This window comes from Deinococcus phoenicis (assembly GCF_000599865.1).
Taxonomy (GTDB): domain Bacteria; phylum Deinococcota; class Deinococci; order Deinococcales; family Deinococcaceae; genus Deinococcus; species Deinococcus phoenicis.
Genome location: NZ_JHAC01000033.1, coordinates 111,234 through 165,696 on the forward strand (window position 1 = coordinate 111,234; position 54,463 = coordinate 165,696).

Genomic DNA, 54,463 nt, shown 5'->3' on the forward strand with positions numbered 1-54,463 from the left:
TGTGGGGTTCAATCTAGGATGAAGTGCCCTACACAACTCTGACACCTCGCCGTGGTGGGCGGGCCGATCGGGAAAGGGCGGCGCGCGGACGGCCCCTGCCGGTCCTATACTCCGCACTCATGGTTCCTTTTCCAGAAAAGATCGCGGTGCTGTGTCACGCGGGGGCCGGGGGGTCCGGCGTCGTAGCGACCGAACTGGGCCTGATGGTTGCGCGGGCGGGGCACGAGGTCCATTTCGTCGGCTCGGCCATGCCCTTCCGGCTGGCGGGGCACCAAGGCGTGCGCGGGCCGTTCTACCATCAGGTGAGCGGCTTCGCCTACGCCCTGTTCGATCAGCCCTATCCCGAGCTGGCCGCCGCCAACACCCTCACGGAAGTCATCCTGGAGCATGGGGTGACGCTCTCGCACGCGCACTACGCGATTCCGCACGCTACCGCCGCGCTTCACGCGCAGGCCATCACCGGGCAGAGCCGGGTCATGACCACGCTGCACGGCACCGACGTGACGCTGGTCGGTGCCGAACCCGCGTTCCGCCACACCACCCGGCACGCTATCGAGCGCAGCGACCACGTCACGGCCGTCTCGCACTTTCTGGCCCAGCAGACGCGGGAGGTGTTCGGCGTGGACCGCGAGATCGAGGTGATTCACAACTTCGTGGATGGCGAACGCTTCGTGCGCGTGACCGACCCGGCGATGCGCGCCCGCTTCGCCCACCCCGACGAGGCCCTCATCGCGCACGTCAGCAACTTCCGGCCCGTGAAGCGGGTGGAGGACGTGGTGCAGGTCTTTGCCCGCATCGCCAGCGAGATCCCCGCCCGGCTGCTGATGATCGGTGACGGCCCGGAACGGCCCCGCGCCTTCGAGCTGGCCGGACAGCTGGGCGTGATGGGCCGCACGCAGTTCCTGGGGTCCTTCCCCGATGTCCAGACGGTCCTGGGCATCAGCGACCTGTTCTTGCTGCCCAGCAGCAACGAGAGCTTCGGCCTGGCCGCCCTGGAGGCCATGAGCTGCGAGGTCCCGGTCGTCGCGGCCCGCGCGGGCGGCGTGCCTGAGGTCGTCGAGGACGGCGTGACCGGCTTCCTCGCCCCGGTCGGCGATGTGGACGCGATGGCCGACGCGGCGCTGCGGGTGCTGCGCGACCGCGACCTGTACCTCGGCATGGGCGCGGCGGGCCGCCTGGCCGCCCTGACCCGCTTTCACCCCGACCGTATCGTGCCGAAGTACCTGTCGGCCTACGCGCGGACGGTCAGCAGCCCGCTGGTCTGAAGGCCGCCGTCAGGCCGCGAACAGGAGATCAGCGCCCGAGATTCAGCACGGCGGTGTCCTGGCCCTCCACGAAGGGCGCCGCCTTCACGGTGCGGCCCACCTCCACGGCAAAGGCGTTCCAGCCGCGCTTCAGGACCGTTTCGTAGCCCCGGCTGGCCTTGACGGTCACGTCGGCGCTCACCCAGGCGATAAACAGGGAGCCGCCCCCGACGTTCAGCGTCACCTCGCGCAACGCCTCGCCGTCGTCGTGCTGGCCGCTGCGGTTGACGTCGCGGTAGGTGAAGAACTTGAGTTCGCTGGCCTGCGCCGTCCCGCTCACCACGACCGGGTCGAGGACGCCGGGCCAGGAGACGTTCTGCGCGGTCAGCGCCGTCTGGGCGCGGGGGCTGGGGGCGGCGGCGGGCAGGTCCAGACGGAACTGGCCGCCGCTGACGGGCACACTCACGAGTTCCTGAACAGGCTGGCCGGACGCACTGACGGCCCAGCCGCTGAGGCGGGTGTCTGCCGGAACGCTGCCCGCCACACTCCCCGTCACCGTGAGGGCGCTGCCGGACCCGGCGAACAGGGCCGCAGCCAGAGGCAGGAGACGCATCTTCATGCCCCCAGTCTACGCGCGGGCCTGACGCCGATGTGACGAAAGCCGACGTTGCCCCGGGGGGGACGAAACGCGGCCGTCGGGGCCAGGAGCCGGGGCAGCCCGCGCAGGCCCGATCGGCGTTTTCCGCGTCTGCAAGGAGAGGGAGGAGGCCGCAGCACTGTGCTGCGGCCTCCCTCTTCCCTGCTCGCCCGGGTTCAGGCCTGGACGTTCAGGGCCTTTTTCACCAGATCGATGATCTCGGGCATGGTGTCGGCGACGGGCACATTCGCGGCCTTGAAGGCGGCGAGCTTGCTCTCGGGGGTGCCGACGTTGCCCATGATGATCGCGCCGGCGTGGCCCATGCGCTTGCCGGCGGGGGCGCTGCGGCCACTGATAAAGGCCACGACGGGCTTTTTCATGTGGGCGGCGATGTACTCGGCGGCGGCTTCCTCGTCCGCGCCGCCGATTTCACCGATCACCACGACGGCGTCGGTCTCGGGATCGGCCTCGAAGAGGGGCAGCACGTCCGCGAAGGTGGTGCCGATCACCGGGTCGCCGCCGATGCCGACGGTGGTGGAGGTGCCCATCCCGGCGTCGTTCAGCAGCTTGGCGGCCTCGTAGGTGAGGGTCCCCGAGCGGCTGATCAGGCCGATACGGCCGGGTTTCTGGTAGATGCGGTTGGGCATGATGCCCACCTTGCACTCGCCGTTGGTGACCAGACCGGGGCAGTTGCCGCCGATCAGGCGCACGCCCTGGCCGCCCGCCGCGCGGCTTTTCGCGTCGAGTTCCTTGACTTCCTGCACGGCGCGCATCATGTCCACGGTGGGCACGCCTTCCGTGATCAGGACGATCAGGGGCACGCCCGCGTAGGCGCTTTCCAGCACGGCGTCGGCGGCCCCGGCGGGCGGCACGAAGATGATGCTGGTGTCGATGCGGTGCTGCGCCTGCGCCTCGGGGACGCTGTTGTACACTGGGAGGCCCTCGTGGGTCTGGCCGCCCTTGCCGGGGGTGACGCCCGCGACAATTTTGGTGCCGAACTCGCGCATGGCCTTGGTGTGGTTCGCGCCTTCGCGGCCCGTCATGCCGACCACGAGAACCTGGGTGTCCTTGCCTACGAGAATGCCCATTACTTGTTCGCCTCCACCTTGTTCGCCTCGTCGGCCGCGGCCTGCGCGGCCTGGAACATGTCGGGGTACATCTGGATCAGGGGGCTGTTGACTTCGGCAAGGAGGGCCTTGGCCTCTTCCTCGGCGGTTCCGGCCACGCGCATCCGCACGGGCTTGGTCAGGATGCCCTCGTTCAGCGCCTGGATCACGCCCTTGGCGACCTCGTCGGCGCGGGTGATGCCGCCGAAGATGTTGATGAAGATCGCCTTGACGTCGCTGTCCTTGCTGACCAGCTTGACCGCGTTGTACACGATGTCGGCCTTGGCCCCGCCCCCGATGTCGAGGAAGTTGGCGGGCTTGGCCCCCGCGCGGTTCACCACGTCCAGCGAGGTCATCACGATGCCCGCGCCGTTGCCCAGCACGCCGACATTGCCGTCGAGCTTCACGTAGGCGAAGCCGTACTTGCTGGCCTCGATCTCCAGGGGGTGCTCGGCTTCCAGTTCGCGCCAGTCGGAGAGGTCCTTGTGGCGGTACATGGCGTTGTCGTCGATCTCGAACTTGGTGTCGAGCGCCAGCGGGGTGCCCTGCTCGTCCACGAAGAGGGGGTTGATCTCGACCAGCACGGCGTCCATCTTGAGGGCCGCTTCGCTCATCTTGACCATCATGTCGGCGATCTTGTTGAGGTTGCCCTTGAAGCCTGCCTGGAGGGCCACCTCACGTGCCTCGAAGGGCCGCAGGCCGGTGACGGGGTCCACGCGGAACTTGATGATCTTCTCGGGGGTGGCCTCAGCGACCTCCTCGATCTCCATGCCGCCCTCGGCCGAGGCCATCAGGGTGTAGCTCTGCACGTTGCGGTCCACGATCATGCCGACGTAGTACTCGGTCCCGGCGTCGATATCGACGGCCTTGGTCACGAGCACCTTTTTCACGGTCAGGCCCTTGATGTCCATGCCCAGGATGTTCTGGCCGTTCTCGAACGCCTTGTCGAGGTTGGGGCTGAACTTGACGCCGCCCGCCTTGCCGCGCCCACCGACGTGAACCTGCGCCTTGACGACGACCGGCTGGCCGTACTCGCGGGCGATGTCGCGCACCTCGTCGGGCGTATAGGCCACTTTGCCTTCCTGCACGTTCACGCCGAAGCGGCGCAGCAGTTCCTTGCCCTGATACTCGTGAAGTTTCACGGTGTCTCCTCCTTGGGTGGTGGCCCCTGATGCGGCCCTTCTTTTGTCCCGATGAAGGAGTATAAGCCGCATTCCGCCTGTACAGACACCTTGTCCCCTCGGTGGGGACAGGAAGCGAAGGCCCGGTGTGCGGCGCGGGGGCATGTTACCTTCCGCCTCATGACTCAACTGGAGCAGTTACGGACGGCCATGCGGGCGGCAGGGGTGGACGCCCTGTGGGTGAGCGATCCCGCGAACGTGCGGGCCATCACGGGCTTTTCGAGCGGCGCGGACGGCAAGGTGCTGGTGACGGCAGACGGCGCGACGCTCTACACCGACGCGCGCTATACGGTGCAGGCGCAGGAGGAGTCGCGCGTGCCCCAGGTGATCGCCCGCCCGCCGGAGACGTATCAGGACGCGGCAGAGCGCGTGAAGGGCCAGCGCGTGGGCTTCGAGGCCGAACACCTGACGGTGGCCGGGCTGGAGGTGCTGCGGGACCACTGGGACGCGGCGCTGGTGCCGACGCGCGGGCTGGTGGAAGGCGTGCGGCTGGTCAAATCGCCCCAGGAAGTGCAGGCGATCCGGGAAGCGCAGGCGCTGGCCGACCGCGTGTTCGCGGAGGTGCGCCCGATGATCCGGGCGGGCGCGCGCGAACTGGACGTGGCGCTGGCGCTGGAAACGGGGCTGCGCCGCGCGGGCGCGGAGGTCGGCTTCGACGTGATCGTGGCGAGCGGGCCGCGTGGGGCGATGCCGCATGGTGTGGCCAGTGAACGGGTGATCGAGGACGGCGAGCTGGTGACGGTCGATTTCGGGGCGCGGCTGCGCGGGTATCACAGCGACATGACGCGCACGGTGGCGGTGGGCACGCCCTCCGAGGAATTGCGGCGGGTCTACAACGCCGTGCTGGAGGCTGAGGAAGCGGCGGTGGCGGCCATCCGCCCGGGGGTGAAAGCGGGCGAGCTGGACGAGCTGGCGCGCGGGATTCTGGAACGGCACGGGCTGGCCGAAGCGTTCGCGCACTCGCTGGGGCACGGCGTGGGTCTGAATATCCACGAGGGGCCGGGCCTCCGCAAGGGCAGCGAGGACGTGCTGGCACCGGGCATGGTCGTGACGGTGGAGCCGGGCGCGTACCTGCCGGGCGTGGGGGGCGTCCGCATCGAGGATCTGGTGCTGGTGACGGACACGGGCTACGAGGTGCTGAGCCACAGCCCCAAGGAGCGGCTGTGAGGGTGGGGCTGCTGGCGGCGGTGCTGGTCGCGGGATCGCTGCTGGCTGGCCAGCTGCCGGGCGGGACAGCCCAGGCCAGTTCGTTCCAGCAGGGCCAGGCCGTGTATTACGGCGGAAAATACAACCGGCACACCCGCATGACGGCGGCGCACCGGACGCTGCCGCTGGGCACCTGGGTCCGGGTGACGCATACGCGCACGGGCCGCAGCGTGGACGTGCTGATCAACGACCGGGGGCCGTTCGGAAACCACCGCCGCGTGATCGACCTGTCGCGGACGGCGGCCTCAAGGCTGGGCATCCTGTCGGCGGGCGTCGCGCCCGTGACGGTCCGGGTGCTGTCGCGGCCCTGAGCCGCCCCCGCCGGAGAGTGATGTTAGAATCTGCCCGGGTTTCACCCTAAGAGGAGGAGTTTCAATGACGATGGAAACGGCGCTTCTGACGCTGGACACGCTCGCCAAGTACCTGCGCGAGAAGGAAGTCCAGCTCGACATGGAAGAAAACAACGGCCAGCGCTTCATCCGCATGGGCTGGCGCTTCGAGATGGGCGACGCCGCCGTGCTGGTCAGCGTGAACGACGGCCCCAACAACACCAGCCGCCTGGAAATCACCTGCGTGACCCAGAAGACCTACGAGGGCCGCCGCCAGGAAATCATGGTCATGCTCAACGACCGCAACCGCGAGCGCGCCTTTTCCCGCAGCGTCGACGGCGACGGCAACGTCTGGCTGGAGTACGTGGGCTTCTACCCCACCCTGGCCGAGATGCCCCAGGAAACCTTCGACACGCTGTTCGGCGGCGTCCTGATGCACTTCCAGGACGACTACGCGGCGCTCGAAGGCTTCCAGCCCCAGGGCATGCAGGTTCAGCAGCCCCAGGCCTGAGACGCTTGAAGGTAAGGGCGGGATTTCCTGCCCTTGCTTTTAAAAGTGGCAAGTGAAGAGATTCACGATAAAACTCGTCGTGAATTTTTTGTTGCAAGTGAAAGACAAAGGGCGGCCCAGCTCAGGCCGCCCCGGTTCAGGACCTCAGGTGCGGTCGGCCAGCAGCTCTTCCAGGCGGTCCACGTACCCGGCGAGGGTACGGAAGGTGGCCTTCACGGGTTCGGGGCTGAGCATGTCCACGCCCGCCTCCTTCAGGGCCTCGATGGGGTCGAGACTGCCGCCGGACTTCAGGAAGGCGAGGTAACGTTCACGGGCGGCGTCGGGGTCCACGTCGAACTGCGCGAGGAGCTGGTGGGCGGCGCTGATGCCGGTGGCGTACTGGTAGGCATAGAAGTTGGCGTAGAGGTGGGTGGAGAACTGCGCCCAGAGAATGCCGCTGCGTTCGCGGTCCATCGTCACGCCGTCGCCGTAGCCCTGTTTCAGCAGGTCGGCAGTGAGGTCGATCAGGTCGGGCGCGCTGAGGGTGCCGCCCGCCTCGATCCGGCGGTAAGCCTCCAGCTCGAAAGCCGCCAGCGTGGGCATGATGAAGAAGTAGCGGTGGAAGTTGGCGAGGGCCTCCTCGATCAGGGCGACCTCGAAGTCGGTGTCGCCAGACTCGCGGGCCTGCCGCAGCAGGTGGGAGCGGACCATCGCCTGATTGAAGTTGCTGGCGACCTCGGCGTGGAAGAGGGTGTAGCGGGGTAACTGGTAGGGATGCTCGCGCTGCGAGAGCAGCGAATGCATGGAGTGGCCGATTTCGTGGGCCAGGGTGGAGTAGCTGCCCACGGTGCCGTTCCAGGTCATGAAGATGTAGGGTTTGACGCGCCCGCCGCCGTTGGAGTAGGCGCCCTGGCGTTTGCCGTCGTTCTCGGCGTAGTCGACCCAGCGCTCGGTGGTCAGGCCCTGCCGCATGTCTTGTATATATTCGGGGCCGAGGGGAGCCATACCCTCGCAGATCCATTCCACCGCCTGCGCGTAGCTGACCTCTCGGGGGGGGACCAGGGCGGCCTTCACGTCGTACTCGCGCAGCTCGGGGAGCTTCAGCCACGCGCGGCGCACATTCCAGTAGCGGTGCCAGGTGGGGGTGTGGGCGCGGTAGGTGTCCAGCAGGGTGGTCACCACTTCGGGCGGGATGCGGTTGGGCGCGAGGGTGGCGGTGATGGCGTCGGGGTAGTGGCGGGCGCGGGCCAGGAAGACGTTCTGGCGGACATTGGTGGCGTACATCGCGGCCTGCGAATGCCGCACGGCGAGGTGGGCGTCGGCGTAGTTTTCCCAGGCTTCGCGGCGCACCTCGCGGTCGGGGTCGGAGGTGAGACGGTCCACGTTGCCCTGGGTCACCGGCTCACCACCGGCGGTGCCGAAGCGGAGGTCCATGTTGGCCAGGGCCGGGTGAATGCCGCGTTCGGAGGCGAAGGGGGCCTGTACCGCGCCCAGGAGTTCTTCGACCTCGGCGGAGCGGACGTGGGCGCGGTCCCGCCAGAGGCGCTCCAGGCGGATGCGGTCGTCCTTCAGATTGGGGCGCGTGAGCCACTCGCGGACCCTTCCCTCGTCGAGCGCGAGCAGTTCGGGGTCGGCAAAGGCCGTCACGCTACCGTAGCGGGCACCGATGCCGCTGGCCCGGTCGCGGCGGGCGGCAGCCACGGCGTCGCGGCCGTCCACGCTTGAACCCATGCCCGCGTAGGAAAAGAGGCGGGTGAGGCGCAGTTCCACCTCGTCGGCCTCGCGCAGGTAGCCGGCGAGGGCCTCGGGGCTGTCCCCCAGCTTTCCGGCGTGGGCGGCCAGCGCGTCGATGGCGGCGGGCAGGGCATCGGCCTCGGCGTCCCAGGCTTCGGGCGTGGCGAAGAGGGCCTCGATGTCCCAGGTCTGCTCGCGGGGAACGTCAGCGCGGCCCGGCAGGGCCTTCCTTTCGGTTGTGGTCACGTCCGGCAGGCTAGCACCGCACTCCGGGCGGAGCAGAGTCCGCCATTTGACCTAGCGAGCCGCTGGACGCCGCTGCCGGACGCACTCGTACAGCACCAGCGCGGCGGCGGTGGCGACGTTCAGGCTGTCGGCGGCCCCGTGCATGGGCACGCGCACGGGCACCTCGGCCGCGCGCCAGGCGGGGGGCAGGCCCTCGTGCTCAGCCCCCAGGACCAGGGCGACGCGGCCCGTCAGCGGCGCGTCCCAGTACACCTGCGGCGCGTCGGGCGTGCAGGCGACGCGGGTGAAGGTGCGCTCCGCCAGCCAGGCCAGGGCGGCCGCCTCGTCCAGCGCGGCGACCGGCAGGGCAAAGACGCTGCCCTGGGAAGCCCGGATCACGTTGGGGCTGTACACGTCCGCACCCCGCCCCAGCACCAGCACGCCCGCCGCGCCCGCCGCGTCCGCCGTCCGCAGGATCGCGCCGACGTTGCCGGGTTTTTCCAGCCCGTGCAGGACGACCAGCACGGTGTCCTCGCCGGGTTCGGGGAGACGCGGGGCAGGCGTGGGGACCAGGGCGAGGAGGCCGTCGGGGTTCTCGCGCCCGCTGACTTTCTCGAACGCCTCGCGGGAGAGGCGGACGCGGGGGCCGGGGAGGGTCGCCGCGACCTCGTGGGCCTCGGGGCTGTAGAGGGCCTCGCAGGTAAAGAGGGTGGAGGGCAGCAGGCCCGCTGCCACGGCGCGGGCGAGTTCACGCGCGCCCTCGATCAGGATCACGCCTTCGCGTTCGCGCTCGCGGCGCGTCCTCAGGCGCACCAGCCGTTTGACATGCGGATTTTGCAGGGAGGTGATCACGTCGGGGGCGGTCATCGGCCCCCCAGTATGCCCGCTATCCTCGGCGGATGCCTCTCCCCTTTCCTCCCTTCAAACCCTGCCCCTGCGGATCGGGGCGCAGTTACGGCGCGTGCTGCGGCCCCCGCCACAGCGGCGAACGCCCCGCCGAGACGCCGGAGGCGCTGATGCGCTCGCGGTACACAGCGTATGCGTTGCGCGACACGGGCTATGTGCAGCGCACCTGGCACCCGGACACCTGCCCGCCGGACCTCGACCTGGAGGAAGACGGCACACGCTATGTGGGCCTCACCGTCCACGGTGCAGAAGGGAACGAGGTGACCTTCACGGCGACGCTGCGGGCCGGTGGGCGCACCCACCGCCTGCGCGAGCGCAGCACGTTCACGCGGCTGGACGGCGCATGGGTGTATGTGGATGGGGTGGAACCGGGAGAACGGTAGGCCACACGGGGAGCAGCGAAACACTGGGGGCCGCACCCCTCTCCACTTTTCTGGACCCGGTTCAGAGTTGGCGGCTGGCCTGTGGCGGGGCCATAGCCTGAACACAATGAGCCGAACGACTGCATTTCTGGGCCTGGGCGCGATGGGTTGGCCGATGGCCGCACAACTGGCACGGCACGCCGGCGAGACGGGCGGGCGCGCCCTCGTCTGGAACCGCACCCGCGAGAAGGCCGACGCCCACGCCCGCGAGTTCGGCAGCGAGGCGGCAGAGTTGCCGGAGGTCACGGGCGCCAACGTGATCTTTTCCTGCCTGCCCACCAGCGCGGAAGTGGACGAGGTGCTGACGGCACTGGCGGGGCAGCTGCGGCCCGGGACCGTGTGGGTGGACTGCACCAGCGGGCGGCCGGACGCGGCGCGGCGGCAGGCGGCGGGGCTAGCGGCCTCGGGCGTGGCCTTTCTGGACGCGCCGGTCAGCGGCGGCCCGGGGGGTGCGCAGGCCGGAACGCTGGCCGTGATGGTCGGCGGGGACGCGGCGGTGCTGGAGCGGGTGCGCGGCGACCTCGCCTTCGCGGGGAAGGTCGTGCATGTGGGCGAGACCGGCAGCGGGTTTGCCGTCAAGGCCATCAACAACACGCTGATGGCCGTGAACATGTGGGCGGCGGGCGAGGGCCTGGCGGCCCTGGCACGGACGGGCGTGGACCTGCACGCGGCGCTGGAGGTGATCAACGCGGGCAGCGGGCGCAGCTACCCCACCGAGACGCTGATTCCGCAGCGGGTGCTGACGCGCGAGTTTCCGCTGACGTTCCAGCTGGGCCTGCTGGCCAAGGACGCGGGCATCGCGGCCGAGGTGGTGCAGGGGGCCGGGGCCAGCGCGCCCGTGCTGATGCAGGTGGCGGCGCTCTACCGGGCGGCGGCCCACACCGTCGGGGCGGAGGCGGATTACAGCGCGGCCCTGAAACTGGTGGAACAGCTGAACGGCACGGAGATCAAGTGACGCCGCCCCTCTTCGCGGTCGCCACGGACGGCGGGCTGGACGCCTTCGAGGGCCTGAACAACGCCGTGCCGGTCGCGCCCTTCAGTCTGAACTTCGGGAACAAGAGCTACCGCATGGACGAGATCACGCGCGAGGGGCTGTACCGCGAGTTGCAGACCAATCCGGCGCATCCGACCTCCAGCCAGCCCACGCCGCAGGACTGGGCGGAGGCGGACCGGGAGGCGAGCGGCGGCACCCTGCCGGTGCTGGCGCTGACCATCAGCAGCGGGCTGTCGGGGAGCCGCAACGCCGCCGAGCAGGCGCGGGCGGTCGTGCCGGGGATTCCGGTCACGATTGTTGATACGCGCACGTTGAGCGCGGCGCAGGCGTTTCAGGTCCACGCGGCGGCGACGGCAGCGCAGCGTGGCGAGACGCTGGAGACGGCGCTGGACTGGGTGCGCCGGACCGCCGAGGAAACCGAACTGTATTTCACCATCGAGACGCTGGAATACCTGCGCCGGGGCGGGCGCATCGGGCGGGTGCAGGCCACGCTGGGGGGGCTGCTGAACCTCAAGCCGGTCATCACGGTGGACCGGACGACCGCCGCATACACCAACGTGGGCCGCGCCCGCAGCTACAAGGGCGCGATCGAGGCCGTCGCCGCGCAGGTCACGGGGCGCTACGGCGAGGGCACGCCGCTGAGGGTGGGCCTGCTGTACGGCAGCGTCCGCGAGGATGCCGACGTGCTGCTGGAGGCGATCAAGGCACGGCATCCGGTCGTGTGGTCCGGCTTTGCGGGCGTGAATCCGGTGCTGAACGTCCACACCGGGCCGAGGGCGCTGGGGGTGGCCGCCGCACCGGGCAACTGGGTGTGGGAGCGGTAACCCGGCCGGGCCACGCGTCCGGGAATCAGGCGAGGAAGGGCAGGCGGCCCGGGCCGCCCGCCTCGCCGCGCAGCCAGGGGAGCAGGGCTGCGCGGGCCTCCGGGCGAAAGCCGTAGGTGAGGACCGCCGGGGCGTCCACATCCAGCACCGCGTAGGGGTTGTAGAGGGCCAGGTGCAGGTCGGGCCGGGCACCCCGCAGGGCCGCCTGGCGGTGCCGGGTGGTGGTGGCGAGGATCACCGGGAGGCCGGAGGCGCGCAGGGCCGGCCAGTCCAGGTCCGCCGGATCGTCGTAGGCGTGCAGCGTCACGTCGTAGACGGACCCGAGTTCGGCGGCGAGTGTCCCGGCATTCACACTGGCCTCACTGACGTTCTCACGCTGCACCCGGCGCTGGGCCACGAGCAGGACGCGGGAGCCGGGGGCGGGGGGCTGGGGCAGGCCCGTCGTCGTCAGGCCGCAGGCCCAGGCGTGGGCGAACAGGGGCGCGTCGGCCCGGGGGTCCAGCGCCGGGTCCGCCCCGGCCGGGAAAGCGGCGGCCAGCGCGTGCAGCCGGGCGAGGCTGGCCTCTGTCTCCCGCGCGTTCAGTTCGCCGTCCAGCGCGTGCCCGATGGCCGAGAGCGTGGAGTCCTGCGCCTCACGGCGGCCCAGGGCCATCACCAGGTCGGCCCCGGCGCGCAGGGCCAGGACCGCCGCCTCGCCCCGGCCATAGTGGGCGTCGATGGCCTGCATGCCCATGCTGTCGGTCACCGTGACGCCCTGGTAGCCCCACTCGCGGCGCAGGAGATCGGTCAGGACGGCGCGGGACAGCGTGGCGGGCTGCGCGGCGTCCAGCGCGTCGTACACGATATGGGCGGTCATCACGGCGGGGGCGAGGGGCAGGCAGGCGCGGAAGGGGGCGAACTCCACGGCGTCCAGCTCGGCGCGGCTCTTGCGGACACGCGGCAGTGCCCTGTGGCTGTCGAGGTGCGTGTCGCCGTGCCCCGGAAAGTGCTTCACGCAGCCCGCCACGCGCTCGCGGGTGTGGCCCAGCAGGGCCGCCGTGCCGTGCCGCGCCGCCCGGTCCACGTCGGCCCCGTAGGCCCGCTCCCCGATGACGGGATTGGCCGGGTTCACGTTCACGTCCAGCACGGGCGCGAAGTTCCAGTTCACGCCGACGGAGCGCAACTGCCGGGCCAGGGCCGCGTTCACGTCCTCCGTCAGCGCCGTGTTGTCGGCGGCCCCCAGACTCATCGCGGAGGGCGCGAACGGCCAGAATGTCGGGCGCAGAATCGCGCCGCCCTCGTGGTCCAGCGCGATCAGGGCGTCTTCCCCCATCACGTCCCACAGGTCCGCACAGAGCTGCCGGAGCTGCGGGGCGTCCTGCACGTTCTTCCCGAACAGGCAGACGGCGCGGATGCCGTGCCGCCGCAGATGCGCCGCCGTGTCCGCGTCCAGCGTGGGGCCGGGAATGTCTACCATCACCAGGGAGCCGGGCTTGGGCTGAGTCACCCGCCCAGGGTAAGGGATCAGGGGCGGAGACGGTCCGTCACCAGCAGCCAGCCGGAGAACGGGGACGAGAGCCTCTCATACCGGCTGGCTCCGAGTTCCAGAACACCCGGACAAACCACCACAGGGTCTTTGGCCGCCCGTCGGTATTTTCTTCCCGCTCCGCTCGTCCCCCTGGCCTCGACCCACCGGACGTCGGGGTCAGTACGGCAGCCCCGCCAGCCTCAGCAGCGTCTCTTTCGCCTCGGCGGCACTCGCCAGGCGGCGGGTCCGGTCGGGTTCGGTGAGGGCGGCCAGCAGGGGGTCCAGGGGATCGGGCAGCGGGGGCGGCGGCACGTCCGGCCCGGAGAGCGCGCCGTGCAGGCCCCAGCCCAGCAGCACGCCGGCGCTGTACAGGTCGCTCTCGGGGCCGAGGGCCTCGCCGCGCGCCGCCTCCGGACTCTGGAAGGCGGCGGTGCCCAGGCGGGTGGGTGTGGCGAAGATTTCGCGGTTGGGGCCGGACAGGTCGAAATCGACCAGGGTGGCGCTGCCGTCGGGTTCCACCAGGATGTTCTCGGGTTTCACGTCGCGGTGGACCAAGCCCCGCGCGTGCAGGTAGCCCAGCGCATCGAGCAGGTGCGCGAGCGTGAGCAAAAAGGCGCGGCGCTCGAAGGTCAGGGCCGGGCGGCGGGTATAGCGCCCGAACAGCACCCGGCCCCGCGCGAGCGTCACGATCAGCCCCGGCTGGTCGCTGACCCGCACCGGGGCCAGCACCCGCATCAGCCGGGGATGATCGAGCGCCGTCCCGTTGCCGTACTCGCGTACCGCGTGGGAGGCGAAGTGCGGGTCGAAGATTTTCACGGCACAGGGCTGACCGTCCGGGCCGACAGCGAAATACACGACGCTGTGCGAACCGCGACCGAGGGGACGCACCAGGCGCACCCCCTCCCCCACCACCTGTCCTGCCAGCGGCATGTCCCACTCACGGTACTCCAGGTCAGGGGCGGGGTGTTACCCCCGGCTGGCTACAATCCCCCCATGTCGGGCTTCGGGCTGGTGCTGGGGGGCGGGGGCGCGCGCGGGCTGGCGCATATCGGGGTCTGGCACGTGCTGGAGCAGGCCGGGCTGCGCCCGCAGGTGCTGGCGGGCACCAGCATGGGCGGGCTGGTGGCGGCGTTCATCGCGGCGGGGGTCGGCGCGGGCGAACTGCGGCGCGTGTCGGAAACGGTGTCGTGGCGGCGGCTGCTGGACTGGCGACCCGGCACCGGGCTGCTGCGGGCCAGCGCCTTCGAGGCGTGGCTGGCCGACCACCTTCCCCCCACCTTCGAGGAACTGGGGACGCCGCTGGCGGTCACGGCGACCGATCTGCTGACCGGGCGGCAGGTGTACCTGTCGGGCGGCAACCTGTATGCGGCGCTGCGGGCCACGATCGCCTACCCGGGCGCGATCGACCCGGTGCCGCAGGGCGACATGCTCCTGGCGGACGGCGGCATTCTGAACCAGGTACCGGTGGACGCCGCGCTGTTTCTGGGGGTGCGCAAGGTGGTCGCGGTGGACGTGACGGTGCCTGGCCCGCTGGAGTTACAGGGGCGGCGGCCGTGGCGTAGCGGGGGCCACCTGGGGACCGTGCAGGCCCTGCGCCGGGCGGTGGACATCATGCAGGCCCAGCTCACGGACGCGCGGCTGAGCCTCTACCGCCCGGACGTGCTGCTCAGGCCGGAGTTGGCGGGGGTAGACCTCCAGAGCTTCCGGCGCGGCGGGCAGGCGATCCAGGCGGGCGAGGCGGCGGCGCTGGCGGAGCTGCCCCGGCTGCACGCGCTGGTCCCCTGATACGAATTCCGGTTGAACAGTGACAAAAACTGTTCAACCCGAGCGGAGCGAGCCGGAAAGAAACGGTTGCCGGGAAAGGAGTTATCGAAGCGGCGCTTTCCCGATTTGATAACGGATTGGACGGAAACCGTATGAGGCACCCCGGCGGGGGGACGCACCTCCGGCCGCCGTCCGCTATCCTGCGCGGCGGACAAGGAGCTGCATGACAAGACTGAACAAGCCCGCGCCGGGACCGCTCGGGAAGCTGTGGAAGGAAGTGCTCGAACCCATCGTGTTCGCCGTGGTGATCACGCAGTTCGTGGCGACGCTGGTGGGCGTGGACGGCGTGAGCATGATGCCGAACCTGCGCGACCACGAGCGCGTGTTCGTGCCGAAATACGAGACCTGGCTGCACAAGGCCGGGGTCGGCGACTTCAAGCGGGGCGACATCCTGATCTTCAAACCCCCCCGCGAGGCGGCGGCGCAGGCCCCGAACCTCACCAAGAGTGCCTTCGGGCTGTGGACCTACCGGCCCTTTCTGATCAAACGCGTGATCGGCCTGCCGGGCGACCGGATCCGCATCGAGGGCGGCGAGGTGTTCGTGAACGGGGTGAAGCTCGACCAGAGCTGGACGACCGATTTCTGGCGCGAGCAGGGCTGCTGGGACACCCAGAGCGACCTGGCGAACGGCGCGGCCTCCAGCGCCGCCGGGATTCTGCCCGACCAGCCCGAGATCACGGTGCCCGGGGGGCACTACTTCGTGATGGGCGACAACCGCACGGCGGGCGGCAGCGAGGACTCACGCCTCTTCGGGCCGGTCCTCCAGCGCGACGTGGCCGGGCGGGCGGCGGCCGTGATCTGGCCGATCATGCGCAAGACCACCGCCCACTACGACTGCTCGTCGGGGCGGGTCTCGGAGTTCAGCGGCGCGAACGTGCTGAACTGGCGCGTGCTGGAGCGCCCGGACGCCTTCAACACGCTCAAGACCCAACTGGCGAAGTGAGGCCCCGGGGCGCGAGCACCGGGCGGTGAGGGCAAAGGACAAACAAGAGGGAGCTGAGGCGGTTCGCTTCAGCTCCCTTTTCTGGTCCCTTTTGTGGCGCACGGCTCAAATCTCGTCGTCCTCTTCCCCGCCCAGCACGGTGATGTCCGTTTCCTCCCAGGCCACGCGGTACTCGCCTTCCCGGGCGATGAAGTCGGCGGCCATCCGCAGGGTTTCTTCCACCCAGCCGTAATCGTTGCTGAGGGTGGCGACGCCGATCACCTCCCAGTCGTGGGCGTCGAGGCCGTCGAGGCGGGCGACCGTGAGGGGATAGCGGGCCTTGAGGCGCTCGACGACCGGGCGGACCAGGGCACGTTTCTCCTTGAGGTTCGACACCCAGGGCATCTCGACCCGGACGGTCAGGACGCCGATGTACCCGAGGGCCACGCCGGGGCTAGAGCATGCCCGCCAGGAAGCCCTGGGCGCGCACGGCACGCACCAGGTCCATGACGGTGTGCTGGCTGGGGTCGTAGTGGACTTCGATCTGGCCGTCGTCGGGGGTGGCCTGCAACACGCCGGGCAGGGCACGCAGGTGGGCGGCGACACGCTCTCCGGCGTCGCGGGTCATGCCGCGCACGCCGAGCAGCACGCGGGTGGCTCGGGTCGTCATGCCTGCCATTATGCGCGTCCTTCGGCCTGGGTGCCCGCCCCTCTGCCGGGACCGAGGCGCTCGCCGGGCGCGGTTTCGGCGCGGGTGCCGAGGTGACACACCGCGTATCGCCCGGTCAGGTGGGCTTCCTCGGCGTGGGCGGCGGCCTCCAACGCGGGCGTGACCGGAACATGCACCTCGTAGACGGCGCTGTCGTAGGCGCTCTTGACGGCCGCGTGCAGCAGGCCCGCCGCCGTGCCCTCCGGCGCGTCCGGCGCGAGAATCACCGTGCGAACGAGGACGATGGGCCGGTCGCCCTGCCAGACGTGCTGCGCCAGGATCAGGCCCCGCAGCTCTCCCGCCTCGTCCTGCGCGGCGAAGGAATGTTCGCTGCGCTCGTAGAACTTCAGGGCCGGGAGGCTGGTGCCCAGGCGACCCTCGCGCTCGCGGGCGGGCAGCGTGTCGAAGGTGGGGTCGGCCTGGCGCTGCGCGGCGAGGTCCAGGGCCTGCAAGGGGGCGTAATCGGGTTCGGCAAAGGTGCGGTACCGCAGCATGGGGGCAGCCTAGCGCGCGAGGGCGGCGGCCAGCTCCTCCCGGGACGGCATGGCGTCCTGCGCGCCGGGCCGGGTGCAGGCGAGGGCGGCGGCGACACCGGCGGCGTGCAGTGCGTCAGGCAGTGGGTGGCCCTGGGCGAGCCAGGCCGTCAGCACACCGCAGAAGGTGTCGCCCGCGCCGGTCGTGTCCACCGGGGTGACCGGGAAGGCGGGGAGGCGGTACGCGCTGTCCCCGGTCACGGTCAGGCTGCCTTGCGCGCCCAGGGTGACGGTCACGGCCTGGGGGCCACCGGCGAGGAGGTCGCGGGCCTGCCCTGCCACGTCCTCTCCCCCGCTGGCAAATGCGCTGGCAAACGCCGCGAGTTCGTGTTCGTTCACGAGCAGGTGATGCGTGTGCGCGAGCAGGTCCGGGTCGGGCGTGCGTGCGGGGGCGGCGTTGTGCAGCACGGTCAGTCCGGCGGCGTGGGCACGCCGGGCCGCCTCGCGGGTGACTTCGGGGGAGAGTTCGCCTTGCAGCAGCAGGTGGGTGAAGCCTCGCAGATCGGCGGGCAGGTGCGCCGGCGTGACGCGGGCGTTCGCGCCGCTGGCGACCGTGATGGCGTTCTCGCCGCTCGCCGCCACCGTGATCAGGGCGAGGCCGGTGGGCGCGTCCAGATGATGCAGCCCGCTGAGGTCCACCCCGGCGCGGGTGAGGCCGGAGAGGGCGGGTTCACGGAAGGGGTCGCGCCCGACTGCGCCGCACAGCGCCACGCTTGCCCCAGCCCGCGCCGCAGCCACCGCCTGATTGGCCCCCTTGCCGCCGGGAGAAACGCGGGCGTCCTCCCCCAGCACCGTCTCGCCCGGCGCGGGGATGCTGGGGGCGCGGACGGTCAGGTCGGCGTTGACGCTGCCGACCACCAGCACCGTCATGCCCGCACCGTCACGCCTGTACCGTCATTTCACGTCCGCCGTTTCTGCCGGGTACCGCTCACGCCACAGCGCCCAGCCCTCTTCCGGGAAGGCGCGTCTGGCCTCGGGGGCAAAAAGGCGCGCGCCTTCCCGCTCCAGTTCGGGGTCGGGGCAGGGCACCACGTCGGTGTCCTGCATGGCGGGGTGGTCACTCCAGGCCAGCAGGCGGCCCGAGCCGCCCCAGGGGTCGTCGGTCGCCCAGACCACGCGGCCCACGCCCAGCAGGGCCGAGGCACCGCCGCACATCAGGCAGGGTTCCAGGCTGGTGTAGAGGGTGAGGTGTTCGGCGTCCCGGACCTTGCCGACGCTGAAAAACACGTCCATCTCGGCGTGGGCGACACTCGCGGCCCCCACATGCTCGGGGGACTGGGCCTCCCCGACGCGGTTGCGGCCGCGCGCGATCACCTCGCCCCGCGCGTCCACCAGGACCGCGCCGACGGGCGAACTGCCCGCCGCTTGCGCCTCACGCGCCAGCCGCAGGGCTTCTTGGAGGTGGGAGCGGTGGGTGGCCGGGTCGAGGCGCGCAGGCGGCATGGGGCAGTCTGGCACGACCGGCCCCCATCAAGTACATTTATACCGAGTTCAGTTTATACTCAGTTCAATTCAGTGGGTCCCCTTCCCGCTGGCCCTGAGGGCGCGGGCGGCAGGGGGGCGAGGAGTGTGATGAGCGGCATGATGAGGCCCTGGCTGGACCATTACGAAGAAGGTGTCCCGCGCGACTTTACGCCGACCAACGACGTGTTGCCCGACCTGCTGCGCCGCAGCGCCGGGCAGTTCCCCGAGCGCGCGGCCCTGAGTTTTATCGGCGCGGCGACCAGCTACCGGGAGCTGTGGCAGGACGTGCAGCGCTTTGCCGCCGGCCTCCAGAAGATCGGCGTGCAACCCGGCGAGCGCATGAGCATCATGCTGCCCAATTGTCCGCAGTTCGTGGTGGCCTTTTTCGGCGCGCTGCTGGCCGGGGCGACGGTGGTCAACACCAGTCCGCTGTACGTGCCCGCCGAGCTGGAACACCAACTGCGGGACAGCGGCAGCGAGACGCTGATTCTGCTGGACGCCTTTTATCCGCGTTACCAGCAGATCGCTACGCGGGTGCCGGTCCAACGCGTGATCGTGACCGGGATTCAGGACGCGCTGCCCTTTCCCAAGAACGTGCTGTACCCCCTCAAGGCGCGGCGCGAGGGGAGCTGGGTGAACGTGAAGGCGGGTGGGTCGGTGTACAGCTTCCGGGGCCTGCTGCGGGGCCAGGCCCCCACCCCGCAAGCCGTCACGCTGCGCCCGGACGATGTGGCGCTGCTGCAATACACCGGCGGCACGACCGGGGTGCCCAAGGGCGCGATGCTCACGCACGGCAACCTCGTCGCCAATGCCGAGCAGTGCCGCGCCTGGATGACCGAACTGAGGCCGGGGCAGGAGGTCACGCTGGCCGCCATCCCGTTTTTCCACGTGTACGGCATGACGGTGGGCATGAATCTCAGCATGCTGACCGGGGCGACGCTGGTGCTGGTGCCGAATGCCCGCGACATCAAAATGGTGCTGGGGCAGATTCAGGCGAGCGGGGCCACCCTCTTTCCCGGCGTGCCCACGCTCTACAACGCGATCAACAACCACCCCGACACGCCCAGTTTCGACCTGACCACCATCCGCGCCTGCATCAGCGGAAGCGCGCCCCTGCCGCTCGAAACGTCGCGGAAGTTCCGGCAGATCACCGGCGGGGCGAATCTGGTGGAAGGCTACGGCCTCACCGAATCCAGCCCGGTCACGCACGTCAACCCGATTTTCGGGGACCAGCGCGAGGGCAGCATCGGCCTGCCGCTGCCCGGCGTGGACGCCCTCGTGGCGGGCGAGGACGGCACGCCGGTCGCCAGCGGCGAGATCGGTGAACTGTGGGTGTCCGGACCGAACATCATGAAGGGCTACTGGCAGCGCCCCGACGAGACGGCGAAGGTGCTGCGGGAGGCGCACGGCCAGACCTGGCTGCTGACCGGCGACATGGCCGTGACGGACGAGGACGGCTACTTCCGCATCGTGGACCGCAAGAAGGACCTGATTATCGCGGGAGGGCACAACATCTACCCGCGCGAGGTGGAAGAGGTGCTGTACGCGCACCCCGCCGTGCTGGAGGCCGCCGCCGTGGGCCTGCCCGATCCCTACCGGGGCGAGACGGTTCACGCGGTGGTGGCCCTCAAGCCGGACATGACCGCGACCGAGGCGGAGATCATCGCGCACTGCCGGGCGAACCTCAGTGCCTACAAGGCCCCGCGCAGCGTGGAATTCCGCACCGAGCTGCCCAAGTCGGCGGCCCTGAAGGTGCTGCGCCGCCAGCTGGCCGAGGAAGCCCGGGCGGCCCGGCAGGAGCAGGCGGCGGGCTGAAGCCTGCGCCCTCCCTCCCCCCCTGCCTCCCCCACCGGCGGCGGGGGCTTCTCATGGCCTTCCCAGCAGAGTGGGGTGCCGCCTGTGCGGGGGCTGCACTATCATGGCGCTTATGGTGTATACGATCCTCGTCGCGGACGACGAACCGGCCATCCGGACCATGCTGGAGGTCATTTTGTCGGCGGACGGGCACGACATTGTCACGGTGCCGGATGGCCGCGCGGCGCTGGACTATCTGCGCGAGCACACGCCCGACGCGATGCTGCTCGACGTGAAGATGCCGCATATGGACGGCTTCGAGATCTGCTCGCGGGTCAAGCGCATCAAGCGGCTGCGTTCCACCGCCGTGCTGCTGCTCACCGGCTTCGACGACGACCAGACCCGCGACCATGCCAAACTGGTGGGCGCGGACGACCTCGTGTACAAGCCGCTGAGCGGCAAGAACCTGCGCGGGCGCGTGAATCAACTGATCGAGGCCCGCCGCCGGTGAACGGCCGCATCTGCACCATGAAGGGGGACCCCAAGTGTTTCTGAGGTTTCTGAAACTCACCACGTCGCTGCTGCTGGCGGGTGGGGTGGCCGCTGCCGGGGTGGGAGCCACCTACGTCACGAAATGGACGCGGGAGCTGCCCGACTACCGCGAGCTGGACAATCTGAGCCTGGGGGCCGAGACGAGGGTCTTTGCCCGCGACGGCACGCCGCTGGGCACGCTGGTGCCCAAGATCGGGGACCAGGCCATCAGCCGCACCCTGGTCCGCCTCGACGAGATCAGCCCCTTCATGACGGCGGCGCTGATTTCCAACGAGGACCGCCGCTTCTTCGAGCATTACGGCCTGGACCCCTACGGCATCGGGCGGCAGTTCCAGCGCGTGGCCCAGGGCGAGGACGTGCAGGGCGGCAGCACGCTGACCAACCAGCTCGTCAAGAACACGCTGTTGTACGACGAGTACAAGCAGGCGCGCACCCCTGACCGCAAGGTCAAGGAGTGGCTCCTGAGCGTGCAGGTCGAGCGCGCCTTTACCAAAGAAGAGATCCTGCGCGACTACCTCAACGCGATCTACTGGGGCGACGGCGGCCCGGTGGAGCTGTACGGCATCTACTCGGCGGCGCAGGCGTATTTCCGCAAGACGCCCAAGCAGCTCAGCCTGGCCGAGAGCGCCTACCTGACCGTGCTGGTGCCCAGCGCCGGGCGCTACTTCAACTACCAGACGGTGCGCCCGCTGATGAAGGTGCTGCTGACCCGCATGGTCGAGGACGGCTGGGTGACGCAGGCCCAGGCCGACGCCGCCTGGCACGAGAAGCTGCAACCGCGCGGCTGGCAGATCGAGTACGACGCGGCGGGCAACGTCAAGAGTGCCAAACTGGTGGACCGCACCGCCAAGGAACTCAAGGCCGTGACCACCACCCGCGCCCCGCACTTCACGGCGCAAGTGGAACAGGACCTCGTGCGCCGCTTCGGGCGCGAGAAGGTGTACGGCTCGGGCGGCCTGCGGGTGTACACCACCCTGGACCCCAAGATTCAGAGCGCCGTGGAGACGGCCAGCCGCGAGGCGACCGGGCTGCCCTCCGGAACGACGCTGGGCGCAGTGATTATCGATCCGTACACGGCGGAGGTGCTGGGCATGATCGGCCAGAAGCTCTCCGGCAGCCAGCCGCCCGCCGACTGGAACAACGCCGCGCAGGGCCAGCGGCAGATCGGCTCGACCATCAAGCCGCTGCTGTACACCACCGCCCTCTCGACCGGCCTGGACCAGACCCACCGCGAGGAAGACCGGCCCGTCACCTTCCCCTGCGAGGGCTGCAAGGACGGCGTGTACAAACCGCAGAACTTCGAGGGCGCGACCACCTTCCGCAACATGACCATCCGCGAGGGGCTGGACCGCTCGCTGAACCTGGTCACGGTGCGGCTGGCCGACCGGATCGGCCTCCAGACCTTTTTCGGCAAGCTGCGCGAGCTGGGGATTCCGCCCAACGACGGCACCGGTCTGGCCGCGGCGCTGGGGGCGGTCGAGACGACGCCGGTCAAGATGGCGGCGGCCTACGCGCCCTTCGTGAACGGCGGCCTGTACCGCGCGCCCCGTTACATCACCCGCGTGACCACCGCGCGCGGCGAGGTGCTGTACGACGTGACGAACGAACTGACCAAACCCAAGCGGGTCTGGTCGCCGCAGATCGCCTTCCTGGGCCTGGACATGATCAAGGGCGTGGTGAACGACTGGACCACCGCACAGGGGGGCCTGGCGGCGCGCGCCAAGTTCGGGAACTGGCCGGTGGCGGGCAAGACCGGGACTTCCAACGGTCCCAAGGACTTCTGGTTCGTGGGGACCACGCCGCTGTATACCGGGGCCGTGTGGGTGGGCAAGCAGCAGGGCGGCGAGATGCCGACCTACTACTACAGCGGCGTGGTGAACGCGCCGATCTGGCGGCGCATGATGGAAATCGCGCACGCGGGCAAGACGCCCACCGCGTTCGTGCAGCCGCCCGGCATCGTCTACGCGGACGCCCCCGACCCGGGGTACCTGCCGGGCGTGAAGGTCGCGCTGCTCGATCCCCGGTTCAAGAACGTGACGGCCACCAGCGAGGAGGACGCCCCCGCACCGGTGGTCTACCGCGAGGTGAACTGGGCACCCGGCGCGGCGGACCCGCGCACCACCGTCATCAGTCTGGACCGCACAACGGGCCGCCTGGCGACCGAGTTCACGCCCCCCGAGAACGTGGTGTCCCGCCGCGTCGCCATCGAGGACCTGCCCGGCTACGCCCCCGATCCGGACCCGCAGCCCCTGCGCGACGAGCAACCGGACCCCCAGGCGATCAAGGCCATCCGCGCGCCGGGTACCGCCCCCGCCCCGGGCGCGAAGGACGGCGGCACGCCCTGAGCCTCACCCGCCTTTCTCCAAGGCCAGCTTCCAGAGTCAGCCCCCGCAGCACGGCGGGGGTTTTCTCTGCCCAGGCCGGCCGCGCGCTTCTCACGGCGCGGTCACACACGGGGCGGGGCGCGGCAGGCATGATGCGGGCCATGAAACGTGCGCCCCTGCTGACGCTGCTGCTGGCCCTGGGCACCCCCGCCGCCGACGCGCGCGTGCGCCTGGGCGACCTGCTGCCCGCCCATCCCTGGTCGGCCCCCGACCGCGAGGTGATCGTGGTGTACTCGCACGATTGCGGCGATCTGGGGGACCTGTGGGGCGCGGTGCTGGCCGCCGGCCTCCCCGTGCGCGCCGTGAATGCCGAGGACGTGCCCGCCCCCGCCCCCAGAGGCGTGAACGTCTGGCGCGGCCCGGAGGCCACCTCCTTTGCCCGCGCGCTGCGGGTGGGCGCGTACCCGACCGTGCTGCTGGTGCAGGGAGGCCGGGTGCTGAACGCCTGGGAGGGAACCTTCAAGGGCGATCTGGGGCTGGCGGGCACGTCCTGAGACGCGCGCCGATGGAATCGTTGACGGCGTGATTCTCTCCGAGAGGGAGGAGCAGCGTCCTCAGGGGCGTCTGTGCGCGACGACACGAGAAGGAGAACAGACGGGTTCCGTCTGAGGCGTCCCCGGCGCATCCGGCCGCCGCTGGCCCGTTCCTGACGCTACTGCCGCCGCTTCTCCGCCCGCACCATCCGCATGAACTGGGCGAGGCGGGGCGCGCGGTTCCAGCGTTTGCGGTCCAGGCCGACCCGCCAGATGAACTCCACCCCCAGCCTGCGCGTCCAGGCGGGGGCGAGGTCGGCAGTTCCGGCCAGCACATCGATGACGCCGCCGCAGCCGATCAGGACGGGCGCGTTCAGCACCTGCCGCCAGTACTGGTTGAAGATTTCCTGCCGTCCCGCGCCCATGCCGGTCAGGACCAGATGTGCCCCGCTCGCGCCGACGAGTTCCGCGACACGCTGATCCTCGGCCGGGTCGAAGTACCCGTGATGCACGCCCGCGACCTGAATCCCGAAGTCGCGGACGGCGTTCTGCGCGGCCTGCTCGGCGACGCCCGGCCTGGCCCCCAGGAAAAAGACCCGCAGTTCCGAGCGGTGACGCTCCATCAGCCCCCTCACGATGTCGTAGCCGGGGGCGCGCGGCACCTCGCGGCCATGGAGTTGCCGCGCCGCCCAGACGATGCCCACGCCGTCCGCCGTGACCAGATCAGCCTGCTGCATCGCCCGCAGAAACTCGGGCTGCGTGCGCGACTGCACGATGAACTCGGGGTTCAGCGTCACGACCGTGTGGGGGCTGCGCGGCGGCTGGAACATCCAGGCGCTCAGCCGGTCCAGGGTCTGCTCCAGGGTCACCACGTCCAGCGGCAGGTCGAAGAGGGTCAGGCGCTGCCCGCTCGGGGGGGCGGTCGGGTCGGGTCGGGTCATGCGTGGCGGGGATTGTAACACGGGGGGTGCCGGGGCCGGTTCCCCCTGCTGCGGCGGCCCCCACGGGGCCGATATGGCAGACTGTCTCCCATGATGTCCGGGCCATTCGGGGCGCTGCCCCAGGAAGCGCAGGCGCAGGTGGTGGCCGCAGCGCGTGTGGGCCGCTGGGCGCGGGGCGGGTTGCTGTTTCACCCGGAAGACCCCGCCGATACGCTGTTCGTCCTCACGCGCGGCAGCGTGCGGCTCTACCGCCTGGGCGCGGGCGCGCGGGAAGTTACGCTGGACGTGCATGGCCCCGGCGACCTGCTGGGCGCGGGCGCGCTGCTGCCGGGCGCGGCCCACGGCATGTACGCCGAGGCGATGGACGACACCGAGGCGCTGCTGCTGGGCCGCGACACCCTCACGCGCCTGACCCGGGCGCACCCGGCGGTCGGCGTGGCCCTGACCGAACAGGTCACGCGGCAGACGCGCGGCGTGCAGGAGCGGCTGGCCGGGCTGGTGTTCATGGAAGTGTCGCAGCGGCTGGCGCTGGCGCTGCTGGCGCTGGCCGAGCGCGAAGGCGCCTGGCCCGACGGCAGCACGCTGGCGCTGCGCGAGCGCGTGTCGCACCAGGACCTCGCGCATGTGGTGGGCAGCACCCGCGAGACGATCACCAAACTACTGGGCGACTTCCGGACGCGGGGCCTGCTGGACCTGGGCTACCGCCGCATCATCCTGACCGACCGCGCGGGCCTGCTGACGGCGGCGCGCGAGCCGCTGCGCTAATCCCCGCCCCGGGGTCCCGAATCTCCGGAAGTGCCCGTGGGCGCTGTAGAATGTAAAGCAGATTGGAGGGTGGGCGGGGGCCGACTCCGCCTCCCCGAACGAAGGTGGCACCTTGACGAGAAGCATTGCAGCGGCATACCGGGCGGGCGACCTGCCCGCTTTCTTCCGCCTCCCGCCGGGCGATCTGACGGTGGCGGCCCGGGAACCACGGCCGGACGTGGACCGTGCGGCCCTCGTGGACGCGCTGCGGGCCTACCACCGCGACCTGGGCACCCTGGACGCGGGGGTGGAGGCGCAGCTCGCGCGGCTGGCGCACCCGGCCTCGCGCGTGGTCGTGACCGGGCAGCAGGCGGGCCTCCTGACGGGACCGGCGTACAGCGTCCACAAGGGCGCGGACGCGGCGCTGCTGGCCCGCCACCTCGACCGCGAGGAGGCCCCGGTGGTCGCCGTCTACTGGGTCGCCAGCCAGGACCACGACGCGGCGGAGGTCGCGTCCACGACGCTGCTCGACCACGCCGAGGAGCTGCACCGCCTGACGCTGGACCTGCCCCAGGGCGTGCCGGTGGGCCGGGTGCCCTGGCGCGGGGAATGGACGGCGGAGGTGCAGGATTTGCTGGACCGCTTCAGCACGGCCCCCGAGTACCGGGAGGCGGTGCGGGCGCGGGTGGAGCGGGCCATGCGGGATGGGGGCAGCTACGCGGACGTGTTCGCCCGGCTGATTCACGGTCTGCTCGCGCCCGCCGGGCTGCTGGTGCTGGACCCGCTGCATCCGGCCCTCGCCGCGCTGATGGCCCCCACGCTGGCGCGGGAACTGGAGTGCCCGCTGGCAGGCCCGGCCCGCATCGAGGCCGCCGCCGCACGGCTGGAAGCGGCGGGCTTCGGGGCGCCGCTTCGCCGTCCGGCGGGCGCGACCAACCTCTTTCTGGAAGAGGAGGACGGTGGGCGGCGGCTCCTGCGCTTCGACGGGCAGCGGTTCGCCACCGAGCGGCACAGCTACACGGCGCAGGACCTGCGGGCCGTGCTGGACACCGCTCCCTCACGCCTGACCCCGGCGGCGGGGCTGCGCCCGGCGGTGCAGGACGCGCTGCTGCCCACGCTGGCCTTCGTGGTCGGGCCGGGTGAGATCGCGTATGGGGCGCAACTCGCGGAGGTCTATGAACTGCATGGCCTGCGGCAACCGCTGCTGTGGCCGCGCCTGAGCGTGACGTGGCTGGAACCGAACGTGGTGCGGCTGCTGACCCGGCTGAACGCCACCGCCGCGCAGGTGCAGGCCGACCCGGAAGGTGTGCTGGGCCGCGCCCTGGCACGCGAACGGGGCGCCGGGGCGGCCTCGGCAGAGCGGCTGGCGGCGCTGGACGCCGAGTTGCGCGCGCTCACGGAGGAGCTGGGTACCCTCGACCCGACGCTGGCGGGGGCCGCCGAGCGCACGCGCCACCGCACCACGGCCCACGTCGCCCACCTTCAGCAGCTCGCCGTGCGGGCGCTGGCGCGGCAGGAGGACGACCGGACGCGGCAACTGACGCGCCTGAAACGCCACCTGCTGCCGAACGGCGTCCCCCAGGAACGCGAGATGAATTTCCTGACCTTCCTGCTCAAGCACGGTGAGGAGCCGCTGCGGCAGCTGCTGAGCCTGCCGCCGGGGACCCAGGCCGAGGTGGCGCTGAGCTGACGGAAAGCGGCCAGCTTCCAGCAGTCAGCTCAGGGCACAGGTTCGGTCGCGCTTTCGCCATACGTCAGGCTCTCCAGCACGCAGAGGGCCAGAGCTTCCAGGGCGGCCTGACGTTCGGTGGGCGTGGGGGCGTTCAGGGCAGCGTGGAGGTGGTGAGCGGCTGACGGGTCCTTGCCCGTCAGGTCGGCCAGCCAGGAGCGGGGCTTGACCTCCCACCAGCCGCGCGTGGCATACAGGGCGCGGACCAGGCGGTCGGCGGCGTTCGCCACGTGAAAGGCGTGCAGGGGGCCAGCCTGGGTGCTGCGGGCCTCCACCACCTCATCCACCAATATGTGTTGCTGAAAGGGCGTCAAGGGCCGGGACTTGGGGCCAGCCGCGAGGAGGGCGCGGGCTTCCTCTCCCAGGTCGGCGAGGTCGGGGTGGTCCATCAGCACGCGACCCTGCGCAAACATGGCGACCGAGGCGTGGTCCGGCTCCGCGAACATCGCCCGCACCTTCCGGGGCGGGTTGTGAAAGACCTCCACGGGCACGCCCTCCACCACGAGGCTGCTGCGCCAGCGGTGGCTCCCCGTCACCAGGGCATGAAAATCCAGGTCGCTGTGTTCGTCTGCCTCGCTCCTGGCGGCGCTGCCGCACCACAGAACTGCATAGACGCCGGGTGTGGCGACGACGCGGGCGAGGGCGGCGGGCAGGGCGGCTTCCAGTCGGGTCTGCGCAGCGGCGTCGGGCATGGGGCAGGGTAGGCGAAGGCGTGGCCCCGCGCCATCCGCCCTTTGCCTTACGCCGTCACGTACTCGTTCACCGGCAGCCACTCCACCCGCACGCCCTCCCCGGCCAGCCAGTCAGAGACACTGAAGCGGGCGCGGGTCAGGCCCGAGAGGACGTGGTGGGCGGTGGCGACGGCGTGGTGCAGCTCGGGGGTGGAGATGAACCCCGCGTCATGGGCCGCGAGCAGCTCGCCCGTGTCCACGATCTCGGCGGCGATCCCCTCATGGACCAGGAGGTCGAGGTAGTGGTCACGCACGGTCCAGCAACTGCCCTCACACGTGATGGTGGCGACATCGATGTAGTAATCGTGTTCGCGGGGACCGTGGAAGTCGTAACGGCACACGACGACGTTCAGGGTGGGCAGCAGGTGCGCCTGCCAGTGACGGATGCGGGGATGCGCCACGAAATCGCGCGCGACGAACAGGCCGTGCCGGTGTTCGCGGTAGAGCTGCACCGGGCGAACCCCGGTGTTCGTGTGGTGCCGCTGGGCCGCTACGTCGTGACGTTCGGTCTTGACAGGTTCCGCTCCACGCATGCACCACCGTACCGGATCAGGCCCCCGGGCAGGCATGAACTTTGTCTCAAGTCCAGCTTCATGAAGTGCCGGTGGCTGGATACCCCCGGTCCGCCCGCCTCAGAGAACGGGCAGGGCGGGCAGACGGTCGAAGGCCTCCGGGACGAACAGGCTGCCCTCGGTGGTGCCCTGGTCGGAGAGAGCCTGCAAGCGGGCCTCCAGCGCGGCGGCGTCCAGGTCACCGGCCAGGCAGGCGCGGTGTGCCCGGATCACCTCGCGGACCTGTTCCGGCGTCTCGTGGACAAATTCCAGGCGGAAGTCCCGCAATCCGGCGGCCAGCCAGCCGCGCAGATGGGCACCCGCGACCTGGGGCCGGCCCTCGAAGACCGTGTTGCGGCAGCCCACGTCGGCCATGACGGGGTGGCTCAGCCCACGCTCGTCGCGCAGGGCGACCCGGTGGGACTCGCAGGGGTGGCCGCAGTTGGTGTAGTCGGTGCCTTCCGACAGGAAGCGGCAGAACACGCAGTGCTCGGTGTGAAAGACGGGGAGGTGCTGGTAGGCAATCACTTCCAGCCGCTCCGGCCCGACCAGGGCGGCCAGCTCGGTGATCTGCGCCGCGTTCAGGTCGTGCGTGGGCGTGACCCGCGAGAGCTTCAGGTCCAGCAGCGCCCGGGTGGTGAGGACATTCGCCGCGTTCAGGCTGAAGTCGCCCGTCAGGGCCGGGAGGGTTTCTACGTCCTGGAGGCCTTCCAGCAGCCCCCCGGAGCGCACCAGCAGATCCGCGTCCAGCGACAGCAGGAACTTCTGGAGGTTCTGCTCGGTCGGCTTGAGGATGCGCGGGCTGGCGACGCGCACCGGAAGCCCCGCCTCCCGCACCCGCTCCACACTGGGCTTCAGGCCGTACAGCTCCAGGTAATCGAGGGTAATGGAGTCCGGGCGCTCCGCGAGGGCGGCTCCGAGCTGCTCGGGCGTGCGGACGAGGACGTGCAGGCGGGCCTCTCCCCCGGCCCCCGGTGTCCGACCCTCGCCCCGCCGCATCACCTCGTCCAGCCGGGGGGTGATGCGGCGCCCGGGAGCCTGCCCACGCAGGGCGGTCAGGCCCTCGGCGGCCTCGCGGCGCAGCGCGTTGAGCTGCGAGACGGGCAGGAAGCCGGGACCGGCGAGGTCGGCCGTCAGGGCGGCGAGGTGGTAACCGGTGCCGCCCAACTTGCCGAGCTGCTCGCGCAGGGCGGCCTCGTCCAGCGCCCGGTTGCGGGCCGGCTGGAGGGGGTCGGGCAGCGTGGCGGTGAAGCCGCGCCCCTGCTCGTCGGTGAGGGTCAGGGCGGGCGCTTCTCCGACGTGGCCCCGGAAATGGGCGGTGACGGGGCGGGTGTAAAGCGGATCGTTCGCTTCCAGCAGTGGCCTGACGCGGGCGCTGAGGCCGGGGTCATGGGTGCGCCACACCGGATCGCCGGGGCGGACGCGGGCCGGGTCCACGGCACCGCGCCCGAAGCGGAGTTCGGCCGTCTCGCCGGGGCGCACGGTCTCGGTGGGCTGGCCACGCTGCCACAGGCCGTACAGAAAGCCCCCCTCCTCACGGCCTTCGGGGGTGCGCCAGTTGGCGGGGTCGAACACCAGACCGTCGCCGGGCCGGACCTCCTCCGCGAGTTCGACCAGCACACCGCGTTCGGTGGTGCCCCGCACCGTGCCGACGCGCACGCCCCGGTGCCGGGGGGCGCGGCCCCGCACGACCGCCTGGTGGTTGGTGCCGCTCATGAAGTGCGGGGCCAGGCCGCGCGAATACGCCTGTTCCAGGTCGCGCTCCTCCTGCGGCGAGACGCTGAGGGGCAGGCCCGCCCACGCCTCATCCACGGCCCTGCGGTAGGCGGCGGTGGTCAGGGCGACGAACTCGGCGTCCTTGTAGCGGCCCTCGATCTTCAGGCAGTTCACGCCCAGACGCACCAGCTCGGGAACCTGATGAAGCGCGTACAGGTCGCCGGGCGAGAGCAGGTAACGGGCGTCCCCCAGATCCTGGTGCAGGCCGTCGACCAGCAGTTCGTAGGGCAGGCGGCAGGCCTGGGCGCACTGACCCCGGTTGGCGCTGCGCCCGCCCCAGGCCTCGCTGGAAAAGCACTGGCCGCTGTAGGACACGCACAGCGCCCCGTGAACGAAGGTTTCCAGCTCCATGTCGGTCTGCGCGGCGATGCGCCCGATGTCCCGCAGGCTCAGTTCACGGCCCAGCACCACGCGGCTGGCCCCGAAGCGCCGCGCGAGTTCCGCGCCCTCGGCGGACGTGATGCTCATCTGCGTGCTGCCGTGAATGGGCAGGTCGGGGCAGATCTCGTGGGCCAGCCGGGCCACTCCGTGGTCCTGCACGATGATCGCGTCCACCCCGGACTGGGCGAGGTGCATCAGTTGCCGCTCGGCCTCGCGCAGCTCGCGGTCGAACACCAGCACGTTGAAGGTCACGAACCCCAGGACACCGCGTTCGTGCAGCGCCCGCATAATGTCGGGGAGTTCCTCGTTGGTAAACCCCACCTTTGCCCGCGCGTGGAACGCCTCAACCCCGAAAAAGACGGCGTCCGCCCCGGCCTCCACCGCCGCACGCAGCTGCGGCCAGCCCCCGACGGGACTCATCACTTCGGGTTTCACACGCGCTCGGTGGGGCAAGGTGGGGGCACTGGGCATAACGCGCCAGTGTAGCCGAAGCGCTCAGGCCGGAGCGTGACTGGGGGAACAGCGACCCGGCGGGCTGGATGCCTGCTCAGCTTTTGCTGCCGCTCTGCCCGCTCTTGCTGCCGCTGCTCTCCTTGCCGCCGTCCTTGCCTCCGCCGCTCTCGCTGCCGTTGCGGCGGCCGTCACCGTTCTTGTCGTCGGCGCTTCCATGGTTGCTGCCGGGCTTGGGGCTGTGGTCGCGCTCGCCCTCGTTGTACCTGTCCTTGTGCGGCATGCTCCAGGGTGCGCCCCGGCGGCGAGGGGGGGATGAGCGGCGGGTCAAGCCCAGGCTCATGACTCGCCGCCTCCCTCCCGCCGCAGGGCCGGAACGCCGCCGGGATAGGCGCGGGCGTCCAGACCGTCGGCGTGCAGGTAACGGGCGGCCAGGCCGGAGCGGACCCCGCGCTCACAGATCACGAGGAGCGGCCCGAGAGCCGCGCTCAGGCCGTGCGTTCCGTCCTCGATGGCGTCCAGCGTCACGGCGCGCACCGGCAGCGGGGTCAGCCGGGAGAGCGGCTCGGCCCGGCGCAGGTCCTCCGGGCGCAGGTCGATCAGGGTCACGCCGCCGGGCAGAGGCATGGCCCAAGTGTACGCCCGCACCATGCCGCCGCGCGCGCCCCTGTATGCTGGCCCCATGAAGGCCGATTCCCTGAAGGACGTGTCCCCTGCCGAGGGCCGGAAGCTGGTGCAGGCGGGCGCGCTGCTGGTCGACGTGCGCGAGCCGAACGAGTACGAGGAGATTCACGCGCAGGGGGCGATCCTGCTGCCCCTCAGCGAGTTCGAGGCCCGGTACGCGGAACTCCCCAAAGGCCGCGAACTGGTGATGATCTGCCGCAGTGGTGCCCGCAGCGCCCGCGCCGGGCAGTACCTGCTGGACAACGGTTACACGCGGGTGGTCAATCTGGAAGGCGGCACGCTGGCCTGGGCCGACGCGGGCCTGCCGACCGGGGAAGGGCAGAACTGATGGACGACACGAATGCGAACGCCGCGCCGCAGGCGGAGAATGCGGCGGGCCTGCCCAGCGAGGCGCAGGTGCTCGAAGCCCTGAAGATCGTCAAGGACCCCGAGATTCCCGTCAACGTGGTGGACCTGGGCCTGATCTACGGCGTGGACATCATGCCCGGCGGCCTGGTGGACATCACCATGACGCTGACCAGCGTGGGCTGCCCGGTGCAGGACCTGATCCGCGCCGACGCGGAGATGGCGGTGGGGCGGCTCGACGGCGTCAGCGAGGTCAATGTCGAGTTCGTGTGGACGCCGCCCTGGGGACCGGACAAGATGACGGAAGACGGCAAGCGCCAGATGCGGATGTTCGGCTTCAACGTGTAGACACCGCCAGCCAAAGCAACAGCCAAAGAAAAAAGCCTCTGCTTGTTGCAGGGGCTTTCTTATGCTGGCGACGGGACGCTGGCCGCTTCCTCAGTCGTTCTGGCTGCGGGCAATGCCCAGCACGTTCAGCAGTTGCGCCAGGGCCATCGCGAAGCCCGCGACGTAGGTGAGGGCGGCGGCGGTCAGAACCGCGCGGGCACCCTGGCTTTCCTGGCCACCGGTCAGCCCGCGACCGTTGAGGTAGGCGAGGGCGCGGCGGCTGGCGTCGAACTCGACGGGCAGGGTAATCAGGTGAAACAGCAGGGCCGCCCCGAAGAGAATCACGCCCAGCCAGACCAGGCCAGTGAAGTGCAGGAACACCCCCGCCAGCAACAGCCAGGGCGCGAGGTTCATGCCCAGACTCAGCGGCACGGCCAGGTGACCGCGCAGCACCAGCGCGGGCATCCGGGCCTTGTCCTGGAGCGCGTGCCCGACCTCGTGCGCGGCGACGGCCAGCGCACTGACGCTGGGAACGTGGTAGTTGGCTTCCGACAGGTTCACGACCTTGCGGATGGGATCGTAGTGGTCGCTCAGGTTGCCCGGCACGGCATTCACGGGGACGTTCGAGAGGCCGTTCTCGTCGAGCATCCGGCGGGCCAGCTCCGCACCGGTCATGTTGCGGCTGTTGCGGACATTGCCCCACTTGTTGTAGGTCCGGCTGAGGTAGCCCTGAATCAGCAGCGAGGCGACGAAGATGATGAGGATCAGAAAGGTATACGGGCCGAAGATCATGTCTGGTCTTCCTCCTGCCCATATCTTAGCGTCCCCTGCTCAAGTTTTATGAGGAAAGACTCTGGCGGAACTGGTCGGGACGGACCCCCTGCACCCGGAAGGTCAGGGCCGTGCGTTCCTCGTCGGCCACGTCGAGCTTCACGAAGGCGGGCTGCACGGTGAGGTCCAGGCCGTCGCCTTCCAGATACCCGCGCGCAATGGCGAGGGCCTTGACCGCCTGATTGACCGCCGCCGGCCCGATGGCGTGGACTTCGACCTGCCCCTGCGAACGCAGCAGGGCGGCGACCGCCCCGGCGACAGAGTTGGGCCGCGATTTGCCGGACACGCGCAGGGTTTCCACAGGGGGTACGACCTCCAGGACGTTAATGCTTCTAATCTACCCTCATCCTGGGGGAAGCGCAACTGCTGGCCAGTCCATCTGGCGGCTGCGGAGGGTCATTCGCCGGGAGCGTCCAGCGCCTGCACCCGCACGCCCAGCAGGTGGGCCAGATCGGGCAGCTGCACCTCTTCCACCGTGACCTCCTGAAGTTCGGGGACCCCGATCCGGATGCCGGAGAGGTCCGAGCTTCTCAGGTCGGCGCCGGGTAGCCGCGCCCCCCGGAAGTCGGTCTGCCGCAGGGTGCAGTCCCGGAACACCGCCCCGGGCAGTCTGGCTTCCATGAAGGTCGCCTCGGTCAGGTCGCTGCCCTCCACCCAGAGGGCCTTGGTGTCCACCTTCCAGCCCAGGGCCAGCTGCGCCTGCACGCGCGTCAGGCGCACCTGCTGCAAGAGCGCCTCCGGCAGCTGCACCCCCAGCAGGCGGCAGTCGGTGAACTGCACCCGCAGCAGGCTGGTGTCGGTCCATCTTGCGCCCGAGAGGTCGCACTGCTCGAAGCGCACGTCTACAAACCGGACGTGCGACCACACCGCGCCGCTGAGGTTCACCTCCCGGAAGACCGCGCCCTCGAAGGTGACGGCATGGAGTTCGTGCCCGCCCAGGTCCACGTCCTCCAGCACCACGCTCCGGTAGACGCTCTCGTCCTCCAGCCGCTCGGGAGCCAGAGAGCGCAAGCCGCCGCGGGGGAACTTCGGGGCGGTGGGCGGCCTGGGGGCGGTCACAGCGTCAGAATCTCGTGGCCCCTGGGCGTCACCACGACCGTGTGTTCAAACTGCGCGCTGGGCTTCTTGTCGGCGGTGATGACGGTCCAGCCGTCGCTCAGCAGGCGGGTGTCGGGCGTGCCCAGGTTGATCATCGGCTCGACGGTAAAGACCATGCCGGGCTGAAGCTTGAGGCCGGTGTAACGCGCGCCCCAGTGGTAGATGGTGGGTTCCTCGTGCAGCCGCTTGCCGATGCCGTGGCCGGTGTACTCGCGCACCACGCCGTAGCCGCGCCCCTCCGCGAGCGTCTGGATGGCGTGGCCGATATCGCCGGTGCGGTTGCCGGGCTTCACGACCTCCAGCCCCGCCGCCAGGCTCTGGCGGGTGGTGTCCACCAGCCCCTGCACTTCCGGGCTGACCCTGCCGACCGTGTAGGTGTAGCAGGCGTCACCATACACGCCGTCCAGCAGCACGCCGATGTCCACGCCGATGATGTCGCCCTCTTTGAGCACCTGCCCGGCGGGAATCCCGTGGCAGATCACCTCGTTCACGCTGGCGCAGATGGTGGCGGGAAAGGGATTGTTGCGTGGGCCGTAGCCCAGGTAGGCGGGGGTGGCCCCGGCCCCCCGGATGTGTTCTTCGGCGATGCGGTCGAGTTCGGCCAGGGTCACGCCGGGTTTGACGAAGGGATCGAGGACACGGAACGTCTCGGCCACGAGCGCCCCCGCACGGCGCATGGCTTCGATCTCGCGGGCGGATTTCAGGGCGATGCGGCTCATAACACTGGAGGCTAGCACGCCTTTTCGGCCCGGCCCCCGCCGCGTGTCACGGTCCGGTCCGGCGCGGTACGCTCCTTGCCATGAAAGTCGTGATCAGCGTGGACATGGAAGGTGTGTGCGGCGTGGCGAGCTGGGTGCAGGTCAGCCCGCCGGAGTTCGGGGGCCTGGTCAATGCCGCCGAGTACCAGGCGGCCCGCGAGCGCATGACGCTGGAAGCCGCCGCCGCCGCCGAGGGCGCATTGGCCGGCGGCGCGACGGCCGTGCTGGTGAACGACTCCCACGACACGATGCGGAACCTGTTGCCCGACTTGCTGCCGGACGGCGTGCGCTTTACCAGCGGCAACGACAAGCCGCTCAGCATGGTGCAGGGCGTGCAGGAGGAGGGCGTGGGGGCACTGCTGTTCGTGGGCTACCACGCCCGCGCAGGCAGCGTGCGCGGGCCGCTGGCGCACACCTGGAACGGCTTTATTCGCAATGTCCGCGTGAACGGGCGCGATACGGGCGAGTACGGCCTGAATGCCCTGGTGGCCGGGCATTACGGCGTGCCGGTCATCTTTGCCGCCGGGGACGACGTGGCGATGGCCGAGATCAGGGACGAGCTGGGCGAGCAGGTCGTGTGCGTGGCGGTCAAGGAGGGCCTCAGCAGTTTTGCCGCCGTGCATCTGCACCCGCGCGAGGCGCAGCGCCTGATCCGCGAGGGGGCCGAGAAAGCGGTGCGGGCCGCGCGGGAAGGCAGGCCGTACAAGACCATCTGGCCCGCCCGGGTGGAACTCAGCTTCAACCACCAGGCCCGCGCCGACCAGTGCGCGCGGGTGCCCGGCGTGGAGCGCGTGGACGGCGTGACCGTCGCCTACGAGAGTCCCGACGCCCTGCACCTGTTCCAGTCCTTCCGGATGCTGGCGAAGGTGGCCGAGGTGCGGCTGGAGGGGTAAGCGAGGGGTAAGCCTAGCCCAGCGCCGCCTGGAGCCGCTCCACCTCCGCCTGCCACTCGGCCTCGTCTCCCCGGTCGGCCCAGAGATCAGGGAGTTCGCTTTCGGGGCCGCAGACACGGCGGACCGCTTCCCGCGCCAGCTCGCGCAGCGGTTCCAGGACGGTGAGGTTGGCGCTGCCGACCCAGCCCCGCAGCGCGGCGTCCGTGATGCCCGCCGTCTCCCCCGTCAGCGCCGCCGCGAGGATTTCGGCAGCGGCGAGGACGCGGTGGCCTTCCTCGGCGGCCAGGAAGTCGTTGTCAGGGTCGAGGGCCACGTCGAAGGCCTCGGCCAGGGCGAAGGTGCCGTCCTGCACCACTTCCTGCGCGAAGGCCGCGCCGATCTCGTTCTCGAAGCTGCCGGTGCCCCAGATGTTCATGGGATCAGGGTACTCGCCTTTTCTGGCGCGCGTCATGGCGCACGAGCTGGATGCCCAGCGGCTCCAGCTGGTCCTTCAGCCACGCCAACAACGCGGGTTCGTCGGTCTGGAGGTGCAGATCGCCCTCGTGACACAACTTGACCGCCCAGACAAACGGCACGGTCCCGGACAGGAACCAGTCGTCCCGGCCCAGGCACAGGCCCTGCGCCTGCCGTTCCCGGAGGAGCGCCGGGACATCGCTGAGCTGCACGGAAAAGGGGACCCACTGCCACGCCCCGAACGCCGGATGCTCACCGAAGTCCGAGGCACTCCAGCCGTGCATGGCCTCCAGCGTCTCGACCCCGCAGTGGCCCAGCGCCCCGACCAGAATCGCCGCCACCTCCGGCCAGAGCGGCTCCGGCAGGGGCACAGGCCGGCTGATCCACTCTCCGGCGGGCGGCTCAGGTGTTATGCGCCGACCTCCTGCCGCCCATACCGCTCCTCCACGTACTTTTCGAGCAACGCCTGAAAGTCCTCCACGATGCGGGGGCCTTTCAGGGTGGTTAGCAGCTTGCCGTCCTGATAGACGGGGGCGCGCGGGTCCTCGCCGGTGCCGGGCAGCGAGATGCCGATATTCGCGTGCTTGCTCTCACCGGGGCCGTTCACGATGCAGCCCATCACGGCCACCTGCATGTCCTCCACACCGGGATACCTGGCCTTCCAGTCGGGCATGGCGTCCCGGATGTAGTCCTGAATCTGCTGGGCGAGGTGCTGGAAGAACGTGGAGGTGGTGCGCCCGCAGCCGGGGCAGGAGGTGACCTGCGGAAGAAACTGCCTCAACCCCAGGCTCTGGAGAATCTGTTGCGCGACCTCCACTTCCAGCTTGCGGGAGGCTCCGGGTTCGGGCGTCAGCGAGACGCGGATGGTGTCGCCGATGCCTTCCGTCAGCAGCGGGGAAAGGGCCACGCTGGAGGCCACCATGCCCTTCATGCCCATGCCCGCCTCGGTCAGGCCGAGGTGAAGGGGATAGTCGCACAGCGGCGCAAGCTGGCGGTAGACCTGCCACAGTTCGGGGGCCGAGCTGACCTTGACCGAGATGATGATCTGGTGGTGCGGCAACCCGAGCTGCTCGGCGTAGCGGGCACTTTCCAGCGCCGAGACAACCATCGCGTCGATCATCACGTCCGTTCCGGATCGGGGGCTGCCCCGCCGGGCGTTCTCGTCCATCAAGCGGGCCAGCACCTGCTGGTCCAGGCTGCCCCAGTTCACGCCGATGCGGACGGGTTTGCCGAACGCTTTGGCGACCTCGATCATGGTGGCGAAGTTGGCGTCGTGGTGTTGCCCGGCCCCCACGTTGCCGGGATTGATGCGGTACTTGGCGAGCAGCCGCGCGGTTTCGGGGAACTCGGCCAGCAGGATGTGGCCGTTGTAGTGAAAGTCCCCCACGATGGGCACGTCGATGCCGACCTCATGCAGCCGGGCGACGATCTCGGGGAGGGCGGCGGCGGCTTCCCGCGTGTTGACAGTCACGCGCACCAGTTCCGACCCCGCCCGCGCGAGTTGCGCGACCTGCAAGGCGGTCGCCTCGGCATCGGCGGTGTCGGTGTTCGTCATGGACTGCACGACGATGGGGTGCGAGCTGCCCACAGGGACATTGCCCACCCAGGTGGTCACGGTCTGACGGCGCGGCGGAGTCATACGGCCCTCAGTCTACGCGGGGGCAGGGAAAACGTTCGGGGCAGGCGTCACGGGGCCAGCCTCCTCACCGGGACGACAGAAGCCCGTGACCCACCAGGGGGAGGCGGTCACGGGCTGGGACGCGGGCGGCGGTTACTGCGTGGGGACCTTCAGCGTGCCGTTCACGATCAGGTCCTCGATCTTTTTCAGGTTGGCCTGCATGGGGGCGGGAATCAGCGCCTTGTTGTACTGATCGACGGCCAGGGCAATACCGCCGTTGCTCAGACCGAACGAGCGGTCGCCGGAACGCCAGGGCCGGCCCTCGGCCACGTCTTTGACGATGGCATAGACCGCGTTGTCCACGCGCTTGAGCATGGAGGTCAGGCCGTGGTTCAGGGTGGCGGGGTTCTTGTCGAAGTCGCCCAGGGCGTTCTGGTTGACGTCCACGCCGATGAAGAAGGTGGGGCGGCTGTCGCCCGCGCAGGCTTTCTGCTCGGCGGCACTCCTGGGGACCTGGGCAAAGTTGTCGGGGGCGAACTTCACGCCGGCGGGCAGATTGGCCGCCTTCAGGCAGGGTTGCGCCTTGATCTGCTCGATCACGCCCAGGCCGCTCGCGCCCGCTGCCGTGTAGATGATGTCCGTGCCGCCCGCCAGCAGCTTCGCCGCGAGCTGCTTCGCCACGGCGGGGTTGTTGAACCCCTGGCTGGTCGTGCTGACATACACGCTCTTCACCTGGCAGGCGGGGCAGGCGAACTTGACGCCCGCCTGGAACCCCGCGCGGAACCGGCGGATCACCGGCAGGTCCACACCGCCCACGAACCCGATTTGCCCGGTCGCGCTCTGCTTGCCCGCCAGGTACCCGGCCAGGAAGCTGCCTTCCTGCTCGCGGAAGCGCAGGCCGACGGTGTTCGGCCCCTTGGGCAGGTCGTCCACCGTCACGAAGCGCGCGCCGGGATTGCTGGCGGCCGCCTGCGTAATGGCCGCGTTGTTCGAGAACCCGACGCCGATCACGATCTTGGACCCCATGGAAGCCAGGCGGGGAATCCCACTGCCCACGTCCGCGAGCTTCTGGGGTTCAAAGACCTGCACCTCGCCGCCCGTCTCGTCGATGGCGCGCTTGGCCCCCTGAAAGGCGGCCTGGTTGAAGCCCTGATCGTTCCGGCCCCCCAGATCGAAGGCCAGGCCCACCGTGAAGGCCGCGGCCTCCGCAGAACCGAGCAGGAGGGCTGGAGCGAGGGCGAGCGGCAGGAGTGAAATGCGGTGCATAGGCAGATGTTCCCGTCCTGCCTCTGACGGACGCCTTACTGGGCCGTCTCCGGGTGGGGGCGGTCCCGGCTGGAACGTGCCCTGAAGGTCGTGCGGGCGGGCTGCCGGGTGGAGAAACCACGCTGACGGGGCGGGGGAAGGCTGCTGCTTCGGGGGTCTTCGGGGGGAATGGACGCCCACCCGCAGATGTCCGCGCGCGGCGTTCGGACGGGAAAGGCGGCGAGCAGGTCCGGCGTTTCACGGCGACGACAGTGGGTGCGGAAGAATCAGGGCAGCGGCGGGTCGGGCCACGGGCCAGCGTGCGGGCCGGCACCTGTCAGACCACAGCCGATATCGCGCGGGGGTGGTCTTGCCGCATCCGCAACGGGACGGACACCCCTTCGCCCCCTGTCCTCTGCCCTGCGCCTGTTACACTGCCCCTCAACATGGCACACGCACAGGATGGGCTGCTGTACACGCAGTGGGTCGAACTGCTGGGCTGGCTGGAGGCCGAGGCCGCCGCACGCGGATTGGGGTTCGAGAAGGTGGCGGATTTTCCGGACTACATCTACCGCATGGAGCGGCCCTATGATCTGCCGACGACCGTGATGAGCGCCGCGCTGACCACAGGCGGGCAATCGCTGATGGTGGCGGCGGTCAGCCCCCGGCACGTGGACCTGGGGGGCGTCTCGCTGCGGCTGATGGGCGGGAGCAAGCACTGGCACCTGCACGCGGGCACGGCGGGGCTGCTGGAAGGCAAACGGCCCTTCACCCGTGAGCGGCTGGGCCTGCTGCTCGACGGGGCGGTGCGGGGCGTGGCCGCCGTCTGACCGTCTGAAAGTCCAACTGTCGAACGGCACGGCGAGATGGAACGCCCCGATGTCAGACGTTCAGACCGTTTGACAGTCGGACGGGCGCGCGCCCTACAGCACCCGGAACGCCAGAAACGCCATCCCCACGCCGAGCAGGGTGCCCACCAGCACTTCCAGGTAAGTGTGCCCCAGCAGCACGCGCAGGGGCTGGGGCGCAAAACCCTCACGGACCACGGCCCGCAGCTCCTCCACGAGTTCGTTGAGGAGGCGGGCCTGGATGCCGCTGCTGTGGCGCACGCCGGTCGCGTCATACATCACGATCAAGGCGAAGACGGCGCTGGCGGCAAAAAGGGGGCTGCCCAGGCCGAATTCCAGGGCCAGGCCGGTGGCCAGGGCGGCGACCATGGCAGAGTGGCTGCTGGGCATGCCGCCGGTCTCCATGAACGCGGCGGGTCGCCAGCGGCCCTCGAACAGCAGGATCAGCAGCACCTTGACCACCTGCGCGCTGGTCGAGGCGAGGACAGCTGTCCAGAGCCAGCGGTTCCCGAGCAGGTCTTCGAGAGGGGTATGCACGCTGCGGGGGAGTCTAGCGCGCCGCCTGCCCGCCCGATTGCATCTCGGCGGCGGTGACGGTGTTGGCGAGGAGCTGCGCGATGGTCATGGGGCCGACCCCTCCCGGCACGGGCGTGATCGCTCCGGCCACCTGAGCCGCGTCCGGGTGAACGTCGCCGGTCAGGTGCGCCTTGCCGCCCTTCTCGCCGGGCACGCGGTTGATGCCCACGTCGATCACGGTCGCGCCCGGCTTCACCATGTCCGGCGTGATGAGGTGCGCTTGCCCCACCGCGACGCACAGCAGGTCGGCTTCCCGCGTCACGGCTCCCAGGTCGGGGGTGCGGCTGTGGGCCAGGGTCACGGTCGCGTCGCGGTTGAGCAGCAGGCCCGCCAGGGGCCGCCCGACGATGTGACTGCGGCCCACGACCACCGCCCGCTGCCCCGCCACCGCAATCCGGTAGTGGTCCAGCAGGGCCAGAATCCCGGCTGGGGTGCAGGGCCGCAGCGCGGGCCGCCCCGCCCACAGTTCACCGACGTTGAGCGGGTGAAAGCCGTCCACATCCTTGCGCGGGTCGATGGCGTGCAGAGCTGCCTGCTCGCTGATCTGCGCGGGCAACGGGAGCTGCACCAGGATGCCGTTGACGCGGTCATCCGCGTTCAGGCGGGCAATCAGGTCCAGCAGTTCGGCCTGGGTGGTGGTCTCCGGCAGCGCGTGGACGGTGCTGCTCAGGCCCACCTCACGCGCCTTGCGGTCCTTGCCGCGCACATAGCTGACGCTGGCGGGGTCGTCGCCCAGCCGCACCATCACGAGGTACGGGGGGGCACTCAGGCGGGCGGCGCGGGCGGCGGCATCCGCGAGCAGCGCCTCGGCGGCGGGGGCACCGGCGAGGAGACGGGCGGTCACGGTCACTCCCCGGCCCCGCCCTCGGCTTCCCCGGCGGCGCGGGGGGCGGTGTTCAGTCCCCGGCTGAGGCCCCCCAGCACGCCGTTCACGAAGCGGCCCGAATCCTCGCCGCCGAACTTGCGGGCGATGCGGACGGCGCTCTCGATCACCGGGGGGTGCGGTTCGGGCGTGTACAGCATCTCGAAGGTGGCGAGGCGCAGCACGTTCAGGTCGGTCTGGGCCATCTGCTCGAAGTCCCAGCCGCGAATCGTGCGGCGCAGCGTGGCGTCCACGTCGGGGCGGTGGTCACGCAGGCCCTCCACCAGTTGCCGGGCGAAGGCCAGGGCCTCCTCGTTGAGCTGGGGAAAGGTGTCGTCGCCCTCCCGCATGGCGCCCTCGGCGCGGGTGAAGACGGTTTCCAGGGGCAAGGCACCCCGCTCGGCCTCGAACAGGACCCGGAAGGCGAACTCGCGGGCCGCGCGGCGGGTCCCGACCGGCTGCTGCGCTTTCTCGCGGCGGCGGGTCAAGCGGACGCCCCCCTGGGCAGCACCACGCTCAGCACGGTGACGTTCACGGCCTTCACCTTCAGGCCGGTCATCAGTTCCACGTTCTCGCACACGGCCCGCTGCGCCTGATGCGCCAGCCCCACCAGATTGCGCCCGTACTCCACGTTCAGGCCCACGTCCACGCTGACCTGCCCGCCCTCGCGCGTGACCTTGAGGGCGCGGGAACGGCGCGGCCCGCCCTGCTGGCGCAGCACCTCACCGACCTTCAGCGGGGCCGCAGCCACCTCGATGCCCTCGATGCCTTCCAGCGTCGTGGCGGCGATGTCCGTCAGGACACTCTTGCTGATCTCTACGTCCATGTTTCTCGCCTCCGGGGCCGCGCTCAGAAGTGGCGCGGCAGTGGGGGACAGTGTAGCGGGGGAGGCCGTGGGATGTGGGCTGTCGGTTGCGAGAAGGCAGGCCCACTGCCCACAACCTACAGCCCCCGTTCTTCCAGCAGCGCCCCCAGCCCCGCCTCGTCCAGCACCGGAATCCCCAGCTCGCGGGCGCGGTCGAGCTTGCTGCCCGCCTCCTCACCCGCGACGAGGTAGCTGGTCTTCTTGGTCACGCTGCCGGTCACGCGCGCCCCGGCCCCTTCCAGCTGCGCCTTGATCTCGTCGCGGGGGCGCGAGAGGCTGCCGGTCAGCACGAAGCTGAGGCCCGCGAGGGCGTCGCCGCGCGGGGCCGCGTCCTCCACCGGGTTCAGGCCGTGTTCGCGCAAGCGGCGCAGCAGGTCACGCATGTTCGCGTCGGTCAGGGCCGCCACCACGCTCTGCGCGATGGTCCCGCCCATCCCAGGCACCGCCTCGATGCTTTCCGGCGTGGCCGCCAGTAGCGCGTCCAGCGTGCCGAAGGCGCGGGCCAGTGCCTGGGCGTTGCGTTCCCCGACGTGGTTCATGCCCAGCGCGTTGATCAGCCGCCAGAGGGGCCGCGTCTTGCTGGCTTCGAGCTGCGCGAGGATGTTCGCGGCCTTTTTCTCACCGCTGCGCTCCAGGGCCGCGAGCTGCCCGGCCTCCAGGGTGTAGAGGTCGGCGGCGTCACGGACCAGCCCGGTGGTGAGCAATTGCTCGATCAGCTTTTCCCCGATGCCACGCACGTCCATCGCGCCCCGGCTGACGAAGTAGCGCAGCCGCTCGAACTGCTGGGCCGGGCAGGCGGGGTTGGGGCAGTAGGTGTTGGCGTCGCCCTCGGCGCGCACGGCCTCATGGGCACACTCGGGGCAGTGGGTGGGAAAGACGTAGGGGACGGCGTCCGGGGGCCGTTTTTCGGGCACCACCCGCATGATCTGCGGAATCACGCCGCCCGACTTGCGGACGACCACTGTGTCCCCGAGCCTCAGGTCGAGATCACGGATGTAGTCCTCGTTGTGCAACGTGGCCTTGCTGACGGTGCTGCCCTCGATCAGCCGGGGCGACAGGTGCGCCAGGGGTGCCAGTTTGCCGGTGCGGCCCACGTTGACCGTGATGCTTTCGAGGACCGTCTCGACTTCCTCGACCGGGAACTTGTAGGCGATGGCCCAGCGGGGCGCGCGGCTGGTGAACCCCGCCTCGGCCTGGAGGGCGAGGGGACCGAGTTTCAACACGGTGCCGTCGGCATCGAACTCGAAGCTGGCGCGCTGCCCGGTCATGCGGCGGTGGTAGTCGCGGGCCGCCTCCAGGCCGGTGAACGTCTCGCTGTAGCGGCTGGTCGGAAAGCCCTGCGCCGAGAGCCAGGACAGCACCTCGGCCTGGGTGCGGACCTTCACGCCGTCGCGCTTGCCCAGCGCGTAGAAGATCGCCTTCAGGTTGCGGGTGCGCGTCACCTCGGGGTCTTTCTGACGCAGCGCCCCGGCGGCCCCGTTGCGGGGGTTTTTGAGCAGGGGCGTGCCCAGTTCCTCGGCGCGGGCGTTGAAGGCGGCGAAGTCGGCCCGTGACAGATACACCTCGCCGCGCACCTCCAGTTCGCCCGCAAGGCCCGCCAACTCGCGCGGGATGCCGGGCACGGTCAGCACCTGCTCGGTCACGATCTCGCCCGTGGTGCCGTTGCCGCGCGTGGCGGCCCACTGCAAGACGCCGTCCAGGTAGTACAGGTTCACGCTCAGGCCGTCGATCTTCAGTTCGCCGGTGTACGTGAAGCCGTCATAGGCGGGGTCGAGGTTCAGCGCCCGCGCCAGCTTCTCCTGCCACTCGGCCAGTTCGGCGTCGTCGAAGACGTTGTCGAGACTGGTCATAGAGGTGGGGTGGTTTACCGGCAAAAAGGCCGCACTGGGCGCGCCGCCGACCCTCTGGGTGGGTGTACTCTCCCCCACCCACTCGGGATGCGCCTCCTCCAGCGCCCGCAGCTCCCGCACCAGCCGGTCGTACACGTCGTCGGGAATCTCGGGCGCGTCCTGTTCGTAATAGGCGCGGGCGTGGCGCTCGACCTCGGCCCGCAGCGCCTGATACTGCGCCTGGGGGGTCCCGGTGGGGGGGTCGCTGGGAAGGGGGCCGGGAGCGGGCTGGCTCATGCCGGAAGCGTAGCACCGACCCCACGTTCAGGGGATACCGGAATCAGCCCCCTCACGTCGGGCGGGCTGTCAGGTCGCCGTCATAGAAAAGCTCTAGGCTCAAGGGCGCATGAATGCAGGTTCCGGTCCAGGCTGGCAAGGCTCTCACTCAGAGCTGCCCGCTGGGGTGTTGCGCCGGAGTCTAGACACCTGTGGTTTTCCGTATACTCTGTTCAGGGTTTTACACCCCCTGCCCTCTCAACCACCCACTCTCCGGAGGAAGACATGAAGAAATCCCTGATGCTCGCCCTCGCCCTCAGCACGGCCGCCGCCGCCACCCTCGCCACCGCGCAGGGGACCTTGCGCGTGGGCATGGCCTACGACGCGGGCGGCAAGTTCGACAAGAGCTTCAACCAGAGCGCCTATGAGGGCAGCCAGCGGGCCGCCAAGACGCTCGGCGTGCAGACCAAGGACTTCGAACCCACCGACCCCAGCCAGGTGGTGCAGGGCATCCGGTCGTTCGCCAACAGCGGCTTTGACCTGGTCGTCGGCGTGGGCTTCGGCAACAACGCCAGCATCACGCAGGTGGCCAAGGAGAACCCCGACCTGGCCTTCGGCCTGGTGGACGACGTGTCCCCCGCCAAGAACGTCGCCAGCCTGGTCTTCGCCGAGCAGGAAGGCAGCTACCTGGTGGGCTACCTGGCCGCCCTGAACAGCAGCACCGGCGTGGTGGGCTTCATCGGCGGCATGGACGTGCCCCTGATCCACAAGTTCGAGGCCGGGTACACGGCGGGCGTGAAGGCCGCCAACCCCAAGGCGAAGGTCGTCGCGCAGTACGTGGGCACCACCCCCGACGCCTGGAACAACCCCGGCAAGGCCAAGGAGATCGCGGCCAGCATGCGCGCCAAGGGGGCCGACATCATCTTCGGTGCGGCGGGCGGCAGCACCAACGGCCTGATCGACTACGTCAAGCAGACGCAGTGCCTCAAGGCCAACCAGCTTCCCAGCGGCGTGAAGTTCAGCACCAACAACTTCGCCAAGATCGCCAAGAGCGCCGCCTACCAGAAGGCCTGCGCGGGCAACACCCGCCCGATGTTCTTCATCGGCGTGGACAGCAACCAGAACTACCTGGGCGACTTCGACAAGAACCCCGCCACCATGAACCACGGCCTGACCAGCATGGTCAAGCGCGTCGACAACGCCGTGTACGCCCTGATCAAGGACGTCAAGGACGACAAGTTCAAGGGTGGCGAGCGCCGCTTCGGCCTGAAGGAAGGCGGCGTGGGCTACGCGATGGACCAGTACAACCGCGCCCTGATTCCCAGCACCCAGGTCGCCAAGGTCGAGGCCGTCAAGGCCCAGATCATCGGCGGCAAGATCAGCGTGCCCAGCAAGTAAGTCACAGCTTCAGCCGTATTCCGAGGAGGTGGCCCGCAGGGGTCGCCTCCTTTCGTGTGGCCCATTCGGTGGCCCGGAAGCCGGAGAGCAGGCGAGCCGCCGCCCCGTGCGGCAGCTGGGGTTCGTCCGTTATTCTGGGGCATCTCGCACACGAGGAGGTGGGGCATGAGGTACGAGCCAGGAAACAGGTTCTTCGACGAGATGTTCACGCAGAGCGGCAACGTGCGGCCCCACTACCAGGGCGTTCAGGAGTACATCGGTCAGCAGGGCGTGGCCGAGTTCGAGCGGCGGCACCGGCTCTTAGACCTCGCCTTCCGCAACCAGGGCATTACCTTCACCGTCTATGGGGACGCGCTGGGCACCGAGCGCACCTTTCCCTTCGACCCGGTGCCGCGCGTTATCCCGGCGGGCGAGTGGGCGCATCTGGAAGCGGGCCTCACGCAGCGCGTGCGGGCGCTGAACGCCTTCCTGAACGATATCTACAGTGACGCCCAGATTCTGGGGGACGGCGTGATTCCCAGTGAGCTGGTGTACACCTCCGCCCACTTCCGCCGCGAGGTCCACGGCGTGAAGGTGTCTCAGGGACTCTATACCCACATCGTGGGCACCGACCTGATCCGCAATGAACTGGGCGAGTACCTGGTGCTGGAGGACAACCTCAGGTCGCCCAGCGGCGTGTCGTACCTGCTCGCCAACCGCCAGGCGATGACGCGCATCTATCCCGGCATGTTCGAGGGCCAGGGCGTGCGCCCGGTGGGGCACTACACGACGGCCCTGCTGGCCCTGCTCCAGTCGGTGAGTCCGCGCGAGAACGGCACGGTGGTGGTGTTGACGCCGGGCATGTACAACAGCGCGTACTTCGAGCACGCCTACCTCGCGCAGCAGATGGGCGTAGAGCTGGTGGAAGGCCGGGACCTCTTTGTGGACGCGGGCCGGGTGTGGATGCGGACCACCGGCGGGCGGCAGCAGGTGGACGTGATCTACCGCCGGGTGGACGACGACTTTCTCGACCCCCTCACCTTCCGGCCCGATTCGGCGCTGGGCGTGGCCGGGCTGGTGGAGGTGTACCGTCAGGGCCGGGTGGCGATCGCCAACGCCATCGGGACCGGCGTCGCGGACGACAAGGCGGTCTATGCCTATGTCCCCGACATGATCCGCTACTATCTGAACGAGACGCCGCTGCTGAACAACGTACCCACCTATCTGGGCTGGAACCCCGACCAGCTGGAGTACATGCTGGCGAACGCCGGAGACCTGGTGTTCAAGGCGGTGGGCGAGGCGGGCGGCTACGGGATGCTGCTCGGCCCCTACGCGACCCGTGAGGAGGTGGACACCTATCTGGAGAAGGTGCGCGCCAATCCGCGCGAGTTCATCGCGCAGCCGGTGGTGGGCCTCAGCCGCCATCCCACCTTCTACCCGGACACGGGCGAGTTCGAACCGGCACACGTGGACCTGCGGCCCTACATCCTGTGCGGCCAGGACGTCACCATCGTGCCGGGGGGCCTGACGCGGGTGGCGCTCAGGCGCGGGTCGCTGGTCGTGAACTCCAGCCAGGGCGGCGGCAGCAAGGACACCTGGGTGCTGGACCACGACGGCCCCGCCACGCCCCAGGGCATGAGCCAGCTGTGGCACGGCGACGGGCTGGGGCAGTCGCAGACGCAGAGCCAGTATCAGGGCGGCTTCGGTTCGGCGCCGCTGGGCCAGGGCCAGTCGCAGACCCAGGGCGGCCAGAGCCAGAGTCAGTCCCAGCTGGGCGGCGGGAACCAGACGCAGAGCCAGTCGCAGTCGCGGCGCTACGACCGGGTGCAGGCGGACGCGCAGGACTGGGGCACGCCCCCCGAAGCCGCTTCCTCACCGGAGGACGCGCCCGGCCAGCATTCCTTTCAGCAGGAACTGGCAAAGGACGAACTGGGCGGCGACTCGCGCGCCGGGGAGGACCGCTGATGCTGCTGCTCTCGCGCCTGGCCGAGAACCTGTTCTGGATCGGGCGGTACGTGGAACGCGCGGAGAACACCGCCCGGCTGCTGAACGTGAACTACTCGGCCTCGCTGGAAATGGCGGGGCGCGCCCGCGAGTCCTGGCGGCCCCTGCTGGAACTGACCGGCGGAGAAGCGCAGCTGCGGGCCAAATACGGGCGGGTGGACGCCCGCTCCATCAGCGCGTGGCTGGCCTTCGACCGCGACAACCCGTCGAGCATCGCCAGCAGTGTGCTGCACGCCCGCGAGAACGCGCGCGGCCTGCGCGACCGCATTCCCAGCGAGATGTGGGAGGCCCTCAACCGCACCTACCTGAACGTCTGCTTTCAGGACGAGGCCGTGCTGGCCCGCGACGGGCTGTTCGAGTACTGCGTGGAGGCCCGCGACGCGGCGCAGTTCTTCTTCGGCATCGCCTTTGCGACCCTCCCGCGTGACGAGGGCTGGTCCTTCATGCGCGCCGGACAGATGCTCGAACGCGGGGACAACATGCTGCGCGTGCTGCAAAGCCGCCACCGCAGCGTGGACACCCAGGCGCTGGCCGACCCGAAACAGCGGGCGCTTCAGGACCTGCGCTGGGTCAGCGTGCTGAAGGGCGCCAGCGCCTACGAGGCGTACCGCAAGCGGGTCCACGTCGGCATCGACCCCATCCGCATCGGGGAATTCCTGCTGCTCGACGAGTTTTTCCCCCGCAGCGTGCGCTACAGCGCCGAGAACCTGCATGACGCCCTGGCGCAGATCGACCGCTGGCACCCCGGCGCTCACCCGGAAGTGTTGCGGCTCGCGCGCTGGCTGGTGGCCCGGCTGCAATACGCCCGCGTGGCCGACATCCTGGACGAGGACAACCCGGCCCTGGAGGAACTGCTGGGCGACTTCAACCGGGTGGGCGCGGCCATCGACGCAGCGTTCTTCCAGCAGGAATGAGGCCCGCCTTCTCTCCGGGGCCGCCCGACACGTTCTCTGGACCGGATCACGTTCTTTCCCGCCCGGCGTGCCAGACTGCCCGGCGGGGCCAGCCTGGCCGCACGAGCTGATACGAACGTAAGGTGAGTCGAAGACGAACCCGAGCGAAGCGAGAATAAGAAAATACGGGATTGCGGCGATGGAAACCTATGCTGGTGTTGTTTCCAGCCTAGGTTGGAATCAGAGCAATTCCGTATGAGGGCCATATGCGCTGCGAGATCCGTCATACCACCGAGTACCGCTATCCGAAACCCGCCTGGGATTCTTTCAACGAGGTGCGGCTGCACCCGTCGAGCGAGGCGCGGCAGACCGTGCGGTCCTTTCACCTGCACGTCGAACCCGAAGCCGCGATCACCTCCCACAAGGACTACTTCGGGGCGCTGGTGCATCACGTGCATGTGCATGAGGCCCACACCTTCCTGAAAATCGAGGCGGAGGCTCTGGTGGACACCCACCCGGTCCCCGACCCCGCGCCGGTCCCGGTGGCCGAGCTGCGCGGGCTACGGGGTGGGTACACCGAGTTCCTGGTGCCCAGCCCACGCGTGCCTGCGGGCGACTGGGCCGAGGTCTTCGAGGTGAAACGCCCCGCGCCCGGCGACGACCTCCCCACGTTCCTGATGGACCTGACGACCCATCTGCGCCGCCGCTTCACCTACGACACCCAGGCCACGGCGGTCCACACACCGCTGGCGGAGTTCGCGCGGCACGGGCGCGGCGTGTGCCAGGACTTCACGCACGCCATGCTGGGCGTGGCCCGGCAACTGGGGATTCCCGCCCGCTACGTCAGCGGTTACCTCTACAGCGGCGGCAGCCTGCTGGGCGCGGAAGCCACCCACGCCTGGGCCGAATGCTTCCTGCCCGGCACGGGCTGGCTGGGCTATGACCCCACCAACGACTGCCTGGCCCGCGAGCGCCACGTCAAGATCGGCCACGGGCGCGAATACAGCGACGTGTCCCCGGTGCGCGGCACCTACTACGGCGGCGGACGCGGCGAGCTGGACGTGGAAGTGCGGGTGTACGGCGAGCAGTGAGGCGAGGCGGCGTGGAGGGGGCCGCGCCTCTCGGACTGCTCCCCTCATGCCGCCTCGCTGAAGCCCGGCGCTAGAAAAGACGCGGCTTCGGCGGCTCGTCCAGCGTCGTGTCGAAGCCGGTCTCGTCGGCCCAGACTTTCATGTTCGTCAGGCGGGCGCTGCCGAAGGTGGTGGTAAAGGCCACGTCGCTGGCGTCCCGGCCCTGCGCGATCAGCACGCGGCCCGCGCGGGGTTTGTTGTGGCGGGCGTCGAAGGTGCGCCACTGGCCGTCGAGGAAGGCCTCGAACCAGGCGTGGAAGTCCATCGGCACCGGGTCGGGGGTGATGTCGATGTCGGGCAGGTAGCCGCAGACGTAGCGGGCGGGGATGTTCAGCGCGCGGCAGAAGGCGACGCCCAGGTGCGCGAAGTCGCGGCACACGGCCCGCTTGCTGTCGAGCGCCTGTCTGGCGGTGGTGCTGGAGTTGCTGCCCGCACCGTACACGCACTCGTCTTGCAGAAAGTCGCTGATGGCCTGCACCTGCGCCCAGCCCCCCAGCACATGCCCGAAGCGGTCCCACGCCTCGGCGCTCACCAGGTCGCTGTCCACGTAGCGGCTGGGCAGCAGGTACATGATGGTCTCGTCGGGCAGTTCCTCCACGGGCTGCTTGCGGAGGTCAGGAAGAATGGGGTCGGGGCGGCGCGTCACCTCCGCGATCAGGTCGTGGCCGATGGTGAAGGTGCCGGGCTGGGCCACGGTGCGCCAGACCAGATTGCCGTGAACGTCGGTGTAGGTGTGGATCCCCTCGGCCGCCCCCAGCGGGCGCTGGTCGACGATGCGCTGGCGGGTGCCGGTGGCCCCCAGGCGGTCTGAGGGCTGGACCACGAACAGCATCGGCGTGGGATACGGCACGTCGAAGGTCAGCGAAAAGCCCGCACGCACACGGACGGGCTGGTCGAGCGGGGCGAACCCGGAATCGTTGGGGGGGGTGGTGTGGGCCATGTTCATCCAGTCTGCCGTCTGCGGCGAGGGGGAGGAGAAGTCGGGCGGAGCCTGCGGAAGCGGACGGACAGGGACAGGCGGCGGACACCGCAGGGCTGGCCCTGGACAGGGCGGCGTTTTCCGGTGTTCTTCTCACCGTGCCCGGTTGGGAAGCTCCTTCAGCTTACGGCAGTCGCCCGGGAGCGCGCGAGGGCATCTCTCCCTGCCGTCTCCCTGCCGTGCAGCCGGGCCGGGGCCTGTGCGGGACGGCGCGGCGCCCCGATCACTCGCCCTGCGTGAAGGTGCCCCGAGGTGCTAGAATGGCCTGTTTCAGAGCGAAGGGCAAGGGTGTCCTTACGCGATCAACAGAACCCCTCCGCGGCTCACGGCCCGTCCAGACGCCGCTTTCCCAAAGGAGCCTGAGTTTGCAGAACCAGAACCTGATTGTGCGCGGGGCGCGGGAACACAACCTCAAGAACGTGACGGTCGAGCTGCCGCGCGACAAATTCGTGGTCATTACCGGCGTATCGGGCAGCGGCAAGAGCACGCTGGCCTTCGACACGATCTATGCCGAGGGCCAGCGCCGCTACGTCGAGAGCCTCAGCGCCTACGCCCGGCAGTTCCTGGGCCTAATGGAAAAGCCGGACGTGGAGAGCATCACCGGTCTCTCGCCCGCCATTTCCATCGACCAGAAGACGACCAGCCACAACCCACGCAGCACGGTGGGCACCGTCACCGAGATTCACGATTACCTCAGGTTGCTGTACGCCCGCGTCGGCACGCCGTACTGCCCGATCTGCGGGCGCAAGATCGAGAAGCAGAGTCCCAGCGAGATCACCGACCGCCTGCTCTCGCAGTTCGCGGATGCCCGCGCCATTCTGCTGGCCCCGGTCGTGCGCGGGCGCAAGGGTGAGTACCGCAAGCTGTTCGGGGACCTGCGCCGCGAGGGCTTTGCGCGCGTGCGGGTGGACGGCACGCTGTACGAGCTGGAGGAAGCCGAGAAGCTGAAGCTGGAGAAGTTCGAGAAGCACGACGTGGACGTGGTCGTGGACCGCGTGACGCTGCGCGAGGGCGACCGCAGCCGCATCGCGGAGAGCGTGGAACTGGGCCTGCGGCGGGGTGAGGGCCTGCTCCGCGTGCTGATGCCCGACTCGGGCGCGGAGGAACTGTATTCCGAGAAGTTCGCGTGCCCGGAACACGGCAGCGTGCTCGAAGAACTCGAACCGCGCAGCTTCAGTTTCAACAACCCTTACGGGGCCTGCCCCGACTGCGCGGGTCTGGGCCACAAGCAGGAATTCTCGCCCGAGCTGGTGGTGGACGAGAAGCTCAGCATCGCGGAAGGGGCCATCCTGCCCTGGAGCAAGAAGGGCACCGGCGGCGGCGTGTACTACTGGGACAAGCTCAAGGCGCTGTCCGAGCATCTGGAGTTCGACCTCAAGACACCCTGGCGCGACCTGCCCGCAGGGGCGAAAAAAGCGATCCTGCACGGGCCGGGCGAACCCTTCGAGGTCGTGTACCGCCGGAACGGCAAGGAAACGATGCGCTTCACGACCGAGTTCGAGGGCGTCCTGCCGAATCTGGAGCGGCGCTACGCCGACACCGAGTCCGAGTTCATGCGCGAGAAGCTCGAAGAACTGATGGAACTGCGGCCCTGCCCGACCTGCGGCGGCACGCGCTACAAGCCCGAGATTCTGGCGGTGCGGGTGGGCGGCCTGAACATCTCGCAGGCCAGCGGCATGAGCGTGCTGGAAGCGGACACCTTCTTCAGCGGCCTTCAGGACGGCACGCTGGACCACGCCGCGATCGAAGGGCAACTGCATGAGCACCTGGGCGGCACCGCGAAGGCGCACGCACCGAGGCATTACGAGTACGGACTGAACGAGTTCGGCACCGCCGTCGCCGCACCGATCCTCAAGGCCATCCGCACCCGGCTGACGTTCCTGGTGGACGTGGGGCTGGATTACCTCAGCCTGGACCGCACCGCGAATACCCTCAGCGGCGGGGAGGCGCAGCGCATCCGCCTCGCCACCCAGGTCGGCTCGGGGCTGACCGGCGTGCTGTACGTGCTGGACGAACCCAGCATCGGCCTGCACCCCAAGGACAACCACCGCTTGATCGGCACCCTGAAGCACCTGCGTGACCTCGGCAACACCCTGATCGTGGTCGAACACGACGAGGACACCATGATGGAAGCCGACTATCTGGTGGACATGGGGCCGGGCGCGGGCGTGCATGGCGGCGAGGTGGTGGCCGTCGGGACGCCCGAGCAGGTCAAGCAGGACCAAAATAGCCTGACCGGCAAGTACCTGCGCGGCGACCTGAAGATCGAGGTGCCCGCCACGCGGCGGCGCGGCAACGGCAAACGGCTCAAGGTGATCGGGGCACGCGAACACAACCTCAGGGACGTGACCATCGACATTCCACTGGGCACCATGACGGTCGTGACCGGGCCGAGCGGGTCGGGCAAGTCCACGCTGATCCACGACATCCTGCACGCCACGCTGGCGCGCGAGCTGAACGGCGCGAAGACCAACCCCGGCAGATACGACCGCATCGAGGGCATGGAGTACCTCGACAAGGTGATCGAGATTGACCAGAGTCCCATCGGGCGCACGCCGCGCAGCAACCCGGCGACGTACACCGGCGTCTTTACGGAGATCCGCGACCTGTTTACCCGCACGCCCGAAGCGCGGCGACGCGGGTATCAGGCCGGGCGGTTCTCGTTCAACGTGAAGGGCGGGCGCTGCGAACACTGCAAGGGCGACGGCGTGATGAAGATCGAGATGAACTTCCTGCCGGACATCTACGTGCCCTGCGAGGTCTGCAAGGGGGCCAGGTACAACCGCGAGACGCTGGAGGTCAAGTACAACGGCAAGACCATCAGCGAGGTGCTGGACCTGACGGTGGAGGACGCCCGCACCTTCTTCGAGAACATCCCCGGCATTGACCGGAAGATGCAGCTCCTGTGCGACGTGGGCCTGGGGTACATGAAGATCGGGCAACCGAGTACCACCCTCTCCGGCGGCGAGGCGCAGCGCATCAAGCTGGCCACGGAACTGAGCAAGCGCGCGACCGGCAAGACCATCTATATCCTCGACGAGCCGACGACGGGCCTGCACTTCGAGGACGTGCGGAAGCTGCTGGAGGTGCTGGAGCGGCTGGTGGAGGGCGGCAATACGCTGGTGGTGATCGAGCATAATCTCGACGTGATGAAGTGCGCCGACCACATCATCGATCTGGGGCCGGAAGGCGGCGTGCGGGGCGGCATGGTCGTGGCGACCGGAACGCCCGAGCAGCTGGCCGCCCACAAGGCGAGCTACACCGGCGAGTACCTGCGCCGCGTGCCGGGCATCGTGCCCGCCGCAAGCCAGGTGGAGGAAGCGGAACTGGTGGGGGCGGCTCCGGCCCCGGCCAGGAAGACCCGCGCGAAGAAGGCGGTGGGGGCGTGACGCGCGCCCTCTCGCCCGCGCCGGTGGCCGCGCCGCGTGTCTCGCCCGTCTGGACCGTGCTGCGGCTGCTGGGGGGCTGGGCGCTGGTCGGGCTGCTGGCGTACCTGCTGTGGACGCCGGGCGCCTGGTCCGCGAAGCTGCTCGCCTGGGTGCTGCTGACCATCCTGGCCGACGAGTTCGGCGGATGGTTCGGGTACATCGGGGCGCTGCTGGGGGGCCTGCCGTTTTTCGCGCCCGGGGCGCTGCCCGAGCAGTGGCCGGTGATCGTGCCGCTGGTGGGCGGGGCGCTGCTGGCGCTGCTGCTGGTCAAGCACTCGGGCGGGGCATTCGTGCTGCCCTTCGCCGCCGTCATTTTCACGCTGCCGCTGCTGGCCCTCGGGCGCTTCGGCACCAAGCTGGACCCCACGCTGACGCTGCCGG

The 54,463-nt window shown here is 69.8% G+C and carries 58 protein-coding genes (2 of these 58 only partly in view); 25 read left to right on the top strand and 33 right to left on the bottom strand.

The features are described 5' to 3' along the window. Position 1, bottom strand: a 1-nt sliver of a protein-coding gene (locus tag DEIPH_RS11280; RefSeq protein WP_034358015.1) for a DegV family protein. It extends 845 nt beyond the left edge of the window; only 1 of the gene's 846 nt is visible here; the start codon is cut by the window's left edge — 1 of its three bases falls inside, at position 1; its stop codon lies beyond the left edge, outside the window. A 118-nt stretch (positions 2-119) separates the two neighbouring features. Between DEIPH_RS11280 and bshA the strand changes: the two genes are divergently transcribed. Beyond that, positions 120-1,265 carry an N-acetyl-alpha-D-glucosaminyl L-malate synthase BshA gene (gene bshA, locus DEIPH_RS11285; protein WP_034358017.1) on the top strand — a complete coding sequence of 382 codons (1,146 nt, stop codon included), beginning with the start codon at positions 120-122 and terminating at the stop codon, positions 1,263-1,265. A gap of 28 nt (positions 1,266-1,293) precedes the next feature. Here the strand turns inward: bshA and DEIPH_RS11290 are convergent, their stop codons facing one another. From DEIPH_RS11290 to sucC, 3 genes are all read right to left on the bottom strand, one after another. Beyond that, the gene (locus DEIPH_RS11290) at positions 1,294-1,863 is read right to left on the bottom strand and encodes a hypothetical protein (protein ID WP_034358019.1); all 570 of its coding nucleotides are present in this window, start codon (positions 1,861-1,863) and stop codon (positions 1,294-1,296) included. A 194-nt stretch (positions 1,864-2,057) separates the two neighbouring features. After that, positions 2,058-2,969: a succinate--CoA ligase subunit alpha gene (sucD, locus tag DEIPH_RS11295; RefSeq protein ID WP_034358021.1), complete on the bottom strand. Its 912-nt coding sequence runs from the start codon at positions 2,967-2,969 to the stop codon at positions 2,058-2,060. Next, complete coding sequence (sucC, locus tag DEIPH_RS11300) at positions 2,969-4,129, bottom strand: ADP-forming succinate--CoA ligase subunit beta (protein ID WP_034358023.1); 1,161 nt, start codon at positions 4,127-4,129, stop codon at positions 2,969-2,971. Before sucC ends, sucD begins: the two co-directional genes overlap by 1 nt. 159 nt (positions 4,130-4,288) lie before the next feature. Here sucC and DEIPH_RS11305 point away from each other — a divergent pair, with 159 nt between their 5' ends. The 3 genes from DEIPH_RS11305 (at position 4,289) to DEIPH_RS11315 (ending at position 6,214) form a co-directional block, all read left to right on the top strand. Further along, positions 4,289-5,335 carry a M24 family metallopeptidase gene (locus DEIPH_RS11305; RefSeq protein ID WP_034358025.1) on the top strand — a complete coding sequence of 349 codons (1,047 nt, stop codon included), beginning with the start codon at positions 4,289-4,291 and terminating at the stop codon, positions 5,333-5,335. After that, a complete protein-coding gene (locus DEIPH_RS20810) occupies positions 5,332-5,685 on the top strand; it encodes a septal ring lytic transglycosylase RlpA family protein (protein ID WP_034358026.1) in 354 nt (117 codons plus the stop codon). The genes DEIPH_RS11305 and DEIPH_RS20810 overlap by 4 nt, the downstream gene beginning before the upstream one ends. A gap of 64 nt (positions 5,686-5,749) precedes the next feature. Beyond that, complete coding sequence (locus DEIPH_RS11315; protein WP_034358027.1) at positions 5,750-6,214, top strand: YbjN domain-containing protein; 465 nt, start codon at positions 5,750-5,752, stop codon at positions 6,212-6,214. A 144-nt stretch (positions 6,215-6,358) separates the two neighbouring features. Here DEIPH_RS11315 and pepF read toward each other — a convergent pair whose 3' ends face one another. Beyond that, a complete protein-coding gene (pepF, locus tag DEIPH_RS11320) occupies positions 6,359-8,173 on the bottom strand; it encodes an oligoendopeptidase F (RefSeq protein WP_034358028.1) in 1,815 nt (604 codons plus the stop codon). Between the two features lie 51 nt (positions 8,174-8,224). Continuing rightward, on the bottom strand, positions 8,225-9,019 hold the full coding sequence (locus tag DEIPH_RS11325; RefSeq protein WP_034358029.1) for a TrmH family RNA methyltransferase: 795 nt from the start codon (positions 9,017-9,019) through the stop codon (positions 8,225-8,227). Positions 9,020-9,051: 32 nt separating this feature from the next. Between DEIPH_RS11325 and DEIPH_RS11330 the strand changes: the two genes are divergently transcribed. From DEIPH_RS11330 to DEIPH_RS11340, 3 genes are all read left to right on the top strand, one after another. Beyond that, positions 9,052-9,441, top strand: coding sequence for a YchJ family protein (locus DEIPH_RS11330; protein ID WP_034358030.1), 390 nt, complete (start codon positions 9,052-9,054; stop codon positions 9,439-9,441). 106 nt (positions 9,442-9,547) lie between these two features. Next, entirely contained in the window at positions 9,548-10,435 is an 888-nt protein-coding gene (locus DEIPH_RS11335; protein ID WP_034358031.1) for an NAD(P)-dependent oxidoreductase, read from the top strand. Then, positions 10,432-11,298 (top strand): DegV family protein, encoded by an 867-nt coding sequence (locus DEIPH_RS11340; RefSeq protein WP_034358033.1) that lies wholly within the window; start codon positions 10,432-10,434, stop codon positions 11,296-11,298. Before DEIPH_RS11335 ends, DEIPH_RS11340 begins: the two co-directional genes overlap by 4 nt. A gap of 25 nt (positions 11,299-11,323) precedes the next feature. On the opposite strand, the gene DEIPH_RS11345 is transcribed toward DEIPH_RS11340, so the two are convergent. Continuing rightward, complete coding sequence (locus tag DEIPH_RS11345) at positions 11,324-12,784, bottom strand: glycoside hydrolase family 3 protein (protein ID WP_081790888.1); 1,461 nt, start codon at positions 12,782-12,784, stop codon at positions 11,324-11,326. 198 nt (positions 12,785-12,982) lie between these two features. Beyond that, positions 12,983-13,735 (bottom strand): serine/threonine-protein kinase, encoded by a 753-nt coding sequence (locus tag DEIPH_RS11350; RefSeq protein ID WP_034358036.1) that lies wholly within the window; start codon positions 13,733-13,735, stop codon positions 12,983-12,985. Positions 13,736-13,798: 63 nt separating this feature from the next. Between DEIPH_RS11350 and DEIPH_RS11355 the strand changes: the two genes are divergently transcribed. Beyond that, positions 13,799-14,590, top strand: coding sequence for a patatin-like phospholipase family protein (locus DEIPH_RS11355; RefSeq protein ID WP_034358038.1), 792 nt, complete (start codon positions 13,799-13,801; stop codon positions 14,588-14,590). Between the two features lie 202 nt (positions 14,591-14,792). Next, complete coding sequence (gene lepB, locus DEIPH_RS11360) at positions 14,793-15,572, top strand: signal peptidase I (RefSeq protein ID WP_034358040.1); 780 nt, start codon at positions 14,793-14,795, stop codon at positions 15,570-15,572. Positions 15,573-15,677: 105 nt separating this feature from the next. Here lepB and DEIPH_RS11365 read toward each other — a convergent pair whose 3' ends face one another. From DEIPH_RS11365 to DEIPH_RS11385, 5 genes are read right to left on the bottom strand one after another with little or no spacing between them, the layout of a single operon-like run. Continuing rightward, on the bottom strand, positions 15,678-15,998 hold the full coding sequence (locus DEIPH_RS11365) for a DUF503 domain-containing protein (RefSeq protein ID WP_034358042.1): 321 nt from the start codon (positions 15,996-15,998) through the stop codon (positions 15,678-15,680). Positions 15,999-16,005: 7 nt separating this feature from the next. Continuing rightward, entirely contained in the window at positions 16,006-16,230 is a 225-nt protein-coding gene (locus DEIPH_RS11370; protein ID WP_034358044.1) for a heavy-metal-associated domain-containing protein, read from the bottom strand. Then, entirely contained in the window at positions 16,230-16,751 is a 522-nt protein-coding gene (locus DEIPH_RS11375) for a DUF1999 domain-containing protein (RefSeq protein WP_081790896.1), read from the bottom strand. Before DEIPH_RS11375 ends, DEIPH_RS11370 begins: the two co-directional genes overlap by 1 nt. A gap of 12 nt (positions 16,752-16,763) precedes the next feature. Then, positions 16,764-17,663, bottom strand: a complete 900-nt coding sequence (locus DEIPH_RS11380) for a ribokinase (RefSeq protein WP_034358048.1) — start codon at positions 17,661-17,663, stop codon at positions 16,764-16,766. Positions 17,664-17,687: 24 nt separating this feature from the next. Continuing rightward, the gene (locus tag DEIPH_RS11385) at positions 17,688-18,236 is read right to left on the bottom strand and encodes a nucleoside deaminase (protein WP_034358052.1); all 549 of its coding nucleotides are present in this window, start codon (positions 18,234-18,236) and stop codon (positions 17,688-17,690) included. Positions 18,237-18,374: 138 nt separating this feature from the next. Between DEIPH_RS11385 and DEIPH_RS11390 the strand changes: the two genes are divergently transcribed. From DEIPH_RS11390 to DEIPH_RS20200, 4 genes are all read left to right on the top strand, one after another. Then, positions 18,375-20,072, top strand: coding sequence for a long-chain-fatty-acid--CoA ligase (locus DEIPH_RS11390; RefSeq protein WP_034358175.1), 1,698 nt, complete (start codon positions 18,375-18,377; stop codon positions 20,070-20,072). A 103-nt stretch (positions 20,073-20,175) separates the two neighbouring features. Beyond that, positions 20,176-20,562 carry a response regulator gene (locus DEIPH_RS11395; RefSeq protein WP_034358055.1) on the top strand — a complete coding sequence of 129 codons (387 nt, stop codon included), beginning with the start codon at positions 20,176-20,178 and terminating at the stop codon, positions 20,560-20,562. A gap of 34 nt (positions 20,563-20,596) precedes the next feature. After that, positions 20,597-22,948 carry a transglycosylase domain-containing protein gene (locus tag DEIPH_RS11400; protein ID WP_034358058.1) on the top strand — a complete coding sequence of 784 codons (2,352 nt, stop codon included), beginning with the start codon at positions 20,597-20,599 and terminating at the stop codon, positions 22,946-22,948. Between the two features lie 131 nt (positions 22,949-23,079). Beyond that, positions 23,080-23,481, top strand: coding sequence for a hypothetical protein (locus DEIPH_RS20200; protein WP_034358178.1), 402 nt, complete (start codon positions 23,080-23,082; stop codon positions 23,479-23,481). Between the two features lie 158 nt (positions 23,482-23,639). Here DEIPH_RS20200 and DEIPH_RS11410 read toward each other — a convergent pair whose 3' ends face one another. Continuing rightward, on the bottom strand, positions 23,640-24,401 hold the full coding sequence (locus DEIPH_RS11410) for a WecB/TagA/CpsF family glycosyltransferase (RefSeq protein ID WP_034358060.1): 762 nt from the start codon (positions 24,399-24,401) through the stop codon (positions 23,640-23,642). A 90-nt stretch (positions 24,402-24,491) separates the two neighbouring features. Between DEIPH_RS11410 and DEIPH_RS11415 the strand changes: the two genes are divergently transcribed. Further along, positions 24,492-25,166 (top strand): Crp/Fnr family transcriptional regulator, encoded by a 675-nt coding sequence (locus DEIPH_RS11415; protein WP_034358062.1) that lies wholly within the window; start codon positions 24,492-24,494, stop codon positions 25,164-25,166. A 112-nt stretch (positions 25,167-25,278) separates the two neighbouring features. Beyond that, positions 25,279-26,835 carry a bacillithiol biosynthesis cysteine-adding enzyme BshC gene (bshC, locus tag DEIPH_RS11420; RefSeq protein ID WP_034358065.1) on the top strand — a complete coding sequence of 519 codons (1,557 nt, stop codon included), beginning with the start codon at positions 25,279-25,281 and terminating at the stop codon, positions 26,833-26,835. A 29-nt stretch (positions 26,836-26,864) separates the two neighbouring features. On the opposite strand, the gene DEIPH_RS11425 is transcribed toward bshC, so the two are convergent. The 5 genes from DEIPH_RS11425 to DEIPH_RS11445 form a co-directional block, all read right to left on the bottom strand. Further along, on the bottom strand, positions 26,865-27,566 hold the full coding sequence (locus DEIPH_RS11425; RefSeq protein WP_081790890.1) for a hypothetical protein: 702 nt from the start codon (positions 27,564-27,566) through the stop codon (positions 26,865-26,867). Between the two features lie 47 nt (positions 27,567-27,613). After that, positions 27,614-28,138 (bottom strand): DUF402 domain-containing protein, encoded by a 525-nt coding sequence (locus tag DEIPH_RS11430; protein WP_034358067.1) that lies wholly within the window; start codon positions 28,136-28,138, stop codon positions 27,614-27,616. Positions 28,139-28,237: 99 nt separating this feature from the next. Further along, complete coding sequence (locus tag DEIPH_RS11435) at positions 28,238-30,784, bottom strand: DUF3656 domain-containing U32 family peptidase (RefSeq protein WP_456072960.1); 2,547 nt, start codon at positions 30,782-30,784, stop codon at positions 28,238-28,240. 76 nt (positions 30,785-30,860) lie between these two features. Then, entirely contained in the window at positions 30,861-31,046 is a 186-nt protein-coding gene (locus DEIPH_RS20350; protein WP_034358071.1) for a hypothetical protein, read from the bottom strand. Between the two features lie 56 nt (positions 31,047-31,102). Further along, entirely contained in the window at positions 31,103-31,390 is a 288-nt protein-coding gene (locus DEIPH_RS11445; protein WP_034358073.1) for a rhodanese-like domain-containing protein, read from the bottom strand. A gap of 55 nt (positions 31,391-31,445) precedes the next feature. On the opposite strand from DEIPH_RS11445, the gene DEIPH_RS11450 reads away from it, so the two are divergent. Together DEIPH_RS11450 and DEIPH_RS11455 are read left to right on the top strand one after the other, a co-directional pair. Beyond that, positions 31,446-31,775 (top strand): rhodanese-like domain-containing protein, encoded by a 330-nt coding sequence (locus DEIPH_RS11450; RefSeq protein WP_034358183.1) that lies wholly within the window; start codon positions 31,446-31,448, stop codon positions 31,773-31,775. After that, complete coding sequence (locus tag DEIPH_RS11455) at positions 31,775-32,140, top strand: metal-sulfur cluster assembly factor (protein ID WP_034358075.1); 366 nt, start codon at positions 31,775-31,777, stop codon at positions 32,138-32,140. The genes DEIPH_RS11450 and DEIPH_RS11455 overlap by 1 nt, the downstream gene beginning before the upstream one ends. Positions 32,141-32,230: 90 nt before the next feature. Here the strand turns inward: DEIPH_RS11455 and DEIPH_RS11460 are convergent, their stop codons facing one another. From DEIPH_RS11460 to map, 4 genes are all read right to left on the bottom strand, one after another. Beyond that, on the bottom strand, positions 32,231-32,911 hold the full coding sequence (locus DEIPH_RS11460) for a zinc metallopeptidase (protein ID WP_034358078.1): 681 nt from the start codon (positions 32,909-32,911) through the stop codon (positions 32,231-32,233). A 46-nt stretch (positions 32,912-32,957) separates the two neighbouring features. Beyond that, a complete protein-coding gene (locus DEIPH_RS11465) occupies positions 32,958-33,251 on the bottom strand; it encodes a stage V sporulation protein S (RefSeq protein WP_034358080.1) in 294 nt (97 codons plus the stop codon). 95 nt (positions 33,252-33,346) lie between these two features. Then, positions 33,347-33,961, bottom strand: a complete 615-nt coding sequence (locus DEIPH_RS18810; protein WP_161636063.1) for a pentapeptide repeat-containing protein — start codon at positions 33,959-33,961, stop codon at positions 33,347-33,349. A 44-nt stretch (positions 33,962-34,005) separates the two neighbouring features. Further along, entirely contained in the window at positions 34,006-34,767 is a 762-nt protein-coding gene (gene map / locus DEIPH_RS11475; protein ID WP_034358082.1) for a type I methionyl aminopeptidase, read from the bottom strand. 80 nt (positions 34,768-34,847) lie between these two features. Between map and DEIPH_RS11480 the strand changes: the two genes are divergently transcribed. Next, positions 34,848-35,699 carry a M55 family metallopeptidase gene (locus tag DEIPH_RS11480; protein ID WP_034358083.1) on the top strand — a complete coding sequence of 284 codons (852 nt, stop codon included), beginning with the start codon at positions 34,848-34,850 and terminating at the stop codon, positions 35,697-35,699. Between the two features lie 13 nt (positions 35,700-35,712). Here the strand turns inward: DEIPH_RS11480 and DEIPH_RS11485 are convergent, their stop codons facing one another. The 4 genes from DEIPH_RS11485 to DEIPH_RS11500 form a co-directional block, all read right to left on the bottom strand. After that, a complete protein-coding gene (locus DEIPH_RS11485) occupies positions 35,713-36,114 on the bottom strand; it encodes a DUF4259 domain-containing protein (RefSeq protein ID WP_034358085.1) in 402 nt (133 codons plus the stop codon). A 4-nt stretch (positions 36,115-36,118) separates the two neighbouring features. After that, on the bottom strand, positions 36,119-36,523 hold the full coding sequence (locus tag DEIPH_RS11490; RefSeq protein WP_034358087.1) for a hypothetical protein: 405 nt from the start codon (positions 36,521-36,523) through the stop codon (positions 36,119-36,121). A 38-nt stretch (positions 36,524-36,561) separates the two neighbouring features. After that, positions 36,562-37,791, bottom strand: coding sequence for a flavodoxin-dependent (E)-4-hydroxy-3-methylbut-2-enyl-diphosphate synthase (ispG, locus tag DEIPH_RS11495; RefSeq protein WP_034358089.1), 1,230 nt, complete (start codon positions 37,789-37,791; stop codon positions 36,562-36,564). 132 nt (positions 37,792-37,923) lie between these two features. Next, positions 37,924-39,036: a BMP family lipoprotein gene (locus DEIPH_RS11500; protein ID WP_034358090.1), complete on the bottom strand. Its 1,113-nt coding sequence runs from the start codon at positions 39,034-39,036 to the stop codon at positions 37,924-37,926. A gap of 425 nt (positions 39,037-39,461) precedes the next feature. Between DEIPH_RS11500 and DEIPH_RS11505 the strand changes: the two genes are divergently transcribed. Then, on the top strand, positions 39,462-39,845 hold the full coding sequence (locus DEIPH_RS11505) for an NADH-quinone oxidoreductase subunit 15 (RefSeq protein ID WP_034358092.1): 384 nt from the start codon (positions 39,462-39,464) through the stop codon (positions 39,843-39,845). Between the two features lie 93 nt (positions 39,846-39,938). Here the strand turns inward: DEIPH_RS11505 and DEIPH_RS11510 are convergent, their stop codons facing one another. The 5 genes from DEIPH_RS11510 to ligA form a co-directional block, all read right to left on the bottom strand. After that, positions 39,939-40,400, bottom strand: a complete 462-nt coding sequence (locus DEIPH_RS11510) for a divergent PAP2 family protein (protein WP_034358095.1) — start codon at positions 40,398-40,400, stop codon at positions 39,939-39,941. A 13-nt stretch (positions 40,401-40,413) separates the two neighbouring features. Then, positions 40,414-41,283, bottom strand: coding sequence for a bifunctional 5,10-methylenetetrahydrofolate dehydrogenase/5,10-methenyltetrahydrofolate cyclohydrolase (locus DEIPH_RS11515; protein WP_034358188.1), 870 nt, complete (start codon positions 41,281-41,283; stop codon positions 40,414-40,416). A gap of 2 nt (positions 41,284-41,285) precedes the next feature. Then, positions 41,286-41,789: a transcription antitermination factor NusB gene (nusB, locus tag DEIPH_RS11520; protein ID WP_034358097.1), complete on the bottom strand. Its 504-nt coding sequence runs from the start codon at positions 41,787-41,789 to the stop codon at positions 41,286-41,288. Continuing rightward, entirely contained in the window at positions 41,786-42,127 is a 342-nt protein-coding gene (locus tag DEIPH_RS11525) for an Asp23/Gls24 family envelope stress response protein (RefSeq protein ID WP_034358098.1), read from the bottom strand. The genes nusB and DEIPH_RS11525 overlap by 4 nt, the downstream gene beginning before the upstream one ends. 116 nt (positions 42,128-42,243) lie before the next feature. Further along, on the bottom strand, positions 42,244-44,292 hold the full coding sequence (gene ligA, locus DEIPH_RS11530; RefSeq protein ID WP_034358100.1) for an NAD-dependent DNA ligase LigA: 2,049 nt from the start codon (positions 44,290-44,292) through the stop codon (positions 42,244-42,246). A 264-nt stretch (positions 44,293-44,556) separates the two neighbouring features. Here ligA and DEIPH_RS11535 point away from each other — a divergent pair, with 264 nt between their 5' ends. From DEIPH_RS11535 to DEIPH_RS11550, 4 genes are all read left to right on the top strand, one after another. Beyond that, positions 44,557-45,669 (top strand): BMP family lipoprotein, encoded by a 1,113-nt coding sequence (locus DEIPH_RS11535; protein ID WP_034358102.1) that lies wholly within the window; start codon positions 44,557-44,559, stop codon positions 45,667-45,669. 165 nt (positions 45,670-45,834) lie between these two features. Further along, positions 45,835-47,613: a circularly permuted type 2 ATP-grasp protein gene (locus DEIPH_RS11540; protein ID WP_034358103.1), complete on the top strand. Its 1,779-nt coding sequence runs from the start codon at positions 45,835-45,837 to the stop codon at positions 47,611-47,613. Further along, positions 47,613-48,566: an alpha-E domain-containing protein gene (locus DEIPH_RS11545; RefSeq protein WP_034358106.1), complete on the top strand. Its 954-nt coding sequence runs from the start codon at positions 47,613-47,615 to the stop codon at positions 48,564-48,566. The genes DEIPH_RS11540 and DEIPH_RS11545 overlap by 1 nt, the downstream gene beginning before the upstream one ends. Positions 48,567-48,811: 245 nt before the next feature. Next, entirely contained in the window at positions 48,812-49,636 is an 825-nt protein-coding gene (locus DEIPH_RS11550; RefSeq protein ID WP_034358107.1) for a transglutaminase family protein, read from the top strand. A gap of 70 nt (positions 49,637-49,706) precedes the next feature. Here the strand turns inward: DEIPH_RS11550 and DEIPH_RS11555 are convergent, their stop codons facing one another. After that, entirely contained in the window at positions 49,707-50,615 is a 909-nt protein-coding gene (locus tag DEIPH_RS11555; RefSeq protein WP_034358191.1) for a transglutaminase-like domain-containing protein, read from the bottom strand. A 404-nt stretch (positions 50,616-51,019) separates the two neighbouring features. On the opposite strand from DEIPH_RS11555, the gene uvrA reads away from it, so the two are divergent. Further along, positions 51,020-54,043: an excinuclease ABC subunit UvrA gene (gene uvrA, locus DEIPH_RS11560; RefSeq protein WP_034358109.1), complete on the top strand. Its 3,024-nt coding sequence runs from the start codon at positions 51,020-51,022 to the stop codon at positions 54,041-54,043. Continuing rightward, positions 54,040-54,463: the 5' portion of a hypothetical protein gene (locus tag DEIPH_RS11565; protein WP_051517331.1), read on the top strand. Its footprint extends 233 nt past the window's final position; 424 of the gene's 657 nt are visible here — the first part of the coding sequence; the start codon lies at positions 54,040-54,042; its stop codon lies off the right edge, out of view. Before uvrA ends, DEIPH_RS11565 begins: the two co-directional genes overlap by 4 nt.

Excerpts from the sequence above, each read along its gene's own strand:
- bshA (WP_034358017.1), top strand. The coding sequence starts at position 120 with ATGGTTCCTTTTCCAGAAAAGATCGCGGTGCTGTGTCACGCGGGGGCC.
- DEIPH_RS11290 (WP_034358019.1), bottom strand. The coding sequence starts at position 1,863 with ATGAAGATGCGTCTCCTGCCTCTGGCTGCGGCCCTGTTCGCCGGGTCC.
- sucD (WP_034358021.1), bottom strand. The coding sequence starts at position 2,969 with ATGGGCATTCTCGTAGGCAAGGACACCCAGGTTCTCGTGGTCGGCATG.
- DEIPH_RS11305 (WP_034358025.1), top strand. The coding sequence starts at position 4,289 with ATGACTCAACTGGAGCAGTTACGGACGGCCATGCGGGCGGCAGGGGTG.
- DEIPH_RS11315 (WP_034358027.1), top strand. The coding sequence starts at position 5,750 with ATGACGATGGAAACGGCGCTTCTGACGCTGGACACGCTCGCCAAGTAC.
- DEIPH_RS11325 (WP_034358029.1), bottom strand. The coding sequence starts at position 9,019 with ATGACCGCCCCCGACGTGATCACCTCCCTGCAAAATCCGCATGTCAAA.
- DEIPH_RS11330 (WP_034358030.1), top strand. The coding sequence starts at position 9,052 with ATGCCTCTCCCCTTTCCTCCCTTCAAACCCTGCCCCTGCGGATCGGGG.
- DEIPH_RS11335 (WP_034358031.1), top strand. The coding sequence starts at position 9,548 with ATGAGCCGAACGACTGCATTTCTGGGCCTGGGCGCGATGGGTTGGCCG.
- DEIPH_RS11350 (WP_034358036.1), bottom strand. The coding sequence starts at position 13,735 with ATGCCGCTGGCAGGACAGGTGGTGGGGGAGGGGGTGCGCCTGGTGCGT.
- DEIPH_RS11355 (WP_034358038.1), top strand. The coding sequence starts at position 13,799 with ATGTCGGGCTTCGGGCTGGTGCTGGGGGGCGGGGGCGCGCGCGGGCTG.
- lepB (WP_034358040.1), top strand. The coding sequence starts at position 14,793 with ATGACAAGACTGAACAAGCCCGCGCCGGGACCGCTCGGGAAGCTGTGG.
- DEIPH_RS11370 (WP_034358044.1), bottom strand. The coding sequence starts at position 16,230 with ATGGCAGGCATGACGACCCGAGCCACCCGCGTGCTGCTCGGCGTGCGC.
- DEIPH_RS11380 (WP_034358048.1), bottom strand. The coding sequence starts at position 17,663 with ATGACGGTGCTGGTGGTCGGCAGCGTCAACGCCGACCTGACCGTCCGC.
- DEIPH_RS11385 (WP_034358052.1), bottom strand. The coding sequence starts at position 18,236 with ATGCCGCCTGCGCGCCTCGACCCGGCCACCCACCGCTCCCACCTCCAA.
- DEIPH_RS11390 (WP_034358175.1), top strand. The coding sequence starts at position 18,375 with ATGATGAGGCCCTGGCTGGACCATTACGAAGAAGGTGTCCCGCGCGAC.
- DEIPH_RS11395 (WP_034358055.1), top strand. The coding sequence starts at position 20,176 with ATGGCGCTTATGGTGTATACGATCCTCGTCGCGGACGACGAACCGGCC.
- DEIPH_RS20200 (WP_034358178.1), top strand. The coding sequence starts at position 23,080 with ATGCGGGCCATGAAACGTGCGCCCCTGCTGACGCTGCTGCTGGCCCTG.
- DEIPH_RS11410 (WP_034358060.1), bottom strand. The coding sequence starts at position 24,401 with ATGACCCGACCCGACCCGACCGCCCCCCCGAGCGGGCAGCGCCTGACC.
- DEIPH_RS11415 (WP_034358062.1), top strand. The coding sequence starts at position 24,492 with ATGATGTCCGGGCCATTCGGGGCGCTGCCCCAGGAAGCGCAGGCGCAG.
- DEIPH_RS11425 (WP_081790890.1), bottom strand. The coding sequence starts at position 27,566 with ATGCCCGACGCCGCTGCGCAGACCCGACTGGAAGCCGCCCTGCCCGCC.
- DEIPH_RS11430 (WP_034358067.1), bottom strand. The coding sequence starts at position 28,138 with ATGCGTGGAGCGGAACCTGTCAAGACCGAACGTCACGACGTAGCGGCC.
- DEIPH_RS11435 (WP_456072960.1), bottom strand. The coding sequence starts at position 30,784 with ATGCCCAGTGCCCCCACCTTGCCCCACCGAGCGCGTGTGAAACCCGAA.
- DEIPH_RS20350 (WP_034358071.1), bottom strand. The coding sequence starts at position 31,046 with ATGCCGCACAAGGACAGGTACAACGAGGGCGAGCGCGACCACAGCCCC.
- DEIPH_RS11445 (WP_034358073.1), bottom strand. The coding sequence starts at position 31,390 with ATGCCTCTGCCCGGCGGCGTGACCCTGATCGACCTGCGCCCGGAGGAC.
- DEIPH_RS11450 (WP_034358183.1), top strand. The coding sequence starts at position 31,446 with ATGAAGGCCGATTCCCTGAAGGACGTGTCCCCTGCCGAGGGCCGGAAG.
- DEIPH_RS11455 (WP_034358075.1), top strand. The coding sequence starts at position 31,775 with ATGGACGACACGAATGCGAACGCCGCGCCGCAGGCGGAGAATGCGGCG.
- DEIPH_RS11460 (WP_034358078.1), bottom strand. The coding sequence starts at position 32,911 with ATGATCTTCGGCCCGTATACCTTTCTGATCCTCATCATCTTCGTCGCC.
- map (WP_034358082.1), bottom strand. The coding sequence starts at position 34,767 with ATGAGCCGCATCGCCCTGAAATCCGCCCGCGAGATCGAAGCCATGCGC.
- DEIPH_RS11480 (WP_034358083.1), top strand. The coding sequence starts at position 34,848 with ATGAAAGTCGTGATCAGCGTGGACATGGAAGGTGTGTGCGGCGTGGCG.
- DEIPH_RS11485 (WP_034358085.1), bottom strand. The coding sequence starts at position 36,114 with ATGAACATCTGGGGCACCGGCAGCTTCGAGAACGAGATCGGCGCGGCC.
- ispG (WP_034358089.1), bottom strand. The coding sequence starts at position 37,791 with ATGACTCCGCCGCGCCGTCAGACCGTGACCACCTGGGTGGGCAATGTC.
- DEIPH_RS11500 (WP_034358090.1), bottom strand. The coding sequence starts at position 39,036 with ATGCACCGCATTTCACTCCTGCCGCTCGCCCTCGCTCCAGCCCTCCTG.
- DEIPH_RS11505 (WP_034358092.1), top strand. The coding sequence starts at position 39,462 with ATGGCACACGCACAGGATGGGCTGCTGTACACGCAGTGGGTCGAACTG.
- DEIPH_RS11525 (WP_034358098.1), bottom strand. The coding sequence starts at position 42,127 with ATGGACGTAGAGATCAGCAAGAGTGTCCTGACGGACATCGCCGCCACG.
- ligA (WP_034358100.1), bottom strand. The coding sequence starts at position 44,292 with ATGAGCCAGCCCGCTCCCGGCCCCCTTCCCAGCGACCCCCCCACCGGG.
- DEIPH_RS11535 (WP_034358102.1), top strand. The coding sequence starts at position 44,557 with ATGAAGAAATCCCTGATGCTCGCCCTCGCCCTCAGCACGGCCGCCGCC.
- DEIPH_RS11540 (WP_034358103.1), top strand. The coding sequence starts at position 45,835 with ATGAGGTACGAGCCAGGAAACAGGTTCTTCGACGAGATGTTCACGCAG.
- DEIPH_RS11545 (WP_034358106.1), top strand. The coding sequence starts at position 47,613 with ATGCTGCTGCTCTCGCGCCTGGCCGAGAACCTGTTCTGGATCGGGCGG.
- DEIPH_RS11550 (WP_034358107.1), top strand. The coding sequence starts at position 48,812 with ATGCGCTGCGAGATCCGTCATACCACCGAGTACCGCTATCCGAAACCC.
- DEIPH_RS11555 (WP_034358191.1), bottom strand. The coding sequence starts at position 50,615 with ATGGCCCACACCACCCCCCCCAACGATTCCGGGTTCGCCCCGCTCGAC.